The sequence below is a fragment of the Burkholderia sp. LFS061 genome (assembly GCF_047978125.1).
Classification (GTDB): Bacteria; Pseudomonadota; Gammaproteobacteria; order Burkholderiales; family Burkholderiaceae; genus Burkholderia; species Burkholderia pyrrocinia_C.
The window spans coordinates 1-56,926 of sequence record NZ_JBFPFS010000010.1 but is presented as its reverse complement, the minus strand read 5'-3'; the positions used below and the strand labels follow the sequence as shown (position 1 = coordinate 56,926).

Below are 56,926 nucleotides of genomic sequence, written 5' to 3'. Positions count from 1 at the left end.
GCGTGCTCGGGGCGGGCTCGCGGCTCGGCTGGGACGCGTTCCTCTGCACGCGCGACGCGATCGAGGATCGCTCGGACGCCCGCTACGAACTGCACGTGATTCACTGATTCCGAACGACAACAAACACGCAATCGAACCTGAGATCGACGCCATGAGCACGCCTCTGAAGACCCTGATCACGAAACTGAACCCGCTGTGCCGGCACGCGGCCGAGCGTGCGGCGAGCGCGTGCCTGGCGCGCGGCCACTACGAGGTCGATCTGGAGCACCTGTTCCTCGCGTTGCTCGAGGAGCCGGCCGGCGACCTGCCGCTCGCGCTGCGCGCGAGCCGCGTCGATCCGCATGCGCTGCGCGCGGACCTCGAGCGCGAGCTGACGCGCCTGAAGACCGGCAACACGCGTACGCCGGTGTTTTCGGTGCACCTGATCGCGCTGTTCGAACAGGCGTGGCTGATCGCATCGCTCGATTCGCAGCTCGGCCGCATCCGTTCGGGGCACCTGCTGCTCGCGCTGCTGACCGCACCGGATCTCGCTCAGTTCGCGCAGCGGATGTCGTCGCAGTTCGCGGAAGTGAACGTGACGGACCTGAAGCACAAGTTCGACGAGATCACGGCAGGGTCGAGCGAAGCCGAGCCGCGCCAGGCCGATACCGACGACGGCGGCGTGGCGCCGGCCGCCGACGGTGCCGCGCCCGCGGCCGGCCCGTCGAAGACGCCCGCGCTCGACACGTACACGACCAACCTCACGCAGCGCGCGCGCGACGGCAAGATCGATCCGGTGATCGGCCGCGAAGCCGAGATCCGCCAGGCGATCGACATCCTGATGCGCCGCCGCCAGAACAACCCGATCATGACCGGCGAGGCCGGCGTCGGCAAAACGGCGGTCGTCGAGGGCCTCGCGCTGCGGATCGCGGCCGACGACGTGCCGCCGCCGCTCTCCGGCGTCGCGCTGCACGTGCTCGACATGGGGCTGCTGCAGGCCGGCGCGAGCGTGAAGGGCGAGTTCGAGAACCGGCTGAAGAGCGTGATCGACGAAGTGAAGAAGAGCGCGCATCCGATCATCCTGTTCATCGACGAGGCGCACACGATCATCGGCGCGGGCGGCCAGGCCGGCCAGAACGATGCGGCGAACCTGCTGAAGCCGGCGCTTGCGCGCGGCGAGCTGCGCACGATCGCCGCGACGACGTGGAGCGAATACAAGAAGTACTTCGAGAAGGACGCGGCGCTCGCGCGGCGCTTCCAGGTCGTGAAGGTCGAGGAGCCGAGCGAGCCGCTCGCGGCCGCGATGCTGCGCGGCATGTCGGGCCTGATGGAGAAGCACTTCAACGTGCGGATTCTCGACGATGCGATCACCGAGGCCGTGCGCCTGTCGCACCGCTACATCAGCGGCCGCCAGCTTCCCGACAAGGCGATCAGCGTGCTCGACACCGCATGCGCGAAGGTCGCGCTCGCGCACAGCGCGACGCCGGCGGCGATCGACGACACGAAGAAGCGGATCGAGCGGATCGACGCGGAAATCGCGTCGCTGGAACGCGAGGCAGCAGGCGGCGCGCCGCACGACGAACGTCTCGGCGAGCTGCGCGGTACGCGCGACACGGCGCTGGAGCAACTCGCGAAGGACGAAGCGCGCTACGAGGCCGAGCGCGCGATCGTCGCCGAGATCACCGAATTGCGCGAAACGCTCGATAAGGCGCGCGGCCCGTCCGAGGACGGCCAGCCGGTCGATGTGCAGGCGACGCGCGACAAGCTCGCGGAACGCGTCGCGGCGCTGCACGCGCTGCAGGGCGGCGAGCCGATGGTGCCGCTGCAGGTCGACGGCCACGTCGTCGCCGAGATCGTCGCCGCTTGGACGGGCATTCCGCTCGGCCGGATGGTGAAGGACGAGATCGACACCGTGCTGAACCTGCAGCCGCTGCTGACCGCGCGCGTGATCGGCCAGGACCACGCGCTCGACGCGATCGCGCAGCGCGTGCGCACCGCGACCGCGAACCTCGAGGATCCGAACAAGCCGCGCGGCGTGTTCATGTTCGTCGGGCCGTCGGGCGTCGGCAAGACCGAGACGGCGCTCGCGCTGGCCGACATCCTGTACGGCGGCGAGCGCAAGATGGTCACGATCAACATGAGCGAGTACCAGGAAGCGCACAGCGTGTCGGGCCTGAAGGGCTCGCCGCCCGGCTACGTCGGTTATGGCGAAGGCGGTGTGCTGACCGAGGCCGTGCGCCGCAACCCGTATTCCGTCGTGCTGCTCGACGAGGTCGAGAAGGCGCACCCCGACGTGCTCGAGATGTTCTTCCAGGTGTTCGACAAGGGCACGATGGACGACGCGGAAGGGCGCGAGATCGACTTCCGCAACACGCTGATCATCCTGACGTCGAACGTCGGCTCGTCAGCGGTGATGCAGGCGTGCCTGAACAAGCCGGCCGAGGAGTTGCCCGATCCGGACGCGCTTGCCGAGACGCTGCGCCCGCAGTTGTACAAGACGTTCAAGCCCGCGTTCCTCGGCCGGATGAAGGTCGTGCCGTACTATCCGATTTCCGACGATGTGCTGGCCGAGATCATCGAGCTGAAGCTCGAGCGGATCCGCCGCCGGATCGACGCGAACCACAAGGCCGCGTTCGAATGGGACGAGTCGCTCGTCGATGCGGTGCTCGCGCGCTGCACCGAGGTCGATTCGGGCGCCCGCAATGTCGACCATATCCTGAACGGCACGCTGCTGCCGGAGATCGCGGGCCACGTGCTTGGCCGGATCGCCGACGGCGAGGCCATCGCGCGCATCGCGGTGCGCGCGGACGAGGCCGGCGAATTCGCCTATACGGTCGAATGAGCGGTCGAATGAGCCCCCGCGCGCGACATCTGATGCATCAACGGATTCACTGAACCATGCCGATCAATCTCCCCGAGCTGCTGACGCCGATCAGCGACGCGTCGCCCAGCGGCGACGACCTGCTGTTTTCGAACGAATTCGACGCGATCCAGGACGCGCGGCGCTACGACGATCCGACGCTCGACCAGGGCGAATGGGTGACCGAGATCAAGGAGGCCGACTGGGGCTTCGTCGTCGACCATGCGGGCGAGCTGCTGCGCGCCCGCACGAAGGACCTGCGGCTCGCCGTATGGCTGACCGAGGCGCTCGCGCTCGAGGACGGCATCACCGGCCTCACCGAAGGCTATGCGCTGCTCGAGGGCCTGTGCCGCGAGTTCTGGGACAGCGTGCACCCGCTGCCCGAAGGCGACGACACCGAGTACCGGCTCGGCAACGTCGCGTGGCTGGCCGGCCGCACGGCCGAGCTGCTGCGCGCGGTGCCGTTGACGGACGGCGCGTCGAACGCGTTCAGCACGCTCGACTGGGAAGTGGCGCAGCACGTCGCGCAGTCGATCAAGCGCGACCCCGAACACGCGGACGACATCGCGCGCGGCAAGCCGTCGATCGACCAGATCGATGCGTCGCGGCGCGTGACGTCGATCGCGTTCTACACGGCGCTGCTGGCGAACCTGAAGGCGTTCGAATTTGCGCTCGACGCGTTCGAGGAGCGGCTCGTCGAACGTGCGGGCGATTCGGCGCCGAGCTTCCGGCAGGCCCGCGACGCGTTCGAGACCGTGTACCGGCTCGCCGAGCGCTTCGCGCGCGAGCAGGGCTATACGGGCAGCGCGCCGCACACGCAAGCGGCGCAGCAGGCGCAGCCCGAGCGCATCGAGCCGGTGTTCGGCAATTCGATCCAGACCGAGGAGACCCACGTGCAGTCGCAGACCGCTCCGCGTCCTCCGGTGACGCAGATGATCGCCGGCATCCAGAACCGTGCGCAGGCCGTCGACCAGTTGCGTGCGGTGGCGCGTTATTTCCGTCAGACCGAGCCGCACAGCCCGGTCGCGTATCTTGCCGACAAGGCGGCCGAATGGGCAGACATGCCGCTGCACAAGTGGCTCGAGAGCGTCGTGAAGGACGACGGCTCGCTGTCGCATATTCGAGAACTGCTGGGCGTGCGGCCGGACGAGCAGTCGTAGTGACCGTGTCGGGCCAAGGTTACTCGGGGGTGTCCGAGGTGCCGTGAGAGAAAGGCTGTTTCCTGAGCGCGCGGGCCCACGCGGGATCGCGGTAACAACAAGATGGATGACGCATGAACGTGACCGAACTCGCACAGGCGATTCGCGGTGGCCTGATTCAGCAGGATCGTCTGTTGAAGACGGACATTCCGTCGTTGCCGAACAATGCACTCGTGCCGCGTCGGGCCGTGACCCATTCCGAACTGGGGCGCGATTTCAGCGTCACGCTCGATCTCGTTTCCACCGCGAGCGACATCGAGCTCAAGACGCTGATCGCGAAGCCGATGACGCTGTGGATCCAGCAGGCGAACCAGTCGTATCTCCCGATCAACGGCTATATCCATACGGCGCGCAGGCTCGGCGCGGACGGCAGCCTGTCGAGCTATCAGCTGACTTTCTCGTCATGGATGCACTTCCTCAAGTTCCGCAGCGACATGCGGTACTGGCAGGACCAGAGTGTCGACACGATCCTTGCCGACGTGTTCGATACGCATCCGCAGGCCAAGGGGCGGTATCAGTTCGCGCTGTCGAAGCCGCTGCCGTCGCGGTCCTACTGTCGACAGAGCGAAACCGACTGGAACTTGGTGCATCGCCTGATGGAAGACGAAGGGCTGTTCGGTTTCTGGCGGCATGGCGAGGACGGCAGCGCGCACACGCTCGTCATTATCGACGACCTGCACGCGGTCGACGAACTGTCGCCGAATCTTGTCAGGTTCGACCGCTCGGGAACGGGTATCGAAACCGCCGGTTTCACGCAATGGGCCGCGTCGCGGACCTTGCAGAGTTCGCTGCACACCACACGCACGTTCGATTACAAGTCGCCGTCCTCGGCGGCCAATCCGAACGGCACGACGTTGCCGACGAAGGCCGGCCAGGGCGATCTGCCGAACCAGACGGAAATCTACGAGTACACCGGCGCATATACGTATGCGAGCCAGGACCGCGGCGAACATCTGTCGAAGATCCGCCTGGAGGAATGGGAGTCGCGCGCGAAGCGCTTCTTCGGCGTGGGCGGCGTGCGCGGGATCGACGCCGGGCGGCGTTTCACGCTGGCGGATCACCCCGAGCACGACCGCGATGCGGCGCAAGACAGAGAATTCGCGGCATTGAAGGTGTCGCGGTACATCGAGAACAACCTGCCGATCTCGGACCACGAAGCGAATTTTCCGCACAGCCTGCAGGATCGGCTGGCACGGGTGAAAGCCGGCCACGGTGAGGCGGGCGCATTCGAAGTCGGGCATGACGACGGTTCGGCCGGGTTCTATCTCGTCGAAGTCGAAGCGCAGCGCGCGGCCGTGCCGTATCGCAGCCCGTTCGAGCACCGGAAGCCCGCGATGCAGCTCGAAACGGCTGTCGTCGTCGGACCGAAAGGCGAGGAGGTGTACACGGACGAACTGAACCGGATCAAGGTCATGTTCGTGTGGGACCGGCAGAGCGAAGGTCGCGAAAACGCGTCGTGCTGGATGCGCGTCGTGCAGTCGGATACCGGCGGCGGTTATGGTGGCGTTCATATTCCGCGGGTCGGCGAGGAGGTGATGATCGGCTACATCGGCGGGGATTGCGACCGGCCGATCGTGATGCATCGCGTCTACAACGGTGCCGCCAAGCCGCAGTGGCATAGCGACGGGATCCTGTCGGGGTTCCGGTCGAAGGAGTATGCGGGATCGGGTCACAACGAGATGGTGCTCGACGATGCGACCGGGCAGAACCGTGCGCGCCTGTTCAGCAGCAGCGCGAATTCGCTGCTGCATCTCGGCTATCTGATCGAACAGAGCGGCAACACGCGCGGCGCGTATCTCGGTTCGGGTTTCGATCTGCGCACGGATGCATACGGCGCCGTGCGTGCCGCGCAGGGGCTGTACGTGACGACGCATCCGAAGCAGGCGAACAGCCAGCCGCTCGATGTGAGCGAAGCGCAGCAGCAGCTCGCCAATGCCGACGGGCTGCTCGAGTCGATGTCGCAGGTCAGTGAAATGCATCAGGCCGAAAGCCTCGGTACCGGGCACGATGCGCTGAAGCAATTCACCGACGCGACGAAGAACAGTGTGGCGGGTGCATCGTCGGGCGGCAGGACCGCAGGCGGCGGGACGGGGAGTGCGAATGCGTTCAAGGAACCGGTGATGCTGTTCGCGAGCCCCGCGGGGATCGGGATGGCGTCGCAGCAGTCGGTGCACCTGTCTGGCGATCGGCAGGCCAATATCGTCAGTGGCCAAAGCACCTTCATTACCAGCGGGAAGTCGTTGATCGCCGGTATCAGGGATCGCATCAGCCTGTTTGCCCAGAATGCCGGGATCAAGCTGTTCGCGGGCAAGGGCAAGGTCGAGATTCAGGCGCATGCGGACAGTATCGAGATGACCGCGCAGAAGGTCGTCAAGATCGTGTCGTCGACCGAGAACGTCGACGTGGCCGCCAAACAGGAGATCCTGCTGACCTCGGGCGGCGCATACGTGCGGATCAAGGGCGGCAACATCGAGATTCACGCGCCAGGGAAGATCGACATCAAGGGCGCCCAGCACGCATTCAGCGGCCCGACGAGCATGCCGTATCCGCTGCCCGCCATGCCGGGCGGCACGTGCAAGCAATGCGTGCTGAATGCGCATAGCGGGCGTGAATCGATGGTCGAGGCGGATTGATGGGTGACGTGAGCAACATCGGCAACGCGGGCGACGGAAGCGATGCAGCCGACATGAGCGAGGCCATCGCCGCCGCGCCGAATCCGCGCGAGCCGGAATGGCCGGTATTTCTGGAGGCGCTGAAGGCGTCGCTGAGGGGCGAGACCAGCGAGGGCCGGCCGATGCGACTGTACGCGCTCGTCGATACGCGCGGTTATCAGGAGCTGGATACGCAGCTCGTGACGGTGCACGGCCTGCGCTACGCGTCGCTCTGGACGGATACCGATCTCGACGCCTATACGGATATCGCGCCGTACCTGATTGCCTTCGACCGCCAGGCACTCGACGACGAGGGGACCGAGCAACATCGGCTGCTGCGCCAGCTGTGGCTGGACGCGGTCGATCTGCACGCGGTGACGTGGCTGTGGTCGACGTGGTCGTTCGATGCGCTCGACGCGCATCTGCGCAGATATGTGAAGTACGCGCTGCCGAACGGTCGCGCGTATTACCTGTTCTTCTTCGACAATCACGTATTCGGACGGCTACGGCTGGTGTGGAGCGATACGCAGGCGCAGCAGTTCGTTGCGCCGTTCGGCGAGATCCGCTATCGCAATCGGCGGCTCGAGGAGGTCGTGTGGCGCAACGATGCGCCGGCGTCTGCCGGGGCCGCGCAGGCAGGCGATGTGCAGGGCTTGAGCGAGAAGCAGCATGCGCAGCTGATCGAACTCGGCTATCCGGACAAGCTCGTGCTGAAGTTTCGCGAGACGATGGCGGCGATGGTCGACCACCTGTCCGATGGCGAGCTGTACGGGCAGGTTGTCGAGCAACTCGATCGCGCGGCGGGGCACGGGATCTCCGGCGAACCGGAGCTGCTGTGCTACGTGGCGATGGGCGTGCAGGTCGCGCCGAAGTTCGACGAGCATCCGGCGGTCAAGGCGAGCCTCGAAGCGGCGTCACGCGGGGAAATCGGCGTCGATACTGCGCTGATGGCGATCGACGATGCCACGTGGGATGCGATTCGCGATGCGCATGAGCGGGAATTGCTGGAGGCGCGCAGTGGCGTGGCGTAGGTCGGTGGCGGCGGTGGGCCTGGTTGCGGTGGCTTTGAGCGCGTGCGGGAAATCGGAGCCGGTGTATAGCGGGATTTCGGTGATGGGCCGGAATTATCTGCCGTACAACATGAGCGGCTTTACCATCACCGATGCGTTCGGCAACAAGGCGAGCGGAGGTGGGGACGACCCGCCAGGTGCGGGGGGCGGCAGCGTGACGTGTTGCTACAAGCTCAAGGGAACTGAATTCACGGTCCGATGGAAGTACTACGACGCGGATCGGTGGGCACCGGAGCACGCGCAAATGCAGCAGAGCGAGACGAAGGTCGTGATGCCGCCGTCGCCGATTCCCGAGGAGGTCGGCAGTCGTATTCTCGAAGTTCATTTTTACCCCGATCGTCACGTCGAGCTTCAGTTTCCGGGCGGACTTCTGGATGATTCACGTGTGCCGATCGTCGATGTTTCGCGATGGATGGGCGTTCGCTATCAAGCGAGACTCGACGGGAAGTTCGATGACACGGATGGGCAGTCGCATCGGCGCATCGCTCGCGTCGTTGCCGCAGCATGGTTGAAATACCGGCTGACTGATCTCGATGATCTGAAGCAGTACGCGTACTACAGCCTCCTGGTGAGCAGCCGGTTCGATGCGCATCCTGAGGTTCAGCGCGTCCTGCAGTCGACCACCGGCAAGCCGGGGATGTTTGCAAAGTCGATGCAATCGCTGCCGAAGAATGTTCTGTCCGCGTTGACGAACGATAGTTTTGATCCAGTGACCGTCCCGAGGATTCTGGATGGCTTGTTGCCGCCTCCGCGTACGGAGGAGCGGCAACATAGTTGATCGTATCGGGAGCATGGCGGGGCCGTGCGCCAATTAGAAGGGAAACATCAATGGATCGAGCAATGAAATTTTTGACTTTGGCGAGCCGTGTTCTGACTGGGTGTTTGCTCGTGGCGGCCATGACGGCATGCGGAAAGTCGGAGCCGACATATAGCGGGATTTCGGTTACTGCTCACAATTATCTGCCGTACAACTTGGACGGATTTACGATCACCGACGCTTACGGAAATAAGGCAGGCGGAGGGAATAGCTTGCCGGGGGGCGGTGGCGGAGTGACCTGCTGCTACGCACTCAAAGGCACTGAGTTCAAGGTCAAATGGAACTATGTCGACGTCGACCAGTGGCACAAAGGCAACGAGGAGACGCTTCACGCCGAGGCAAAGGTCGTAATGCCGCCATCACAGGCACCGGAGAGGGTGGGCGATCGAATTCTCGAGGTTCATTTTTACCCAGATCGTCACGTCGAGTTGCAGTTTCCCGGCGCACTGATGGATGCGTCACGCATTCCGATGATCGATGTGTCACGTTGGATGTCGAGCCGCTATCAGGCGCAGTTGAGCAAACGATACGACGAGCGTGACGATCAGCAGTTTCGCCGCATTGTCCGCGTGGTAGCGATGGCATGGTTGAAATACCGCCTCACCGATCTCGACGATCTGCAGCAGTACGCGTACTACAACCTCCTTGTTAACAACCGGTTCGATACGCATCCCGAGATCCAGCGCATTTTGCAAGCGGATGCCAACAAGCCGGGAGCGTTTGCGAAGTCGATGCAATTGCTATCGACGAGCACCCGATCCGAATTGACAAGCGACAAGTTTGAGCCGGTACCCGTGCCTGTGATACCCGATGGGCTGGTTCCGCCGCCACGCGTGGAGGAGAGAAAGCATGGCTGAGAGAGTCAAACTCGATCCGGATGACGCAACACCGGCATCCGTGTATATGCAGATCGTTAACCAGAACGCGGCTATGTACCCGAAGGGCGATTGCATGCCGTGCGGGGCGACGATTCGTATGGGTTTTTTCTTCGACGCGTTCGGACGCAATCGCGATATCGATGACAAATCGAGCTCGCAGTACTCGAATATCGCCCGGCTTTGGGAAGCGCATCGCGACATCGAGGATCCGAGGCGACCCGCGAACCAGTTTTGGTATCGCTTCTATTACTCTGGCCTGGGTACGCCCCTGAACGAAGATGCCAAATCGAGTGTCTTGGCCAATCTTGGCATAGCCGCAGCCAAAATGGCGGGCAAGAAGGCCGCCAGTGGGGCAAAGTCGGTGGCCAAGTCATTCACGCGCGTCAAAACGCCGATCGAGCAGGCCGACCTTGGTAAGCGTGCCAAGGACGTAGGGAAACAGTTCATGGCAGGGGACTTTTCGCTCCGGCCGATCGAGAAGGCGTTCGAGGATTTCCGCAAAGATATCGAGCACATTCCCGCTCAGGCACGGCGTATCACGAATGTACTGAACGCATCGCCGGAACGAATCTGGGAACGGACCAAGGCCACTGGCACGTTGCTGTGGCGTAACGCCAAGAACGACGCCAAGGCGAACATCAAGGGAACCCCAATCAAGGCGGCATGGGCGGTAGCACGCGGTCTTTTCGTTGGCCTGGTGATGGAGAACGTACCGATCGTGCGCGACAATGCCGTCATGGCGGAGGCTTTCGGAACGGGTGTCGACACCCGGTTGATCGCGGCCAAGGATCAGTTCGAGGCTGCGTACAAGGCCGTAAAGAAGGAGATGCCGAAGGTTCGCTGCGTTGAAGTGTCGGTATTCGGTGCAGACCGGGGAGGGGTACTCGCACGTGCCTTCATCAACGATCTGGCGGAGAAATACAAGCGTAGGGACGACATGGATCTCGCTATTGACGGCGTGTCGATCCATATCAAATTTGTCGGTCTGCTTGATGCTGTTTCCTCGATCATGTCGGAAGAGGCGGGCGAGATGATCGGAATGGTGCCTTATCTCGGGATGCTCAAAACCAGCTACAAGGATCGGCACCTCGGCATACCCGCAAGCGTACAGCGCTGTGTCCATTTCGCCGCCGCGCACGAGATGCGCTTCTATCAGCGCCTCGACAGCCTCGAGAAAACCCGCGGCGAGCAATTTCTCTATCCGGGCACGAGTTGTGATGTCGTTGGTGGAGCACCAAATGGGTCTTTGGGCCTTAATGCAGAACTGATGCGAGTCCCGCTGCAAGACATGTTGCTGGAAGCGCTCAAGGCTGGGGCCATTATGGATACGATGGAGGATCTGTACCTGTACAACGCGCCAGTGTTCAAACGCTTCAAGCTCTCGGATCCAATCAAGAGCGGCGGAAAGGAGTACAGGATTAAGGCGCTCGTTAATGCGTACCGCGCCCTCATCCCCCGCAAACCCGGCGTCGATTTCGTCGAACATTCGAAAATATTCCTGCGCTGGATTGCAGTCCGCTACCTGGATCCCGAGTTCCGTCGCACGATGTCCGATCCGGTTGCCGACTGGAAGCGCAACATGGCCGATGCCGACCTGCAGCGCAAGACGGCGAAATCGCAGCTCGACTGGGAGCTGCAGCGGCAGGGGATCAACATGAGCATGCTGGCCAGCCGCAGCCCGGCCGATCAGGCGACGCTGCGGGGGATGAAAGCCGCGAGCGATGCGGCACAGAAGCGTTACGAAAAGCTGATCGCGGAAGCGCCGAAGGACTACACGACCGTGTGGGAGCGACTTCACAAGGAGTCGGAAAAGATGCTGCGCCGCGCGTCCTATCAGGACGGCCTGCGGCAATCCGCGGAGCGCATTCGGAACATGCCCGACACATGGGATTCCAACAACAAGGCGAGCGCGGACGCGGTTGAAGCGACCATGCTGCCCGAAGCCCAGATGGAGCTCGTGTCGGCCTGGAAGGAAGGGATCGAAGGCAAGCACCCGCTTCCGCCGGACGTGATGGCGTTGTTCGACATGCTCGTCCACGATACGTTGCTGACGAGCTGGCAGGACCACGTGCTCGCGCCGTCGCTGTACTTTCGCACGCGGGACAAGGACGAATTCGGCTCGTCCGATATCGAAAAGGAAGCCAAGAAGCGCAAGAAGGACGATCTTGCCGCCGCGCGTATCGACCAGGCAGCCAAGCAAAGCCAGGAGTGGGCGAGGGGCTACAAGGGGGGCGCAACCCCCACCCATTGAGGGCCGTTCACTGCAAAAGAAAACGGGCGGCAGCATCGCTGCTGTCGCCCGTCGTGTGCTGTGCTGCCCCGCAAAGGAGCAGCCGATCGATTGGTTACTGCCCCACCCGGAACTCGATCCTCCGATTCCTCGCCCTTCCATCCGCCGTATCGTTCGGCGCGATCGGCTGATCCGGCCCGACGCCCGTCGTCGTCATCTGCTGCGGCGGGATGCTCTTCGTGATCAGGTAACCCTTCACCGCGTCCGCGCGCGCCTGGCTCAGCGCGATGTTCGACGTCCGGTTCCCCGAGTTGTCGGTGTGGCCGATGATGTCGACCGTGCGGTTCTGCATCTTCGCGAGCGCGGCCGCCATCTGGTCGAGGATCAGCCTGCCCTGCGGCGTCAGCGTCGCGCTGCCGGTCTCGAACTCGATCGTCCGGTTCGCGAGCGTCTGGTCGAGCACGCCTTGCTCGGACGCCGACACGCGCAGCCCGTTCTTGATCGTGTAGGTCGGGTTCAGCGTGTTCGCCATGTCGCTCGCGAGCTGCTGGCGCTGCGCCTCGTTGTGCACCTCGCCCTTCATCTCGATCTGCGTGCCGTTGATCTTCAACTGCCCCTTGCTGATCTGCTTGAGCTGCGCGCCGAGCAGCTTCTGCACGTTCGCGCTCCAGTTCGGCGGCGTCGCGACGTCGCCGACCTCGATCTGGTCGACGACGTTCGTCGCGCCGTAGGTATCGCGCAGCTTCTGCAGCACGGCGGCCTTGGTCGCCTCGTCGGGCACCTTGCCGCCGACGACGACCTGGCCAGGCGCCGCGTTCGCGGGCGGCGGCGTGATCGTGCCGGCCGTGCCGTGCACCACCGTGCCGGACGCGGTCGCAGGCGCGGCGCCGGGGTTCGTGTTCGACGACGGCAGCGCGGTCGTCGCGACCGAGCCGTTGCCGACCGGTGTGACGGTCGCGCCGGTGTTCTGCGCGAAGGCTGCGCCGCTGGCAACGAGGCCGGCGGCGAAAAGAGCAAGGAGGGTGGAGCGGGCGGGCGAGAGCCGCGGGCGCCGGGCGTGAATCGTGCGATGCATCCCGTCAGCCTCCGATGAACGCTTCGCGGAACGCGTCGATGGCGACGCGCAGCGAGAGTTGCGGTTGGTCGAGGTAGCTGACGAGCTTGCTGATCTGGTGATCGTTTTGCGCATGGGCGTCGATCCACTCGGGATCGTCGATGTCGATGTTGTGGGCGGCGTAGGTCTGCGGATCGACAACGCTCAGCAGTGTCTTCGCCGACGCGCCGTTGAAGCCGATGATCAGGCGTTCGCGTTCGGCGATCGAGCCGATGAAGATCGCGAGCTCGAAGTCGGCCTGCGCGACGAACGGCGCGATCAGTTCGAGCCAGAACGCGGCGACGAGGCTGCGGTAGAACGGATCGACCGGCAGCGGCAGCGTGAGGCCGCGCTCGATGTGCGACGAGCCGCTTTGCATCACCGGCCGCAGCAGCGAGCCGAGCGCGAGCATCGCGCCGCGCAGCCGCACGGGGTGGCCGCTTTCGAGCAGCATCTGCTGCAGGCCGTACAGCGACTGGTGTTCGACGAAATCGTTGAAGGTGCCGTCATGCGACGTGCCCGGGCCGCCGACATCGATCGGCACCTGCGTGTCGCCGAGCGCCTGCAGCGCGCCGGGCGGCTCTTCCTTGCCGAGCAGCGGCGGGATCTGCGTGGCGACGCGCGACCACAGCCGCGCGAACGCGAGCGGGCTGCGCGCGAGGAACGCGAGCGGCCGGTCGACCTCGAGCGCGGTTGCACCGAGGAACGGGAAGCGGCGCATCGACACGTCGTGGCTCGCGACCATGTGGCCCGCGATCGCGAGCTTGCTGCGCGAGCCGAGGAACGCGAAATGCATCGGCTTCGCATCCTCGTAGACGAGCTTCCAGCGCGGGTCTTCCGCGAGCAGTTCGAGCGCCTGCGCGATCCAGCGATCGAGCGTTTGCAGCAACTGCGGATTGTGCGGGCTCTTCACGAAGTCGCCGCGCGACGGAATCTTGCCGAAGTAGGCGATTTGCGCCTGTACGGTTTGCGTCATTGCGCCCCCTGTGCATTCGTTGCGTTGGCGGCCGCGATGGCCGGCGCTGCGCCCGGCGTGCCCGTGCCGGACTGGGTCGCGTTCTGCGCGGCGCCCGCGCTCGCGTCGGCGACCGACGACGGCAGTTGCAGGCCGCGCAGGCTCTGCTGCTGCGGCTGGTCGCCGCCGCCGCCCGTCGGTTGCGACGTGCTGATGATGCGCATCGTCACCGACACGTTCACGCTGCCCTGTACCCACGTCAGGTCGAAGGTGCCGTCCGGACGGCGCTTGCGCTGCGCCGAGTTGATCAGCTTCTCGAGGCCGTAGCGGCCCGGCTCGTTGACGAGCTGCACCGTGCGGCCGTCGAAGGTCGTCGCGGACAGCGTCGCGCCCGGCGAGCCCTGCGGGTTCGGCCACACGAAGTTGGTCCACTGCGGCGGCGTGTTGCGGTAGCGCAGTTGCTGCCCGTCGATCGCGATCGTGTATTCCGTCGTGCCCGTGCTCGGCTGCGGCAGGATCTGGAACACGGTCTGCGGCTCGGACGCCGCGGCCGCGCCGCCTGCCGCCCCGCCCGCGAGCGGTGCGACCCAGCGCGCGAAGCCGTTCGTGAAGTCCGGCGTGAGCCCGATGCCCATGTCGCCCCACGTGCGGGCGGCGAGCGTGTCGCCGCGGCGCACCGCGAGCGGCCCGAGCGTCGTGCCGACGAACTTCGCGATCGAGCCGTCCGGGCCGAACACCTGCGCGATCTCGCCGGCACCGGCCTCGACCTTCGCGTTGGCCGCGAACGGGTACTTCGTCGCGAGCGAGTTCTGGAACGGCTGGTAGACCTGCGCGTTCCACACCTTGTTGACTTCGGCGCTGGCCGGCTGGATCACGACCGCGAACGCCTGCATCAGCGGCCGCACGAGCAGCGGACGCAGCGACTTGCGTTGCGAATCGGTGAGGCCCGTCAGCATCTGCTCGTCGACGAGCTTCAGCGACTCGGCGAGTTCCGAACCGTTGCCGTCGAGCGTCTGCTGCATCAGCTGGCGCGCGCCGGGGCCCGGGTCGCCCTGGTTCTTGATCACGTTGAAGCGGGTCCGGACCTTCGACAGCGAATCCATGTAGCCCTTGAGCATCGACGTGCCGTCATGCGTCGCGACGATCCGCGCGAGGCCGATGAACTCCTGGCCGACCGGACCCATCGGCACCTCGGCCGGATTGCCGTTGATGTCGATGTTGGCGGCCGCCACCTGGCCGGCCTGCGAGCGCGAGAACAGTTGCTTGACCCAGTTCACGACGCCCGTCTGCGCCTTCTTGATCGCCACGTTCGCAAGCGACGGGTTGTCCCACGACGTCTGGTCGTACGCGGTCTCGAGGATCTTGCGGATCGGCGAATCCTGCGGGTCGCCGAGGCGGTTCATCCCGTCGACGGCCTGGCCGAAGCTGCTGAAGCCCTGCACCGCGATGCCCTGCATGAACTTCTGCCAGTGCTGCGCGTACTCGGTCTTGTACATGCCGACCAGCGTCTTCTGGATCTGCTCGGGGCTGCCCTCGAGCGTCAGGTCGTCCTGCGTCGACGTGTTCAGCACCCAGTCCTTCGCCTGCAGTTCCTTGGTCGCCGCGTCGCGGATCGCCGGCTGCACGTAGTCGAACCACGCTTCGCGCGTGAACGTGCCCGGAATCGCGTAGCTGCCGGCCACCAGCCCCTGGTTGCCGTCGCCGACGATGCGCGCGATGGTCATCGGCGCGAAGCGGGTCGACGCGCGCGCCTTGATTTCCTCGTAGACGCGCTGGCGGGCCGGCATCCCGCGCACCACGCGGCGCAGGTTCTCGCGGGTCTGGTCGACGAGTGCGAGGTTCGCGTCGATCATCGGCCAGTCGTTGTCGTTCACGCGGGCGAGGTAGAACGAGATCATGCGCTCCGCGCTCTTGATCATCTCGTCACGCGGCATGTTGCCGCGATTCGTCTCGAGCCAGCCGCGCCAGAAGCGGGCGAGCTGGTCGGTCAGGTGCGCCTGCTCGACGTGGCGCTTGTCGGACAGCATCAGGTACGTCTTGAGCGCGTTGTACGCGTCCTGCACGTTGGTCGGCGACGCGTCGCTGTAGAGGCCGCCCTGCGGCGCGGCCGGCTGTTGCGGCGCGGCGGCCGGCGCGGTGCCGGACGCGGCCGGTGCGGCACCGGCCTGCGGTGCGGCGCCTGCCGGGTTCGTCGAGACCGGCATCGTGCCGCCCTGCACGGCGCCCGATTCGGGCGGGCGGGTCATCGGCACGAGCTGCTCGGGATGCGCGTTCACGTCCTTCATGAACGACGCGAGGTTCTGCGACACGGGGGCCAGCAGGATCTGGCGCACGCCGTTGTAGTACTCGGTCAGCAGGTGCTGCTCGAGACGGTCTCCCTGGTACAGGCCGAGCGACACCGACAGCGGTTTGTCGCGGCGGAACTGCTCGAGCTGCTCGATCCGGTCTTCGAGGATGTCCATCGCCTGCAGGCGCGACTGCAGGTCGTTGCGGCCCTGCTGCAGGCGCGTGACGTTGTCGAGGTCGGCCTGCACGTTCGAGACGAGCTGCTGGTTGCCGATCGTCGACCAGGTCCAGCCGCCGAGCGCGAGTGCGAGCGCCGCGACGAAGCCGAAGAAGGTCGCGTAGCGCAGCCGCGTCTTGGTCGGGCTGGCGAACTGGCGCACCGTCTGGCGGTCCGCGAAGATCACCTTCGAGAACAGGTCGCGCAGGAAGAAGCCGTTCTTCGAGAACGCGCTGTGCGGCTTCGGCAGCGCGGTCGCGTCGAGGCCGAAGCGGTGCGCGATGCGCTGCGCGGCCGCGCTGTTGGTTTCGCCTTCCTGCAGCGCGCTGGTGAAGTAGAAGCCGCGGAAAATCGGCTTGTACTGGAACGGATTGTTCTCGAACAGCGTCGCGAGGAACGCGCGCAGCGACGGCTTGATCGTCGAGAATTCGAGCGGGAAGCTCAACTGGCCCGGCGACAGCTGGTTGCCGCGTGACAGCGACAGCTGCGCGACGCTGATCTCCTTCAGCCCTTCGTAGAGTTCCTCGAAGTGCGTGTCGAACTGCGCGACAACGTCGCGCTTGTCGTCGGGCTCGTAGGGCAGCGTGGCGCCCCACACGCGGTCGTACTCGTGCTTGTCGCTGCTGCTGAAGAATTCGGTGAAGCCGGTGATCAGGTCGGCCTTCGTGAACATCACGTAGACCGGCGCGAACACCTCGAGCTTTTCCGTCAGCTCCTGAACGCGCTGGCGAAGGTTTTTCGCGAGGTTGATCGCGAATTCGGGGCGGTTGCCGGTGAGTTCGGCGATGCTCGCGGTGACGATGATGCCGTTGATCGGCGCCTTCGGGCGATAGCGCTTGAGCAGGCCGAGGAAGCCGAGCCACTCGCTGCGGTCTTCCTCGTGCACCGAATAGCGGCCTGCCGTGTCGAGCAGGATCCCTTCGGTCGTGAAGAACCAGTCGCAGTTGCGTGTACCGCCGATGCCGTGGATCACGGCGCTGTTCTTGTCCGCGAACGGGAACTGCAGGCCGGAATTGAGCACGGCGCTGCTCTTGCCCGCGGCCGGGTTGCCGATCACGATGTACCACGGCAGTTCGTACAGCGCGGAGCCGCCCGAGACCTGGCCGATCTTCGACGTCTTGATCGTCTTCACCGCGTCCGACAGGCGCGTGCGCAGCACGTCGAGGTCGGCCGTCTTCGCGTCGGGCGCGAGCGCGGCGGCGGCGGGTGCGGCGATCTTGCCGGTTTCCGCCTGCTCTTCCAGCACCTGGCCGAGCTGCTGGTTCGCGCGCTTCACGCGCCAGCGGCGCCACAGCGCGACGACGAGCCACAGCGCGAGGATCGCCGCGAAGGCGATCGCCGCCCACAGGAGCGGCAGTTGCAGCATGTCGGCAACGATGAAGAGGATGGCCGCTAGCGCGACGATCCCGACGATCGAGAGCGTACGCGGATGAGTCAGCACGTTGAGGATGCGTTGCATAGGACGTTCAGGTTCCGGTGCGATTCGGTGAGGCGACGCAGGCGCGCCGAGCGGCAAGGGTGGCGCCGCGATGTGTCGCCATGCTGTCAAACGGGATGAAGGGGGCTGGCATCAATGCGCCCGCGGCATCGGAGAAGGCGCGCGCATTAATGAAAGGACGCTGTGAGATTTAAAACGGAAGCGGCGGCCGCAAAAAATCGCGCACCGGAATGCCCGATCGATTGCGCCGCCCGAATCGTTTCCTGCCGGATGATTAAAAAGCCCCATGCCGCCCTCATTATTTCTTGTCCGGCAGCCCTGGCTAGCTGCCGCGTCCCAGTTTAAAACCGGGTTTATGGTATTCCACGTGCCCGAGATCCATCATTTTCCAGCGGCCCCCCCAGGTCAGGCCGACCTGCTCGGCGACCTGGCCGTACAACTGGTAGCCGCGCATCGCCCACGGATCTTTCTCGGAAATGACCAGCTTGCCGTCGCGCAGGAATGCGTTGTCGGCCGCCAGCCCGAATTGGTGATAACTCTGGAAGGCGGCCGCATTGGTCACGTTGCTGCCCATCTGCGCCAGCCGGTTTTGCCGTTCCGGGCTCCGGTAACCTTCCAGCAGCGCCATTTCATAACCATATTGTTCGTGCATGATCTTGTAGACCAGCAGCAAACGCGTACGGAAATCCGGGTCCAGCAGGTTCCAGTCGCGGCTCGCATCCTTCAGCGCCGGGCGCACCTGTTCGACTTCCCGGGTGGCGAAGACTTCCGGCGGCAGCGGCGGAGGCGGCACGAGCTGTTCGCCCTGCAGCAGCGCGGCGATCTTCTCGTCGGGCACGCGCGCCGTGTCGTCGTACTGGAACAATTGCCGGCCGCGTAACGCAATGGCGACCAATGGCGGCGTCGCAAGAATACCTGCCGATACCGTAATCATCAAGCGCCGCCGAACCAGTAAATTTTGCGCATCGTTTAATGCGCCGCGCGTAGCGCTTGCCGATTTAACAATCTGACTCCGCGTACGCGCGGCGCGATCGTTCGCACGGCGCGTAAGACGGCCGTGAAACTGGGCGACGGATTCGAAAACCGTCGTGCGGATACCCGGTAAAAGCAACAGTGCCGCAACCGCGACGGCAAGGGCGAAATAGGCGACGAGTGCGACGGCAATCAACGAAATCCCCGGAAATTGGAATTGATTGTGTTTTGCAATGCTTGCTCTTAGAATCAGGCTGCTTTGAGAGGCCGGGCTATATTATCGCGGTGAATTAAACCAGGATTCAATGAGACGCTGAATGAGTGCGCCGGAAAATTCAAATTCGAAAACTCCACCCAGCCTGCTGTCCGATACTAAACCGGAAGGCAACGGAGGAGCTCAGCAGTCTCGCATTCTCGCGAATCTGGAAGGGCGTGTCACGCCGCCCGCCGAGCCGGCGCGCCGTTCGCTGAAGGCACCGATCGCGGCCGTCGTGGCATTGGTGGTTGCCGTCGGCGGCTGGGGCGCATGGCGCATGCAGCAGCATTCGGGCGAGCAGGCCGTCGCTGTCACGGCTGCCGCCGCGCCCGCAGCGGCCGAATCTGCGAAGGCCGCACCGGCCAGCGGTGCCGCCGCGCAGGTCGCGCAGAATGGCGCGTCCGCCGCGCAGCCGGCCACGATCGTCAACGACGATTCGGCTTCCCGGACCGTTGCATCCGCATCGTCCGCGTCCGGTGCGGACAACAGCCGCCTGTCGCGCGCGCTCGCCGATGGCGCCGACGACGCATCGGGCGCAGCCACGGCCGGCGCTGCCGCAGCCGCCACGGCCGCCGCGGCAGCGACGACGAAAACCGCGAAGGCCGACGCCGCGAAGAGCACGAAGGTCGCCGCGCAGGGCAAGGCCAACACGAAGGCCGAGACGAAGGCCGAAGCCCGCAAGCATCGCAAGGAACAGGAAGCCGAGCTCGCGCAGGCGAAGAAGCGCCGCGATGCGGCGTCCACGCGTACCGCGAGTGCGAAGGCGGCCGGGAAGGACGATCCGGATGCCGATCTGCTCGCGGCGCTCGTCGCGCGCACGAAGCCGGCCGACAAGAAACTCGCCGCACAGAAGGCGCAGGCCGTGCCGACCAAGACGGCGGCGGCGACCGGTTCGCTTGGGGCGCGTGTGAAGGAGTGTTCGGAGCGCGGCTTCTTCGAGGATCAGTTGTGCCGCTGGCGCGTCTGCGACGGCCACTGGGGCAAGGACCCGGCGTGCCCGAACGCCGCGCAGTCGGAGACGCGGCAGTAACGCGTCTTGCACATGCCGCGATGCCGTATCTGCGCCGCCCGTTGGGCGGCGCGTTGCTTTTGGGGCACGGAAGCTGCCGGTATCATGCGGTGCGACACTGTCACGAGTGCGTCACGCCCGTCGGGCATACGTCTCTTTTCTTTTCCCGGCGCGGGCCCGCGACCCGCGATGTGCGGCGCGCCGCGCATCGCACGACTTTCGACACGATGGACCTGATCGTACAGACTTACGGCGCCGATACGTCCGGCATGGTGTGCGGCTTCCGCTTCGTTCCGGGCGGATCCGGCGCAATGCTCGACGCCGATGCGGCCGCCGCGTGGCTGCGCACGTGCCGCGAGCGCGACGCGGTCGCGTCGGACGATTTCGTCTGGCTGCACTTCAATCTCGCGCACGGCGCGAGCGAGCGCTGGATGCGCACGCATCTCGGGCTGCCGGACAGCTTCTTCGCATTCCTCCACGAAGGTTCGCGCTCGACGCGCATCGAGCAGGAAGACGGCGCGTTGCGCGCGATCGTCAACGACGTGATGTTCAACCTCGAGTTGACGCCTTCGGAGATCGCGACGCTGTTCGTCCACGTCGAGCAGCGCATCATGGTCACCGCGCGGCTCAAGCCGCTGCGCTCGGTCGACACGCTGCGCGCGTGCGTGCGCGACGGCGAGCAGTTCCGGTCGCCAGCGGAACTGCTCGTGCACCTGCTGCGCGACCAGGCCGACCTGCTGATCCAGATCATGCGGCGCACGAGCATCGACGTCGATCGCATCGAGGATCGCTTTTTGTCGCAGCGGCTCACGTCGAGCCGCATCGAGCTCGGCGCGATGCGCCGGACGCTGACACGCCTGCAGCGCATGCTCGCGCCCGAGCCCGGGTCGATCTTCCGGCTGCTCGCGAAGCCGCCCGCGTGGCTGCATGTGGAAGACACGCAGGAGCTGCGCGAATCGACCGAAGAGTTCTCGCTGGTGCTCGGCGATCTGTCGGGGCTCAACGAGCGGATCAAGCTGTTGCAGGAAGAGATCGGGTCGCGTCTCGACGAGCAGAACAACCGGACGCTGTTCACGCTGACGCTCGTGACCGTGATCGCGCTGCCGATCAACATCGTCGCCGGCTTCTTCGGGATGAACGTCGGCGGCGTGCCGTTCTCGGAGAACAAGCACGGCTTCTGGCTGATGGTGCTGCTCGTCGCGGGCTTCACCGCGCTCGCTGCATGGTGGGCGTTCCGACGCCGCGACGATCGCTAGCGCCGGCGCCGTTTCAGCGCGTCAGCGCAGCAGCGCGATCGCGCGTTCGCCGATCACCATCCCGAGCAGGCCGACGAGCGCGACGAGCGGCGGGGCCGGCGAGCGCACGTGCAGCAGCGCGTACACCACGCCGACGCCGAGGCCCACCGCGAGCGAAGTCAAGTAATCCATCATGGCGGTCTCCCGTGCGGTCCGGCGTCAGGGCTTGAGAATGACGCGCTCGCGCGCACCGGCCAGCACCGCGCGATACGCGTCGTGCGCGCGTTCGAGCGGGTACACGTAGTCGTCGCCGATCGGAAACGGGCGCAGCGTGCCGTTGCCGAAGCCGGGTGCGAGCGTGTCGAGGATCTGCGCGACCGCGGCGCCGCCGAGCTGCAGCGAATCGATACCCACGTACGTATGCTGGCCGCGATAGAACGCGAAGATGTCGAACGGCACGCTGCGGTCGATCGTCGAGATGAAGATCTGCCGCGCACCGATCGCCATCGATGCGTTCGCGGCTTCGAAATACGGACTGCCGACCGTGTTGTAGACGATGTCCGCGCCGCGGCCGCCGGTCGCCGCGTGCACGGCGTCGGCGACCGGCAAGCTCGACGCGTCGATCATGTGCACGTCGCCCGATGCGTGGCCGCGATAGCCGCCGGGGCCGCGCTCGACGCCGATCACGGTCGCGCCGCGAGCGCTCGCGAGCTGGATCGCGGCCTGGCCGACCTTGCCGTTCGCACCGAACACCAGCACGACCTCGTCGGCCGTCGGCATGCCGGCCCGGCGCAAACCCTCGTACGCGGTGACGAACGGAACTCCGACGCCGGCCGCTTCGTCGAGCGTCAGCACGGCCGGCTTGCGGCGCACCAGTGCCGCGTCGAGCACGAGGCATTCCGCGTGCGAGCCGTCGCGCCCCACGCCGAGATCGCCGCCCGATCCCCACACGGGCGCACCGATCCACTCGGCAGGGCCGCTGCGCACGATGCCGGCCCAGTCGCGCCCCGGCGTGCGCGGCCACACCGCGTGCGGCATGCGGCCGAGCGCGGCCTTCACGTCGCTCGGGTTGACGCCGGCCGCGCGCACCTCGATCAACATCTGGCCGTCGGCCGGCACGGGTTGGTCGATTTCCCTGACGCGCGCGTCGAGCGACTCGATGTCGGCGGCGGGGGCGTCGAAGCGGATGCTGCGCATGATGATCTCCGTGGCGGATGGTTGCCGCGCTGCCCGGCGGGCCGGCGCGTGCAACGGGTGGAAAGGATGAATGCAGTCTAGTCGGGGCGATTTGACGTGGAAATACGCAAAGGCGGATGATTGTTTTGCGATTTACGCATAGTAAAACCCGAGGCCCTGAATGGACGACTTCCTTTCCCCGCATCTGGCGCTGTTCGTCGACGTGGTCGACCAGCAGAGCTTCTCGGCGGCCGCGCGCCGGCTGGGCGTCGCCGCGTCGTCGGTCACGCGGCGCATCGACCGGCTCGAGGCGCAGCTCGGCATCCGCCTCCTGCATCGCACCACCCATGCACTGCGGCCGACCGAGGCCGGGCAGTTGCTGTACGGGCGCGCGCAGCGGATGCTGGCCGAGCTGCGCGGCCTGCAGGAAGACCTGCACAGCCAGCACGACGAGCCGAGCGGGCTGCTGCGCGTCGACTGTCCGGCGCCGTTCGGCCGCCTGCACCTGATGGCCGCGCTGGCCGCGTTCATGCAGCGTCATCCGGCGCTGCAGGTCGACCTGGTGCTGACCGACAGCATGGTCGACCTGCAGGGTGCGCGGCTCGGCTCCGACGTCGATCTCGCGGTGCGCATCGGTCCGCTCGAGGACACGCGCTTCGTCGCGACCGTACTGGCGCCGCAGCGGCGCGTGCTGTGCGCGAGCGCGGCCTACCTCGCGCGGCGCGGCGAGCCCGAATCGCCCGACGCGCTCGCCGGACACGACTGTCTCGCGTGGCATGGCGCGCCGCCGCCGGGCGCATGGCGCTTCGGCGACCGCCGCCACGCGCCGGCGCAGCCGCGGTTTCGCAGCAATCATTCGGAGGCGTTGCTCGAAGCGGCGATCGACGGGCTCGGTCTCGCGCACCTGCCGACCTGGCTCGCCGGGGATGCATTGCGCGACGGACGGTTGCGCGCGGTGCTGCCGCAGTATGCGGCGGCGCCCGAGCACGCGACGATCCACGTATTGCGCCAGCAGGCTCGCGGCAGCGCGCGTGCGTCGCGGCTCGTCGCGTTCCTGGCAACGTGGTTCGCGCAGCCGGCGTGGGATGCCGCGTGGGCGTAAGCACAGGAAGGGGCGTCGGGCGATGGCGCCGCGCCGAAAGAAAAAAGGGCCTCGCTCGCGAGGCCCGTCAAAGGTCGGGAGGCGGTACGCCGGCCGGCGCCGCAGGCTGCGCGGCGCCGGCCGGACGCGCACCGTTACTGCGTCACTACCTTGCGCGGCTTGAAGATGCCCTGGTATTGCAGGGCCGGGCGTTCCTTCGTCGCCGGCGCGATGCCGCCGAAGGTCGGCGTCTGGCGCAGCTTCATCGCGGCCGGCGAAGCGACCGAACCGATCGACGTCGAGCGCGAAGCCGGCGCGAGGTTGTTCGCGACCAGCAGCGCGGCCTCGCTCTTCAGGTTCGACAGCAGGACCGGATCGGGCGAGCCGTTGACCTGCGTGAGCAACCCGCTCCAGGCCGCGTCGCTGTAGTTCACGACGTAGTAGTCGAGCCCGCTCGGGTCCGCGACCACGCCCGTGCAACCGTCGATCCGCGTTTGCGTCTGCGTGTCCTTCAGCGCGAGCGTCGTGCGTTTCGCGAGACCCTGGCCGTACGCGAGCGTGATCGGCACCGTCCACTGCAGGCCCGGATACGCGTTCTTGTTCGGGAACGGCTGCTGTTTCAGCGTGACGATCGTCTGGTTCTTCGTCATGTCGCACTGCGTGTCGAGCGAAATCAGCGGCACGCCGGTCTGGCGCACGTAGCTGTCGCCGATCGGGCCGACCGACTGGCCGCTCTCCTTCGACAGCGCATCCCACAGGCGCTTCGGCGTGCCGTTGCCGAACGAGTAGTCGACCAGGTACTGTTGCAGACCCTTGCGCAGCGTCTGTTCGCCGAGATAGTTCTCGAGCGTCTTCAGCACGTGGCCGCCCTTGTCGTACGTGAACGCGCTGGCGCTCAGCACGAAGTCGTTCGACGCCCAGTCGTTGAAGTTGGGTGCGACCGGGAACGCGTTCGGGCCGATGTCACGATTGATCACGCGGTACTTGTTCTTCACCTGGTCGAGCCAGCTGAACTCGTCGGGGAAGAACTGGATCGTCGTCTTCGTCTCGAAGAACGTCGCGAACGATTCGTTGAGCCACACGTTGTCCCACCAGTCGGTCGTGACGAGATCGCCGAACCACTGGTGCGCGACTTCGTGCGTCAGCACCTCGTTGCCGTAGCGCGACATCGGCTGGCCCGGCTGCGGCAGGATGTCGTCGGCGAACTCGAGGATCGACCCCCAGTTCTCCATCCCGCCGAAGTTCAGGTCCTTCTGCTCCTTGAACGCGTCGTTTGCGGCCACCGTGTCGAATTTCGTGAGCGGCAGCGCGATGCCGGTGTAACGGTAGTAGTAGTCGAGCGCCTGCTTGGTGCGGTCCATCGCCGGCTTCGCCCAGTCCTTCATGCCCGGCGGCGTGAACACGCGCAGGTGCAGGCCGCCCTTGCCGCCCGGCAGCGGGCTCGTGAAGTCGTCCTCGTAGGTGTCGAACAGGCCGCCGCCGAAGAACAGCAGGTACGACGGCATCGGCGGGGTCTTCTCGAACTGCACGAGCTTGTAGCCGCCGCCGACGCTGGTCGACGGCTTCTCGGCCGCGTTCGACACGACCCGCCAGTTCTGCGGCACTTCGGCCGTCACTTCATAGGTCGGGCGGAATGCCGGCTCGTCCCAGCCAGGGAACCACTGGCGCGCGAGGTTGGTTTCGCCCTGCGTGAGGATCGCGCCGCTCGTCGTGCCGTCGGTGCTCTTCAGGTCGACGCGGAAGATGCCTTCCGCCGCCGAGCAGCCCGGATACGGATCGTCGCCGCAGCTGCCGCCGGTGTGGTTGACCGGATCGTCATACGACTTGAAGTTGATGATGCCCGACCACTCCATGTGCAGCGAATAGTTGCCCGGCGCGATGGTCCCGCTCGGCGGACGCAGCTGATAGAAGTCGCCCTTGTCCTGCGGCGTCGCGATCAGCTGGATGTTGCCCGGCTGTAGCGTGATGCGGCCGTTCGTGAACTTGATCCGGTGGCCGGCGATCACGATGTTGTTGACCGGCTTCAGCACCTTGATCTCGACGTCGGCGCGGCCGTCGAACGCGTTCAGCGCTTCGTTCGGGCGGAACCACAGCCGGTAGTTCACGGGTACGACGGTGTCCGGCAGCTCGACAGGCGACACGCTCTTGTCGACGTTGGATGCGCTCGGCGGCGCGGTGACGGCGGGCGACGAGCCCGAGTGCGGCGCGCCGGCGGAGCTGAGCGCGGAAGCCGAGCCCGCGCCGCCGTCGTCGCCGCCGCACCCGGCGAGCGCGAGTGCGGCGACGAGCGGCAGATAACGCATCTTGCGAATGTTGATCGACATGACTGAAACCTCGATTGTTGAAAGAATCGTTCAGTGCTGCGAAAACGCCGGCAAAAGCAATCCCCTCGCCGTTAATCAACAGCGATGAAAATGCCAATGACGGATTATTCGAAAAAGACGGCGGCCGACTACGTGAAGGTAATCATGGTTTACTGCCCCCTCTGGATTTCCGGATGTCGGTTAACTTGCCGGTTCAAAATGGACGGGCGCGTGTTGTACTGAATTGATTTCGCGCGCACGACACGGGGCCGCACGCCCGGCACGGGCGCGCAATCCCTTTGAACCGACGACCTACGGGGCTGGCCGGGCCAGTCCGCAGGACGGAAGGAAGGCGGGTTGCCGTTCCGTAAATTCGCCGTCATGCGGTTTCAAGGTTTGTCGGCCAGCTCGAAGGATGCGTAAATATACTTGATGGTTTTAGGTAAAGGAAACGAAAAATTTAGAAGATGCATCTATTGAATTTTTCCCGCTTCATTGAATGCTGGAAGTCATTAATACGCTTTCCGTTTGGCTGGCGGCTTCGTAGTTTTAATCTATTAACGATCTGATGGGGCTGCGAAAACTACGAAACCCGGCGTGCCACGGCACGCTCGGTACAATGCATCGACGACCCGTTCACCGATTGCCGCGAGGAGACCTTCCGATGCCACGAGCCCTGTTCCGTATCGCGCCGCTGCGCGCCGTGCTGCTGCTGTTTGCCGCCGTGTTCCTGCTCGGCGGTTGCGCGGGGCTGACGCGCGACCCGGTGCGCGTGTCGGTCGCCGGGCTCGATCCGCTCGTCGGGCAGGGGCTCGAGATGCGTTTCAGCCTGAAGCTGCGCGTGCAGAACCCGAACGATGCGCCGATCGAGTACGACGGCATCTCGGTCGCGCTCGACCTGAACGGCACGCCGTTCGCGAGCGGCGTCAGCGATCGCTCGGGCACCGTGCCGCGTTTCGGCGAGGCCGTGCTCGACGTGCCGGTTTCCGTGTCGGCGTTCGCCGCCGCGCGGCAGGCGTGGAACCTGCCCGGCGCGGCTGCGAACGGCGAGCTGCCGTATGCGCTGCGCGGCCGGCTCGCAGGCGGCGTGCTCGGCACCGTGCACTTCAACGACGCGGGCACGCTGCGCCTGCCCGCGATGCCGGGATGGGGCGGATAACCCGCGCGCCGCGCGGATGCCGGCGTCATGCCGGACGAAGCGGCGCGCGCGCCGGCCCTGACGATTCCTGACGATTGAATTGCATCGGCCTTGCGTTTTCCCGGCGGGATCGCGCTTAAACTGGCCGGGTCCGGAGGGCCGGACGAACTTTCACCCGAGGGGATCCCAATGGCAGCGAAATTCGTCATCAAGAAAGCGAGCGACGGTCAGTTCCTGTTCCACCTGAAGGCCGGCAACGGCGAGATCATCCTGCGCAGCGAGCTCTACAAGACCAAGGCGTCGGCCGAGAACGGCGTCGCGTCGGTGCGCAAGAACGCGCCGGACGACGCGCGCTACGAGCGCAAGACCGCGAGCAACGGCCAGTTCATGTTCAACCTGAAGGCCGGCAATCACGAGGTCATCGGCACGAGCGAGCTGTACAAGGCCGAAGCGGGCCGCGAGAACGGCATCGCGTCGGTGAAGCAGAACGCGCCCGACGCGGCGCTCGACGACGAGACCTGACGCGCGCGTCCCGGGCGGCGGTGCGTGCCGCCGCCCGCGCTTTGCCGCGCGGGCAAAGCGCGGTATGGTGTGAGCCGCGCGGCGCGATGCCGCCGCCCGTTGAAGCCAACCGTAACCGAGTTCGCGTGACCGATTTCCCCGTTTTCCACTGGACCGACGCCGACGGCGCCGATCATGCCGTGCGCTGGCGCTCCGAAGCCGGTGTGCAGCCGCCGAAGCGCGCGGTGCCCGCCGACGACCGCCTCACTGCCGACGCGGCCTACCGCCTTGCGTGCGAGGGCACCGCGCTCGTCTGGCAGGGCGACTTCCAGAATGCGCGCCAGCTCGTGCAGGCGATGGCGCGCCGCGTCGAGCGCAAGCCGAAGAAGGCGCAGGCCGCGGCCGGCGTCGACGCATTCAACCTGCATCGTCTCGCGCAGTCGCAGCGTGCCCGCACGCTCGGGATGCTGCTGATCCCCCTCGACGCCGACTACACGATCCCGCTGCGCCGCGCGCCCGACGTGCGTGCCGCATGCGAGGAGGCGTACGGCCCCGGCGGCGCGCCGTCGGTCGTGTCGCTGCGCGAACTGCTCGGCCTCGTCGGCGCGCATGAATGGCGCAAGAAGGGTGTGCCGATCCCGGCGCTCGGCGGCGCGCCGATCCATCCGCACTACGGCGTGTTCTCGCCGGTGCGCGGCGAATATGTCGAGCTCGTCGCGCGCGCGCCGCTGCTGGCGACGTCGCTCGCGTTCGACATCGGCACGGGCACCGGCGTGCTCGCGGCCGTGCTCGCGTCGCGAGGCGTCGAGCGCGTCGTCGCGACCGACCAGGATCCGCGTGCGCTCGCCTGTGCGCGCGAGAACGTCGCGCGGCTCGGTCATGCGGATCGCGTCGACGTCGTCGAGGCCGACCTGTTTCCGGCCGGCCGTGCGCCGCTCGTGGTCTGTAACCCGCCTTGGGTGCCGGCCCGGCCGAGCGCGCCGATCGAATACGCGGTCTACGATCCCGACAGCCGCATGCTGCGTGGTTTCCTCGCGGGGCTCGCCGCACATCTCGAGCCGGGCGGCGAGGGCTGGCTGATCCTGTCCGATTTCGCCGAGCACCTCGGCCTGCGGCCGCGCGACACGCTGCTGCAATGGATCGACGAGGCGGGCCTCGTCGTGCTCGGCCGCCACGACATCCGCCCCGCGCACCCGAAGTCGACCGACGCCGACGATCCGCTGCATGCGGCACGCCGCGCCGAGGTCACGTCGCTGTGGCGGCTCGGCGCCCGAGCCTGACCGCGCATTTTCGGTAAACTGTCACTCTCCCTCACGAATTCCCGCCGCCGGGCCGTGGTCGACCGACCGTGGCCCGGCGCCGCATCACGATGTCGAACAAGACCCACGAAATCCGCCCGGAGCAGTCCGTCGAGCTGCTGAAGGAACTGCACATCCTCACCCGCGACGGGAAGCTGAACCAGGACAGCCGCCGCAAGCTGAAGCAGGTCTATCACCTGTTCCAGTTCATCGAGCCGCTGCTTGCCGGCGTGCAGGCCGACAAGGGCAGCGTGACGCTCGTCGATCACGGCGCCGGCAAGTCTTATCTCGGCTTCATCCTGTACGACCTGTTCTTCAAGCAGCAGCCGGGGCACGGCACGCCGGCGTTCGCGTCGCACGTGTACGGGATCGAGACGCGCGAGGAGCTCGTCACGCGCTCGGCCGAGCTCGCCGCGCGGCTCGGGTTCGGCGGCATGTCGTTCCTGAACCTGTCGGTCGCCGATTCGATCACGTCGCCGCAGCTGCCCGAAACGGTCGACGTCGTCACCGCGCTGCACGCGTGCGATACGGCGACCGACGACGCGATCCGCTTCGCGCTCGCGAAGCGCGCGCAGCACATCGTGCTGGTGCCGTGCTGCCAGGCGGAAGTCGCGGGCGTGCTGCGCAGGAACAAGGGCAAGTCGCTCGCGAACGCGCTGACCGAGGTGTGGCGGCATCCGCTGCATACGCGCGAATTCGGCAGCCAGATCACCAACGTGCTGCGCTGCCTGCAGCTCGAGGCGCACGGCTACCAGGTCAGCGTGACCGAGCTGGTCGGCTGGGAGCATTCGATGAAGAACGAGCTGATCATCGCGCAGTACAAGAACCTGCCGCGCCGGCGGCCCGGCGAGCGGCTGAACGAGATCCTCGGGATGTTCGGGCTCGCCGAACTGAACGAGCGCTTCTTCGTGCCGGAGGCCGCGGCAGCGGGCGGCGAGGCCGTCGAGCCGGCCGAAGGCTGACGCGCGCGCGGGCCGAACCGCGTAGCGGCCGGCGCGAGCGCGCGGCGCATCAGACGTCGTCGCCCGGCCGGCGCATCCATTCGCGCCAGCCGTCGTGGCCGAGGCGGCGCAGCGTTTCCTGATTCTTTTCGTAGATCGCGGACGCGTCCGGGAACGCGTCGACCGCGCGCGCGATGCTGTCTTCGCGCAGCAGGTGCAGGATCGGATACGGCGCGCGGTTCGTGTAGTTCTCGATGTCGTCGGGGTCGCTGCCTTCGAACCGGTATTGCGGATGGAAGCTCGCGATCTGCAGCACGCCGTCGAGCCGCAACTGCTGCACGAGCCGGTCGGCGAAGAACAGCGCATCGTTGTAGTCGACGAAATCGGCGAACGCATGCGGGAAGATCACGAGCGTCGTGTCGACCTGCTGCGGGTCCGCCGCGTCGAGCGCGCGCAGCTCGGTTTCGAGCTCGGCGAGCGCGTCTTCCAGCGTCGTCGCTTCGCTGATCGCATAGCGCACCTGTTCCTTCACATAGACGCTTTTCGCGAACGGGCACAGATTGAGCCCGATCACCGCGCGCGCAAGCCAATGCCGCGTGGCGGCGAGGATATCGTCGTGCGATTCGGGGCGGGTGTCGGTCATCGTGAAACCAGTCGGGCGGTGGAGCGGAGAGGGCCGCATTGTAGCGGGCACGCCGGGTTCGGGCGTGCGCCGCCCGTCATGCGCACGCGGCTTCGATCAACTGCGTGACGAGCGCCGGCGCGATGCCGATCGGCGTTTCGCCGTGCCGGTAGGTCTGGCTCGCCGCGTAGATGCCTTCGACCACCAGCGCGAGCGTATCGGCGAGCGCCTGCGGCTGCCGTGCGCCGGCGTCTTCGCACAGCGCGACGAGCCGCTTCATCAACTGTTCCTTGTTCTGCGCGACGCGCTCGCGCGCCGGGTGCGACGCATCCGGGAATTCCGCGGCGACGTTGACGAACGGACAGCCGCGATAGTCCTTCTGCGTCGCGCGCTCGGCAAGATCGACGAAATACTGGATCAATTGCGCCTTCGGCTGGCCCGGATGCTTGGCGACGCTCGTCTCGAGGCGCTCGAAGAAGCACGCGTCCATCCGCTCCAGGTACGCGAGGATCAGCTCGTCCTTCGACGAGAACTGGCGGTACAGGCTCATCTTGTTGACGCCCGCGCGCTCGACGACCGCCTCGACGCCGACCGTGCGAACGCCTTCCCTGTAAAACAGCTCCTCGGCGGCGCGCAGCAGGTGCTCATGCGCGGTGGCCCCGTCGATCGGCCGGCGCGTGCGGCGCGCTAGCGGTGGTTTGGCGGCTTCGATGCCGGACATGATGACCCTCGACTACGTGATGAATTGCTTGACATGTTACCGACTGGTAACTACGATCGCAACACAGTTGTGACCGGTCGGTAACAATGTTGGCCGGATCGACAGACAAATGCCAAGCGTCGGCCCGGGTCAGCCGATGCAGTGTGCGGCGGAGGTGGCCTGGCTGGGTGAGGCGGAGCAGGTGCGATGGCGCCGGAGCCGCCAACTGGAGAACATGACGATGAACTGGGCGGTGACACGAATCGGCGGGCGCTTCCACTACGGATGGCTCGCGGCAGCGGTGGTATTCCTGATCCTGCTGGCGGCAGCCGGCACGCGCGCGACGCCGAGCGTGCTGATGGTGCCGCTCGAGCGCGAACTCGGCTGGAGCCGCGCGGCGATTTCGCTGGCGATCTCGGTGAACATCGCGCTGTACGGGCTGACGGGGCCGTTCGCGGCCGCCGCGATGCAGCGCTTCGGGCTGCGCCCGACGATCCTCACCGCGCTCGTGACGATGAGCGCGGGCGTCGCGCTGTCGTCGATGATGACGCAGAGCTGGCAGATGGTTGTGATCTGGGGCCTGATGGTGGGCTGCTCGACGGGCGTCGTCGCGCTGACGCTGTCCGCGACCTTCGTCACGCGCTGGTTCCATGCGCGGCGCGGCCTCGTGATGGGCATCCTGACCGCGAGCACGGCGACCGGCCAGCTCGTGTTCCTGCCGATGCTCGCGGCGATCGCGCAGCGCCATGGCTGGCGCCCGGTCGTGCTCGTCGTCGCAGTGGCGGCCGCGATCGTGATTCCGCTCGTCGCGTTCCTGCTGCCCGAACGACCGACCGACGTGCAGTTGCGCCCGTACGGCGAGCCGGCCGATGCGCCGCCCGCGCCCGACGCGACGAAGGAGAACCCGCTCGCGGTCGCGTTCCGCACGCTGCTGATGGCGAGCCGTTCGCGCGATTTCTGGCTGCTGTTCTTCAGCTTCTTCATCTGCGGCGCGAGCACCAACGGCTATGTCGGCACGCACCTGATCGCGATGTGCAGCGACTACGGGATGACCGAAGTGCAGGGCGCGTCGCTGCTCGCGGCGATGGGCGTGTTCGACCTGTTCGGCACGACGCTGTCGGGCTGGCTGTCCGACCGCTACGACAATCGCGTGCTGCTGTTCTGGTATTACGGGCTGCGCGGGCTGTCGCTGATCTACCTGCCGCATGCGTTCGGTATCGATTTCTTCGGGCTGCCGCTGTTCGCGATGTTCTACGGGCTCGACTGGATCGCGACCGTGCCGCCGACCGTGCGCCTCGCGACCGACGTGTTCGGCAAGGCCGCGGCGCCGGTCGTGTTCGGCTGGATCGTCGCCGGCCACCAGCTCGGCGCGGCATTCGCGGCGCTCGGCGCGGGGCTGCTGCGCGCGAGCCTCGGCACCTACACGATCGCGTCGATGATCTCGGGCGGGCTGTGCATCGTCGGTGCGCTGATCGTGCTGCGAATCAACCGCGGCCCGTCGCGTGCGGCAGCGCAGGCAGCTTGAGCACGGTGGCCCGGCCGGCCGCACCGCATGCGGCCGGCCATTGCAGGTACGGTGATTTGCATAGCCCGGGAGGATCGGGCGCGCAACCGCTCAAGCGGGTATGCTTGCGGTTCGCCAGGCGTTCGCGCCCCTTCATCGATGTCAGCGAGGAACTGCATGTCCGTCAAACCTGCTCCCACCACTGTTTCGATTCACGATCTGATCGCGGGCCGCTGGAGCCCGCGCGCCTATTCGGATGAGTCCGTCAGCGCCGGCGATCTGCACGCGGTGCTCGAAGCCGCGCGCTGGGCGCCGTCCGCGTACAACGCGCAGCCGTGGCGCTTCATCGTATTCGAGCGCACGCAGGACGAAGACGCATTCAAGCGCGCATTCGCGACGCTGGTGCCGTTCAATCAGGGCTGGAATGCGCCGGCGCCCGTGCTGATCGCGGTGACCGCGCATACGCTCACGCCGAAGGGCGAACCCGCGCCGACCGCGCTGTACGACGCGGGCGCCGCCGCGATGTCGCTGGTGCTGCAGGCGCACGCGCTCGGCCTCGCCGCGCACCAGATGAGCGGTTTCGACGTGAAGGCGTTCCGCGACGCGTTTGCGATTCCGTCCGACGTCGCGATCCTGTCGATCATCTCGCTCGGCCACTATGGCAACGTCGACAAGCTCGATCCCGTGCTGCGCGATCGCGAGAAGGCACCGCGTACGCGCCATGCGATCGGCGAGGTCGTGTATGCGGGCGCGTGGAAGAAGAGCTTCGACGCGGCCGCCTGACCTGCCGGGCGGGCGGCAGCATCGCCGCACCTCGTCCGCGCATATCCGCGGCGCGCCAGGCCGCGCGCCGTCGTCGCCGAAGCCCGTTCCGCGGCACCGGTGGCGGGCCCCGGTTGTGATCCCGCGGGCTTCATGTTAAAAAGCCCGTCCTTTCCGTTTTCGCGCCGGCCCTGCTGCGGCAACTTCCCATGACTTACTGCGCGATCGATTTCGGCACGTCCAATTCCGCCGTGGCGCTGCCCGACGGCGACGGCATGCGCCTCGCGCCCGTCGAGGGCGACCACCTGACGCTGCCCACCGCGATCTTCTTCAACAACGACGAGGAGACGGTCGAGTACGGCCGCGCGGCGCTGGCGTCCTATATCGACGGTTTCGACGGCCGGCTGATGCGTTCGATGAAGAGCATCCTCGGCTCGCCGCTCGCGGAAACGACGACCGATCTCGGCGACGGCAGCGCGATCGCGTACACCGAAATCATCGCGCGCTTCCTGACGCACCTGAAGCGCAAGGCCGAAGTGCGCGCGGGCGCGCCGATCGGCCGCGCGGTGCTCGGCCGGCCCGTGTTCTTCGTCGACGACGATCCGCGCGCCGACCGTCTCGCGCAGGATCAGCTCGAGGCGGCCGCGCGGTCGGTCGGCTTCGCGGACGTTCACTTCCAGTACGAACCGATTGCCGCCGCGTTCGATTACGAATCGCGCCAGCAGGCCGAACGCCTCGTGCTCGTCGCCGACATCGGCGGCGGCACGTCCGACTTCTCGCTGGTGCGCGTCGGGCCCGGGCGGATGGCGCGGCTCGAGCGCAAGGACGACGTGCTGGCTCACCACGGCGTGCACGTCGCGGGCACCGACTACGACCGGCGTGTCGAGCTGGCGGCGATCCTGCCCGCGTTCGGCTACCGTTCGCTCGACCCGGAAGGGCGCGAACTGCCGAACAAGATCTACTTCGATCTCGCGACCTGGCACCTGATCAATACGGTCTACACGCCGAAGCGGCTCGGCGAGCTGAAGCTGATGAAGCACCTGTACCAGGATCAGCAGCAGTACGACCGGCTCACGAGCGTGGTCGAGCAGCGGCTCGGGCATGCGCTGATGGCGCGCGCGGAAGAGGCGAAGATCGGTGTCGCGGCGGGCGGGGAGACGATGATCGACCTGAACGACGTGGAAGAAGACCTGCTGATCGCGTTCGACGCCGATCGTCTCGTCGATGCGAGCCGCGACGACACCGCGCGCATCGTCGATGCCGCGCGCGAGACGGTACGGCTCGCGGGCGTTGCGCCGCGCGACGTCGGCGCACTGTATTTCACCGGCGGTTCGACGGGGCTCGCGTTCCTGTCGGGTGCGCTCGCGGGCGCATTCCCGGATGCGCAGCCGGTATTCGGCGATCGCCTCGCGAGTGTCGCGACGGGGCTCGGCATTCACGCGCAGCGGCTGTTCGGCTGAATGTAGACAGCCGCGTTCCACCGTGCCGGATTGGCGCGGAAAAACAAAAAGCCCCGCCGAAGCGGGGCTTTTTTACATCAAATCTCGCGCAGAACTTACAGCGGCTTGATGTTCGCAGCTTGCAGACCCTTCGGGCCCGTCTTCACTTCGAATTCGACCTTCTGGTTTTCTTGCAGCGTCTTGAAGCCTTCGGTGCGGATTTCCGAGAAGTGCGCGAACAGATCGTCGCCGCCGCCTTCCGGGGTGATGAAGCCGAAGCCCTTTGCGTCATTGAACCACTTGACGGTACCGGTTGCCATGTTACTTGTTCCTAAAAAGATAAAACGGGGCCGAAGCCCATGGGGTGCGGAAAATCAAGGAAGGGGGTAATAGGACCAACCGGAGTACCGTTGATGGGCGAACTACGAAAGAACCAATTCACTCGCCGCTTGAAATCCTGCGAAGTCCTTTATACGGCTAATCGATCGTGCGGTCAACCGTATTTCCATGCTCTCAGGGTTATTGCGTAGATCAGGTTTACAAAGCTTGCGAGCGATGCGAATTTTTTGTAGGGGCCGAACGATTTTGGCGCCACGTTCGAGGTGCAACCGTTAAACTACGCGCCGCGCGGACGGGTTGCCCCGATCGGATAACTCGTCCCCCCAAGAATGCGTGCGCGGTGCTGTCCGAGCCGATCCCGGACTGCGGGCCGACCATGCTTTTTGAGACACAGGAGAGGATGTGAAGAGTTCTATTCAACGGAACATCGGCCCGTTTGCATTGATGCTGACGGGGCTGGGTTCGATTATCGGCTCGGGCTGGCTGTTCGGCGCCTGGAAGGCCGCGAAGATTGCCGGTCCGGCGGCGATCTGCGCATGGATCATCGGCGCGGTCGTGATTCTCGCGATTGCACTGACTTACGCCGAACTGGGCGCTATGTTCCCCGAGTCGGGCGGCATGGTGCGCTACGCGCGCTATTCGCACGGTTCGCTGGTGGGCTTCATCAGCGCATGGGCCAACTGGATCGCGATCGTCTCCGTGATCCCGATCGAGGCCGAAGCGTCGATCCAATACATGAGCACGTGGCCGTATCCGTGGGCGCACAGCCTGTTCGTGAACGGCGAGTTGACGACACCAGGGCTGCTGCTGTCGGCCGTGCTGGTCGTCATCTACTTCATGCTGAACTACTGGGGGGTGAAGGCCTTCGCGCGTGCGAACACCGCAATCACGATCTTCAAGTTCCTGATCCCCGGCCTCACGATCCTCGGCCTGATGCTGACGAGCTTCCATTCGGAGAACCTCGGCACTGCATCCAATGCAAGCTTCGCGCCGTACGGCTGGTCGGCGGTGCTGACCGCGGTCGCGACGAGCGGCATCGTGTTCGCGTTCAACGGCTTCCAGAGCCCCGTGAACCTCGCGGGCGAAGCGCGCAATCCGTCGCGCAGCGTGCCGTTCGCGGTGATCTCGTCGATCCTCATCGCGCTCGTGATCTACGTGCTGCTGCAGGTGGCCTACATCGGCTCGGTGAATCCGGCCGACGTCGCGCAGGGCTGGTCGCACTTCAATTTCTCGTCGCCGTTCGCGGAACTCGCGATCGCGCTGAACCTGAACTGGCTTGCGATCCTGCTGTACGTCGACGCGTTCATCAGCCCGAGCGGCACCGGCACGACCTACATGGCGACGACCACCCGGATGATCTACGCGATGGAGCGCAACAACACGATGCCGAAGATGTTCGGCAACGTGCACCCGCTCTACGGCGTGCCGCGCCAGGCGATGTGGTTCAACCTGCTGGTCTCGTTCATCTTCCTGTTCTTCTTCCGGGGCTGGAGCTCGCTCGCGGCGGTGATCTCGGTCGCGACGGTGATCTCGTACCTGACCGGCCCGATCAGCCTGATGGCGCTGCGCCGCGCGGCGACCGACATCGAGCGCCCGCTGTCGATTCCGCTGATGAAGCTGATCGCACCGTTCGCGTTCGTCTGCGCGTCGCTGATCCTGTACTGGGCGAAGTGGCCGCTGACGGGCGAAATCATCCTGCTGATGATCGTCGCACTGCCGGTGTATTTCTACTTCCAGGCGAAGTCGGGCTGGACCGGCTGGGGCGCCGACCTGAAGGCCGCATGGTGGCTGGTCGCGTACCTGCCGACGATGGCCGTGCTGTCGCTGACGGGCAGCAAGGAATTCGGCGGTCACGGCTATCTGCCGTACGGCTGGGACATGCTGATCGTTGCCGCGATTTCGCTCGTGTTCTACTTCTGGGGCGTGAGTACCGGCTACCGGACCCAGTATCTCGACGAGCGCGAGTCGCACGACGAGATCCTCGAAGGGGTCGGTGTCTGACGCGTGACCTGCCGCCGGATCCGGCGGCGGCAGGAAGCAGCGAAAAAAACCCGCCCGGGCAATGCCCGGGCGGGTTTTTTGTTTGTTGTCGCCGGTTGTCTCGCGGAATTCAGGCGGCCGCGCTCGCGAACACGTAGTTCGTCATCGCGAGCACGCGCTGGTAGGTGCCGAGCGACTGGATGCCGAGCTGGTAGTCGTCGTCCGCCGCGCCGAGCGCCGTGAACACCGGCAGCAGATGTTCGTCGGTCGGATGCATCAGCGCCGCATGCGGTGCCTGCCGGCGGTAGTCGAGCAGCGCATCGACGTCGCGTGCGGCGAGCTTCGCCTCGAACCAGTCGGTGAATTCCGCCACGCGCGGGTCCGCATCCTCGGGCGCCGCGCCGAAATCGGCGGCACGCAGGTTGTGCGTGATCTGGCCCGAACCGATCACCATCACGCCTTCGTCGCGCAGCGGCCGCAGCGCGCGGCCGAGCGCGAAGTGATGGGCCGCGTCCGCGCGCGGCTGGATCGACAGCTGCGCGACCGGCACGTCGGCCTCCGGGAACATCAGCAGCATCGGCACCCACGCGCCGTGGTCGAGCCCGTGCTCGGTCGTCGCGGTCGCGATGCCCGCCGCGTTCAGCAGCGCGGCCGCGCGCTCGGCGACGTCGGGGGCGCCCGGCGCCGGATAGCGGATCTCGTACAGCGCACGCGGAAAGCCGTAGAAGTCGTGGATCGTTTCCGGGTGCGCGGCGACGCTCGCGACCGGCTGTTGCGTGCCCCAGTGCGCGGACAGCATCAGCACCGCGCGCGGACGCGGCAATTCGGCGCCGAGGTGCGTGAACGCGCCGGACGGCAGCGTCGGGTCGATCGGCAGCGTCGGCGCGCCGTGGGACAGGTACAGCGAAGGCAAGCGGTTCATGGCGGTGGCCTGCAAAAGGGTTTGCCTGTGACTATAGGCGTGCACCGTGCATTGATAAATCTGCGCCGCGGAATTTGATTGATGCTTGTTTGTTGATAATCGTCGCGATGCAACGCGCTCTGGTGCGGATGGACGTCAGTACGCGTGAATTCTAATGAGTTGACGATTGAATCGGCGAAGATGAACGAAGAAGCGGGGGCGGCGATCGGCTTACTGCGCGTGCCGGATGCCGGCCCACGGCGTCGTCAGCGGTGCGCTGAGCGCGAACAGGTCGAGCACGCGGGTGACGGTCTGATCGACGAGCTCCTCGATCGTCTTCGGCATCGCGTAGAACGCGGGCAACGGCGGAAAGACGATGCCCCCCATTTCGGTGACGGCGGTCATGTTGCGCAGATGCGCGAGGTTGAACGGCGTTTCGCGCACCATCAGCACGAGACGGCGGCGTTCCTTCAGCGTGACGTCGGCCGCGCGCGTGATCAGGTTGTCGGACAGCCCGTGCGCGACGCTCGCGAGCGTCTTCATCGAGCATGGCGCGATCACCATCCCGTCGGTTGCGAACGAGCCAGACGCGATCGTCGCGCCGACGTCGCGCACCGAATGCACGACGTCCGCACGACTTTCGACATCGGCCTTCGGCAGCTTCAGTTCATGCTGGATGTTGAGCCAGCCGGCGTTCGTAATCAGCAGATGCGTTTCGACGCCGCCGGCGGCGCGCAACAGCTCGAGCAGCCGCACGCCGTAGATCGCGCCGGTGGCGCCGGTGATCGCGACGATCAGCCGGCGTGGCGGCGCGCTGGGAGATGCCATCGAAAGGGGCGCGGGTGGGGCGTGTTACGCGGCGGCGAACAGTTGCTGCAGCTCGCCCGACTGGTACATCTCCATCATGATGTCCGAGCCGCCGATGAATTCGCCCTTCACGTAGAGCTGCGGGATGGTCGGCCAGTTCGAGAATTCCTTGATGCCCTGGCGGATCTCGTCGTCCTCGAGCACGTTGACCGTCTTGAACTGGTCGACGCCGCAGGCCTTCAGCACCTGCACCGCGCGGCCCGAGAAGCCGCACATCGGGAATTGCGCGTTGCCCTTCATGAAGAGCACGACCTGGTTTTCGTCGACGATTTGCTTGATACGTTGTTGGGTGTCCATGACTGACCTTGCGTTTGCGGGGCGTTAGATCGAAATGATAGCGGATTTCAACCGGGCGGGCCGGGCATCAGCCCGGCAGGCGGCCACCGGTCGTGCGTTCGATCGCAGCCAGATCGGCGAGCGAATCGACCGCGACGAAGCCGTGCGACGACAGCACCGCGCGGACTGCTTCGGCCTGGTCGTAGCCGTGCTCGATCCACAGCGTGCCGCCCGGTTTCAGGTAGGCGCCGGCGCCCGCGACGATCGTGCGGATCGCACTGAGGCCGTCGGCGTCGTCGGTAAGCGCGCCGCGCGGCTCGAAACGCAGATCGCCCTGCGCGAGGTGCGGATCGTGCTGCGCGATGTACGGCGGGTTGCTGACGATCGTGTCGAATGCGAGCGCCGGATCGAGCGCCGTGTACCAGTCGCTCTGCAGCCAGTGCAGCGGGCCGCCGGGGCGGTGCGCGTCGAGCAGCTTGCCGGCGTTGCGTTGCGCGACTGCTAGCGCGGCCGGCGAACGGTCGAGCGCCCACACGCGTGCATCGGGACGCTCGGCCGCGATCGATACGGCGATCGCGCCGCTGCCGGTGCCGAGATCGAGCACGGCCGGATGCGGCAGCCCGTCGATCGCGTCGAGCGCGGCTTCGACGAGCAGTTCGGTTTCGGGGCGCGGGATCAGCACGTCGGGCGTCACGTCGAACGGCCGGCCGAAGAATTCGCGCATCCCGACGAGCTGCGCGACCGGTTCGCCGGCCACGCGGCGCGTTTCGAGCGCGCGATAGCGTTCGACCGCGGCAGCGTCGAGCGGTGCGTCGCCACGCGTGATCAGTTGCGTGCGGGTCCAGCCGAGCGCGTGCGCGAGCAGCACGCGCGCATCGACCGCGTCGAGCGGCGACGCGCGCAGCAGTTCGTCGGTGGTGGTGTCGGGCATCGCGGCCTCAGTCGGCGTCGCCGAGCGACGCGAGCAGCTCGGCCTGGTGCTCGCTGACGAGCACGCCGATCAGTTCGTCGAGATCGCCGTCCATGATCGCCTCGAGCCGGTACAGCGTCAGGTTGATCCGGTGATCGGTCATCCGGCCTTGCGGGAAGTTGTACGTGCGGATCCGCTCCGAGCGGTCGCCGGAGCCGATCAGGCTCTTGCGCGTCGCCGCTTCCTTCGCGTGCTGCTCGTGATACTGCTTGTCCTTGATGCGCGCGGCGAGCACCTTCAGCGCGCGATCCTTGTTCTTGTGCTGCGAACGGTCGTCCTGGCACTCGACGACGATGCCGGTCGGGATGTGCGTGACGCGCACCGCCGAATCGGTCTTGTTGATGTGCTGGCCGCCCGCACCGGACGCGCGGAACGTATCGATCCGCAGGTCGGCCGGATTGATCTCGACCTCGCCGATCTCGTCGGCTTCCGGCATCACCGCGACCGTGCACGCGGACGTATGGATGCGCCCCTGCGTCTCGGTCGCCGGCACGCGCTGCACGCGATGGCCGCCCGATTCGAACTTCAGGCGCGAATACGCGCCCTGGCCCGCGATCCGCACGATCACTTCCTTGTAGCCGCCGAGATCCGACGCGCTCTCCGACATCATCTCGACCTGCCAGCGATGGCGTTCCGCGAAGCGCAGGTACATGCGCAGCAGGTCGCCCGCGAACAGCGCCGATTCGTCGCCGCCCGTGCCCGCGCGGATTTCGAGGAAGATGTTGCGATCGTCGTTCGGATCCTTCGGCAGCAGCATTTTCTGCAACTCGACCTCGAGGCGGGCCATGCTTTCTCGCGCGCCGCGGATCTCGTCCTCGGCGAAATCGCGCATCGACGGATCGGCGAGCAGCTCCTGCGCGGCCGTTTCGTCGCTGCGCGACTGGCGCCACAGCGCGTACTGCTCGACGACCGGGCCGAGTTCCGCATGTTCGCGCGTCAGCTTGCGGTACTGGTCGAGATCGGCCGTGACGTTTTCGCGGCTCAGCAGGTCGTTCAGTTCGGCCAGCCGTGTGGACAGCTGGTCGAGCTTGCGTTGCATGCTCGTCTTCATGGTGTGGAGCGGCGCTCCCGGGCAAGGGTATTCGGAAAGGATAGGCCGGCTCGCGGCCGGCGGCAGGGCGACCGGCCGGCGCTAGTGGCCGGACTGGTCGTTCGACCGCGGCGCGTGCTGGTAGAAGCCGCGCATCAGGTCGATCAGCGAATCGCGATCGGCGCCGTTCACGCGGTTGAGCGCGCTCGTCGGGCCGTGGATCAGCTTGTTGGTCAGCGCCTGCGACAGCGCTTCGAGCACGGCGGCCGGATCGTCGCCGCGCGCGAGCAGCTTCTGCGCCTTGTCGACTTCGGCACGGCGCAGCGCGTCGGCCTGCGTATGCATGTGACGAATCACGGGCACGACGCTGCGCGTGTCGAGCCATTGCATGAAATTCTGCACGCGCGTCTCGATGATCGCTTCAGCCTGCGCGACCGCCGCCTGGCGCGATGCGTTGCCTTCGCGCACGATCGCGCCGAGATCGTCGACGGTGTAGAGGAACACGTCCTTCAGCTTGCCGACTTCGGGCTCGATGTCGCGGGGCACCGCGAGGTCGACCATGAAGATCGGCCGGTGGCGGCGTGCCTTCACCGCACGCTCGACCGCGCCGAGGCCGATGATCGGCAGCGTCGACGCCGTGCACGACACGATGATGTCGAATTCCTGCATGCGGGCCGGCAGATCAGCGAGCGGCATCGCGCGGCCGTTGAAGCGTTCGGCGAGCCGTTGGCCGCGTTCGGCCGTGCGGTTCGCGACGACGAGTTCGCGCGGGCCTTGCGCGGCGAAGTGCGTCGCGCACAGCTCGATCATCTCGCCGGCGCCGATGAACAGCACGCGCTGATCCGACACCTTTTCGAAGATCCGCTGTGCGAGGCGGACCGCGGCGGCGGCCATCGACACCGATTGCGTGCCGATCTCGGTCGTGCCGCGTACTTCCTTCGCCACCGCGAACGTGCGCTGGAACAACTGGTTCAGATAGGTGCCGAGCGCGCCGGCTTCCGTCGCGGTGCGCACGGCGTCCTTCATCTGGCCCAGAATCTGCGTTTCGCCAAGCACCATCGAATCGAGGCCGGACGCGACGCGGAATGCATGGCGGACCGCTTCCGACTGCGGCAGCGCATATACGTGCGGTGCGAGCTCGTCGACCGGAACCCGGTGATACTCCGACAGCCAGCGGACCGCGCCTTCGCGTGCCGCGCGATCGTCGGTCGCGCAATACAGTTCGGTGCGGTTGCAGGTGGAGAGAATCGCCGCTTCGGGCGTATTGGGCGCCTGGGGCCCGAGAAACACGTTCTTGAACGTGACGAGAGCCGGCTTGATCTGCTCGAGCGGAAACGCCACGCGTTCGCGCAGGGCGACAGGCGCAGTGTGGTGATTGATTCCGATCGTGAGGAGTTGCATATCGAGGGCTATCGTTTAGCCCCATATTATAGCGTTTCAGCGATTTCCTCACTCGCCGCATACCGGGCATCGGCGTGGCGCGGCCGGGAATTGGGGGGCTCGATCGGCACGCGGTCGAGCTGGTAGCCATAGCCGTAGAGCGGCAACAGGCGGTAGCCATGCTCCGGAAGCAGCTGCAACTTGCTGCGCAGTCGGGACGCATGCGTATCGAGCGTGCGCGACTTCATGTCGCGGCGGCGGGACCACACCGTTTCGAGGATATGGGCGCGCGACACGGGCCGCGACAGGTTCGCGAACAGCAACTGCGCGAAGCGGAACTCCTTGGGCGTGAGGGAAACGATTGCGTTGCCGAAGCGCACAAGGCAATGCGTGGCGTCGAATGCGTATTCGCCATACATTTCGCGCGAGCGGGTCGGCGGCCGGCGCACGCCGGCGCGCCGGCTCAGCGCGTTGACGCGCGCGAGCAGTTCGGGCCCGCTCACGGGGCGCACGAGGCAATCGTCGGCGCCCGCGTGCAGGCACGATACGATTTCGCTTTCGCGCGGCAACTGCATCACGGCGATGGCCGGCAGCCCGGGCAGGATCGTCTGCGCGCGCGGTATGACTTCCTCGGCAGGCTGGTCGCCGGCCCAGTTGCCGGTGATCAGCATGTCGCAGGTGTCGGTGGCGAGCCATTCGAAGAACGCCGTGCTGGACGAAAACGCGTGGCACACATGACCGCCTGCAAAGAGCAGGCGGTTCAGGAGCGCGGCATGACGCGCCTCCGGATCGATCAGAGCGATTCGCATGAGAGTTTCTTCAATACGGCAGCCGGTGCGCGCTTGCCATAACGTCGAGTCGGCCCCTACACTCGAACGTTCGCGGCGCCCGGCTGGTCTCGGGTTCGATGGATGAATCGATGCTAGCCGCTGGCAACGTTCACGCCTATGGGACGAATCCGAATTTATAGAAGGCGTCGAATGAACTGGTTTGGAATCCTTGTCCTGGGAGCGGCCGTCGGGCTGTTCGGCCGATGGCTGCACCCGATGCGGCGCACGGGCCGGCCGGCGTGGTGGGTCGCGGTACTCGTCGGCATCGTGGGTGCGGTTGCCGCCCGCATGGCCGGCAATCTCTCGGGACTGTTTTACGATGGCGAGACGCTCGAATGGCCGGTCTGCACCGGCGTCGCGTTCCTTGCCGTAGCCGTGACGGTCGCGCTGTCGGCCCGTCGCTGAATGCTCTCAGGTGAAATCATGAATGCCCGTCTTCCCGAAGTCTCGTCGGTGCCGGCCCGCCTCGCGCTGCTGCGCGGCGCCATGGCCCGCGAGGACCTGGCCGCCTATCTCGTGCCGTCCGCCGATCCCCATCTGTCCGAATACCTGCCCGAGCGCTGGCAGGCCCGCCGCTGGCTGTCCGGCTTCACGGGCTCGGTCGGCACGCTGGTCGTGACCGCCGATTTCGCGGGGCTGTGGGTCGACAGCCGCTACTGGGTGCAGGCCGATGCCGAACTGGCCGGCACGGGCGTGCAGTTGATGAAGATGACGGGCGGGCAGCAGAGCGCGCCGCACGTCGACTGGCTCGCGCAGAACGTGGCGGCGGGCGCGACGGTCGGCGTCGACGGCGCCGTGCTCGGCGTCGCGGCCGCGCGCGGGCTGACGGCCGCGCTGAGCGCGCGCGGCATTGCGCTGCGCACCGATCTCGACCTGCTCGACGCGATCTGGCCCGAGCGGCCGGGGCTGCCCGGCGACGCGGTGTTCGAGCACGCGGTGCCGCAGGCGGACACGACGCGCGCGAGCAAGCTGGCGGAAGTGCGCCGCGCGATGCACGCGCAGGGCGCGCAGTGGCATTTCGTGTCGACGCTCGACGATCTGGCCTGGCTGTTCAACCTGCGCGGCGCCGACGTCAACTTCAATCCCGTGTTCGTTGCGCACGCAATGATCGGCGCCGATCGCGCGACACTGTTCGTCGCCGACGGCAAGGTGTCGCCGGCGCTGGCCGCGTCGCTCGCGCAGGACGGCGTCGACGTCCGTGCATACGATGCCGCGCGCGCATCGCTCGCGGCATTGCCCGACGGTGCGACGCTGCTGGTCGACCCGCGCCGCGTGACGTTCGGCACGCTCGAGGCCGTGCCGGCCGGCGTGAAGCTCGTCGAGGCCGTGAATCCGTCGACGTTCGCGAAGTCGCGCAAGACGTCCGCCGAGATCGAGCACGTGCGCGTGACGATGGAGCACGACGGCGCCGCGCTCGCGGAATTCTTCGCCTGGTTCGAGCAGGCAGTGAATCGCGAGACGATCACCGAGCTGACGATCGAGGAGAAACTCACGGCCGCGCGCGCACGGCGCCCCGGCTATGTGTCGCCGAGCTTCGCGACGATCGCCGGCTTCAACGCGAACGGCGCGATGCCGCACTATCACGCCACGCCCGAGTCGCACGCGACGATCGCCGGCGACGGCCTGCTGCTGATCGATTCGGGCGGCCAGTACGTGACGGGCACGACCGACATCACGCGCGTCGTGCCGGTCGGCACCGTCGGCGACCTGCAGCGGCGCGATTTCACGATCGTGCTGAAATCGATGATGGCGCTGTCGCGCGCACGCTTCCCGCGCGGCATCCGCTCGCCGATGCTCGACGCGATCGCGCGCGCGCCGATGTGGGCGGCCGGGCTCGACTACGGCCACGGCACGGGGCATGGCGTCGGCTATTTCCTGAACGTGCACGAGGGCCCGCAGGTCATCTCGCACTACGCGCCGGCCGAGCCGTACACGGCGATGGAAGAGGGGATGATCACGTCGATCGAGCCGGGCGTGTACCGCCCCGGCCAGTGGGGCATCCGGATCGAGAACCTGGTCGTGAACCGCGCGGCCGGGAAGACCGAGTTCGGCGATTTCCTCGCGTTCGAGACGCTGACGCTGTGCCCGATCGACACGCGCTGCGTGCTGATCGAGATGCTGCACGACGAAGAGCGCGCGTGGCTGAACACGTATCACGCGACGGTGCGCGAGCGCGTCGGCCGGCACCTGAGCGGCGACGCGAAGGCATGGCTCGACGCGCGCACGCAGCCGATCTGACGCGGCGTGCGATAACGGCCGGACGACGGCCGAACCACAACAGCGAGGGTAAAACATGGCGGACACCGCAGTGATCGTGGTCGACATGCAGCGCGGGCTGGTGGAGCGGGCACAGCCCGCGTACCGGCTCGACGACGTGGTGTCGGGCATCAACCGGTTGACGGCGGCGGCACGCGCGGCGAATGCGCCCGTGTGCTTCGTGCAGCACGACGGCGACGCGGACGACGACATCGTGCCCGGCACGCCGGGCTGGGAGCTGCATGCGGGGCTGGTCGTCGGGAGCGACGACTGGCGCGTGCGCAAGCAGGTGAGCGACTCGTTCCACGACACGCCGCTCGCGGCGCAGCTCGACCGCCACGGCATCCGTTCGGTGCTGATCTGCGGCTATGCGACCGAGTTCTGCGTCGATTCGGCCGCGCGCCGTGCGGCACTGCTCGGCTACCGGACGACCGTCGTGTCCGACCTGCATACGACGAACGAGCGTGCGCACCTGTCGGCCGCGCAGATCGTCGCGCATCATCACTTCGTCTGGGCAAACAATTCGCTGTCGGGCAACGCGGTCACGCCGCGTCCTCTCGCCGACGTGCTCGCCGCGGAGTTCGCATGACGATCAAGGCCGTGGTGTTCGATTTCGGCGGCGTGCTGATCGACTGGAGCCCCGACTACCTTTACCGGCAACTGATTCCCGACGAGGACGAGCGACGCTGGTTCCTCACGCATGTCTGCGCGATGGACTGGGTGATTCGCCAGGACGGCGGGCAGACGATCGAGGAAGGTACGGCCGAGCTCGTCGCGAAGTTTCCGGAGCACGACGCGCTGATCCGCGCGTTCTACGCACGCTGGCACGAGATGATCGGCGGCGTGCTCGACGAAGGCGCCGCGCTCGTCGACCGGCTCGACGCGCAGGGGATGCCGCTGTTCGGGCTGACGAACTGGTCCGCGCAGACGTTTCCGTATGCGTGGGACAACTTCCCGGTCCTGCGGCGCTTCAAGGACATCGTCGTGTCGGGCCGCGTGAAGCTCGTGAAACCCGATCCGGCGATCTACCGCGAGATGCACGCGCGGATCGATCCGCACCTGCCGGGCATCGCGCCGCACGAGCTCGTGTTCATCGACGACAACGCGAAGAATGCCGCGGCCGCGACGGCGCTCGGCTGGCACGGCATTCATCACACGAGTGCGGCGCAGACCGAGGCGCGGTTGCGCGAGCTGGGCGCGCTCGCGTAGGCGGCGGGCGAGCGCCTGGCAGATAAAAAAAGCGGGCCACGGGCCCGCTTTGTCGTTTTGCCTCCTGGAGCGGCCACCTACGGCATCCGGCCCCGCGTTGCCGCAGTGCCGGGCCCCCGGGGCCGCGCCGGTCAGCGGCTGATCGGCTTGTAGCGCAGCCGGTGCGGCTTCGCGGCTTCCTCGCCGAGGCGCGCGCGCTTGTCGGCTTCGTACTCCTGGTAGTTGCCGTCGAAGAACGTCACCTGCGAATCGCCTTCGAACGCGAGGATGTGCGTCGCGATCCGGTCGAGGAACCAGCGATCGTGCGAGATCACCATCACCGAGCCCGCGAATTCGAGCAGCGCGTCTTCCAGCGCGCGCAGCGTTTCGACGTCGAGGTCGTTCGACGGTTCGTCGAGCAGCAGCACGTTGCCGCCCGAGATCAGCGTCTTCGCGAGGTGCAGGCGACCGCGTTCGCCGCCGGACAGGTTGCCGACGATCTTCTGCTGGTCGCCGCCCTTGAAGTTGAAGCGGCCGATGTACGCGCGCGACGGCGTCTCGTACTTGCCGACCGTCAGCACGTCGGCGCCGCCCGAGATTTCCTCGAACACCGTCTTCGAGCCGTCGAGCGCATCGCGGCTCTGGTCGACATATGCGAGCTTCACCGTCGGGCCCATCACGACCTCGCCCGAATCCGGCTGCTCCTTGCCCGTCAGCATCCGGAACAGTGTCGACTTGCCGGCGCCGTTCGGGCCGATGATGCCGACGATCGCACCGGCCGGGATCTTCAGGTTCAGGTTGTCGATCAGCAGGCGGTCGCCGAACGCCTTGCTGACGTTCTTGAACTCGATCACTTCATTGCCGAGGCGGTCGCCGACCGGAATGAAGATTTCCTGCGTTTCGTTGCGCTTCTGGTATTCCTGGCTGTTCAGTTCCTCGAAGCGAGCGATACGTGCCTTCGACTTCGCCTGACGGCCCTTCGGGTTCTGGCGCACCCACTCCAGTTCCTTCTTGATCGCCTTCTGGCGAGCCGATTCCGACGCTTCTTCCTGCTTCAGGCGCTCTTCCTTCTGGTCGAGCCAGCTGCTGTAGTTGCCCTTCCACGGAATGCCGTGGCCGCGGTCGAGTTCGAGAATCCACTCGGCCGCGTTGTCGAGGAAGTAGCGATCGTGCGTGACGGCGACGACGGTGCCCGGGAAACGCACCAGGAACTGTTCGAGCCAGTCGACCGATTCGGCGTCGAGGTGGTTGGTCGGTTCGTCGAGCAGCAGCATGTCGGGCTTTTCGAGCAGCAGCTTGCACAGCGCGACGCGGCGCTTTTCGCCGCCCGACAGGTGCTCGATCTTCGCGTCCCACGCCGGCAGGCGCAGCGCGTCGGCGGCCACTTCGAGCTGCTGCTCGGGGCTGCCGCCGTCGCTCGACGCGAGGATCGCCTCGTACTTCGCCTGTTCGGCCGCGAGCGCGTCGAAGTCGGCGTCCGGCTCGGCATACGCCGCGTAGATATCTTCGAGCTTCTTGTTGGCCTGGAACAGGTCGCCGAGGCCTTCCTCGACGGCTTCGCGCACCGTCTTCGTCGGATCGAGCTGCGGTTCCTGCGGCAGGTAGCCGATGTTCAGGTTCGGCATCGGCGTCGCTTCGCCTTCGATGTCCTTGTCGACGCCCGCCATGATGCGGATCAGCGTCGACTTGCCCGAGCCGTTCAGGCCGAGCACGCCGATCTTCGCGCCGGGAAAGAACGACAGCGAGATGTCCTTCAGGATCTGGCGCTTGGGCGGCACGATCTTGCCGACCCGGTTCATCGTGAAAACGTATTGGGCCATTTGGGTGTGAAAGTCAGAAGTTGAGACGGCCGCGCAGCGCGCTGGCATGGCGGCGTCGGGTGATTCGGTACGGAGCGTGCCGCGCAAGGCGCGGCGGCGTCGCCGTGTGGCGGCGGCGCGAGCGGCTATTGTACTTCGCCGCCGGGTGTCGCTGGCACGACGCAGGCATTCTGGCGCGCGGCGTTCATAGCCACGCGGCGCCGCCGCCGTGCCCCGAGCACGTGCCGCGCCGGTGGCGGCTGAAGCTGTACGTGCCGTCGCGGCAGCGCGCGCTCGCGCCGTCGGGCACGCGGCCCGATTTCGAATGTGCGGGCGCATGCACGGTTTCGCCGTCGCGGTTGCGATACGTGTCGTGACGGTCGAGATCGGCTTCGTTGCCGTAGCCGGGCGGTGCGCGGTACGCATATGCGGAAGGAGGCTGGGCGGCGCACGCGACGAAGAGCGCGATCGACAGCGTCGCAACGTGCGTCGCGCGGCGGAGCACGGCAGGCATGGTCTCTCTCGGTCTGTTGTTATCGATGTCGGGCCGATGGCCCGCGCCGCATGTTAGCCGATCGGCCAGGGGAGGGCGCCGGCGCCTCGCGGTGGAGCGACGTCAAGCCGCGCCGGACATCGACGCCGCGCCGTCGGCCTGCGCGGCGTCGAGAATCCACCGGCGGAACGCGGCGACCTTCGGCCGTTCCGCGTGATGCGGCGGATAGACGAGGTAGTACGCGAAATCGTCGAGCCACGCGACGTCGGCGAGCTGCACAAGCCGGCCGCTTTCGAGCTCGCCGCGCACCATCGCGGCCGGCAGCAGCCCGGCGCCCTGGCCGGCGACGATCGCCTGCAGCAACAGGCCGGAGTCGTCGAACGCGGGGCCGCGGGGCGGGCCGAAATCGTCGATACGCTGCGCGCCGAACCAGATGTGCCAGCCCTTGCGCTCGGCATCGTGCAGGTGCGGCCAGCCGACGAGATCGGCCGGTGTCGCCGGCATGCCGAGCCGCGCGACGAGTTCGGGCGACGCGAGCGCGACGATTTCCACCGTCAGCAGGCGCTCGCTGCACAGCCCGATGTAGCGCCCGAGGCCGTGACGGATCGCGACGTCGACGCCGTCGCGCGCGAAATCGGCGAGTGCATGGCTCGTGACGATCTGCAGGTCGACGTCCGGGCACGCGTGCCGGAACTGCGCGAGGCGCGGCACGAGCCACGCGGACGCGAAGAACGGCGTGACGCTTACCGTCAGCACGCCGCTGTCGGCGGCGCCCGACACGCGCTGCGACGCATCGGCGATCTGCCGGAACGCATTGCGCACCGGCGGCAGGTAGTCGCGGCCGGCGGCCGTCAGCAGGATGCCGCGGTTGACGCGCTCGAACAGCTGCACGCCGAGATGCGTCTCGAGCGTGCGGATCATCTGGCTCACCGCGCCGGGCGTGACCGACAACTCCTCGGCCGCCGACTTCACCGACAGGTGGCGGGCGGCCGCTTCGAATGCACGCAGCGCGTTGAGCGGCGGCAGGCGGGAACGATTCATTCAGATTTTCTAAAGCGAAAGGCCGACGAAATATCGTTTGAGGCGATGCGTACGCGCGAGTACCGTTGTCGCATCGGGTCGCATTCTTCAGGGCTGCCTTGCGGCGGCCGATGCGATCAACATAGATCAACTATATCCATGAGGCAATCCGGATGCCGCGCGGCGTCCGAAGGGACCTGAGAGGAGCATCGTCATGAACCGCCCGGGCGCATCGCGCCACTTCTACGGCTGGTACGTGGTCGCGGCCGCGTTCGCCGTCACGTTCGTCGGGTTCGGCAGCGCGTATACGTTCAGCGCGTTTGTCGAGTCGCTGCAGCGCGATTTCGCCGCATCGCGCGGGCAGATCTCGCTCGTGTTCTCGCTCGCCGGCTTCCTGTATTTCGGCTTCGGTATCGTCAGCGGGCCGCTGGCGGATCGCTTCGGCTCGCGGCGGCTCGCCGTCGCCGGCATGCTGCTGACGGGGGCCGGGCTCGCCGCCGCCGGCGCCGCGCACACGCTGCTGCAGGTCTATGTCGCGTACGGGCTCGGTGTCGGTCTCGGCGTCGGCTGCGCCTATGTGCCAGCCGTCGGCGCGGTGCAGCGCTGGTTCGTCCGCCGGCGCGGCTTCGCGTCGGGGCTCGCGGTCGCGGGGATCGGCGTCGGCACGCTCGTGATGCCGCCGCTCGCGTCCGCGCTGATCGCGCATGTCGGCTGGCGCGGGGCTTATTTCACGCTGGCAGCGCTCGCGGTGATCCTGGGGGCAGGCATGTCGCTGCTGATCGAGAACGATCCGCGCGGGCACGGGTTGTTGCCGGATGGCGATGCGGCCGGCGACGGCGGCCGGAATACCAGTGCTTCCGTAGCCGCCACGACCGTGCACGCTGGCGCGACGGTGCGCGAGGCCGTCACGTCGCGGCCGTTCGCGAGCCTCTACGCCGCCTGTCTCGTATGCTCGTTCGGCGTATTCGTCCCGTTCGTCCACCTCGTGCCGTACGCGCTCGATCATGGCATCGCGCCGTCGACGGCCGTGCTGCTGCTCGGTGCGATCGGCGTCGGCAGCACGGCCGGCCGCTTTTTCCTCGGCGGCCTTGCCGACCGCTTCGGCCGCCGCGCATCGCTGCTCGCGATGTTCGCGGGCATGGCCGTCGCACTCGTTGCGTGGGCGGGCACCGGCACCGTTGCGACGCTTGCCGCGTTCGCACTCGTGTTCGGCGTGTTCTACGGCGGTTGGGTCGCCGTGTTGCCGGCGGTCGTGATGGACTATTTCGGCGGCCGCAACGTGAGCGCGATCATCGGCATCCTGTACACGAGCGTCGCGTTCGGCACGCTGATCGGGCCGGCCGCCGCCGGCTTCATCTACGACGCGGGGGGCGGCTATCTCGTGCCGATCCTCGCGAGCGCCGTCGCCAATGCGATCGCGTTCGCCATCGTCGCGACCACCGGACGTGCGCCGGTGTCCGCGCGCGCGGCCGGCGGATAGCGCACGCCGCTGGGCGTGCCGCGCGATTTCCGATAGGGTGGCCGGACCGTCAACCGTCGACCAACGGTCGGGGAGGCATCGTGACATTCGACGAAGTCCGGCAGATCGCGCTGGCGTGGCGCGGCGTCGAGGAAGGCACGTCGTACGGCACGCCCGCGCTCAAGGTGAAGGGCAAGCTGCTCGCGCGGCTGCGCGAGGACGGCGACACGCTCGTCGTCAAGGGCGTCGGCTCCGACGAGCGCGCGTGGCTGATCGAATCGGAACCCGACGTGTATTACGTGACCGATCACTACGCGGGCTGGCCGATCGTGCTGGTGCGCCTGTCGGCCGCGCATCCCGACGCCGTGAAAAACCTGCTTCTGCGAGAATGGCACGCCATCGTGCCTGCCAAATGGCGGGACGAAGCCGCGCACGGCGGGAACTGAGCGTCCGGCGCGCCACACTGCCGGATTGCCTTTGACGGAAGCGCCCTGACGGCGCGCGAGCTGGCGCCGATCGGACCACTTGTTGCATCGGTTCGCATCGATGCAACAAGTGGTCCCATCGAAATTCTTCAATTGGTTCTTAGTGAAGAACCGTTTGATGCTTACACTCCTTCGCTTCGAAGGCGGCTGACGAAAGCCGACGGAACGGGCGCACGCGATGCGCCGGCGCCTCGTGCGCCGCATCGCCCACGCAGCTTCGCAGACTGCGCGGCGCGTCCCGCCGGAACGGCCCCGATCCGGCCTCGGGCCTGCATGCGATGCAGGCGCCGTGCCCGGCCCGGCTCAAGAACGACAACTCCCCGCGCCGCCTTTACGCGACACCCGGTCGTACCGGAACCGTTTTTTGGAGAGAGACAGATGAGTGGAAGCAACACAGGCCTCGGCACGGGCCTGAAGCAGCGTCACGTGACGATGATGTCGATTGCCGGCGTCATCGGCGCCGGTTTGTTCGTCGGCTCCGGCCACGCGATCGCGGAAGCCGGTCCGGCGTCGATACTCGCGTATGCGATCGCGGGCGTGCTGGTCGTCCTTGTGATGCGCATGCTCGGCGAGATGGCCGTCGCGCATCCGGACAGCGGGTCGTTCTCGACCTATGCCGATCGCGCGATCGGCCACTGGGCCGGCTTCACGATCGGCTGGCTGTACTGGTGGTTCTGGGTGCTCGTGATCCCGATCGAGGCGACGGCTGCGGCAACCATCCTCAATGCATGGTTCCCGGGCATCGCGACCTGGATCTTCGCGCTCGGCATCACGCTGCTGCTCACCGTCACCAACCTCTTTTCCGTCAAGAACTACGGTGAATTCGAGTTCTGGTTCGCGCTGATCAAGGTCGTCGCGATCGTCGTGTTCCTGTGCATCGGCGGCGCGGCGATCGTCGGGATCATTCCGGCGCCGGCCGTATCGGGCGTGTCGAACCTGTTTGCGCATCAGGGCTTCATGCCGAACGGTGCCGGTGCGGTGCTGGCGGCGATGCTGACGACGATGTTCTCGTTCCTCGGCACCGAGATCGTGACGATCGCGGCCGCCGAATCGGACAACCCGCAGCGCCAGATCGTGCGTGCGACCAACTCGGTGATCTGGCGCATCACGCTGTTCTATCTCGGCTCGATTCTCGTCGTCGCGGCCATCGTGCCGTGGAACGACCCGCTGCTGCCGAAGCACGGCTCGTATCAGCGCGCGATGGAGCTGATCGGCATCCCGAATGCGAAGGCGATCATCGACGTGATCGTGCTCGTATCGGTCGCGAGCTGCCTGAATTCGGCGCTGTACACGGCGTCGCGGATGCTGTTCTCGCTGTCGAAGCGCAAGGACGCGCCTGCGTTCCTGCATCGCACCGATTCGACCGGCACGCCGCGTGCGGCCGTGCTCGCGTCGACGGCATTCGGCTTCGTGACCGTGATCGCGAACTACCTGATGCCGGAGCAGGTGTTCGGCTTCCTGCTCGCGACGTCGGGCGCGATCGCGCTGCTCGTGTATCTCGTGATCGCGATCTCGCAGCTGCGGATGCGCAAGACGCTCGAATCGGGCGGCGCCGACCTGACGCTGCGGATGTGGATGTTCCCGTGGCTCACGTGGGCCGTGATCCTGTTCATCTGCGGCACGCTGACCGTGATGTTCGTGAGCGAGGAGCACCGGATGGAAGTCGGTGCGACGGCCGTGCTGGCGTTGATCGTGCTGTTTGCGTCGTGGCTGAACAAGCGCGGTCCGACGACGGGGGCGGAAAAGGCGAAAGGTGTTCCACAGCCGCGCTGATTCACAGCCTGATCGATGATGAAAAAGCCCGCGTGATGCGGGCTTTTTCATTGGTGCCGCCACACGCAGCCGTCGGTCGTCAGCTGCGGATGTTAGGTTATCGAATGATTTGTTCTAAATTTGTAATATTTGTATCATTTACCTAACATACGTTTTCCGCATCCGGGCCTCGGGCTGAGGTGCGGGGCAGGCACGCCGGTGTATTGGACGCGCCGGCGATTTGATTCCTGACACGACCTCCGCGATTCCCGGATGGGGCGTGGCCTGACATAACGATTCATACCAACAGGACGAAGGGCATCATGAAAATACTGAAAATGCTGGGTATCGGGGCGGGGCTGGCATCGCTGCTGGCATCCGGGTTCACCCATGCGGACGAGCAAGGCTATGTGCTTGGCGGAGCTGTCTGGAAGCAGCCACGCATACCGGTTTGCTGGATCAATCCGACTGCGTCGGACGCCAGCGAGCGGGCATGGGTTCAGCGGGCAGTGGAACGGACGTGGGCACGCAGCTCGCAGGCGTATTTCACAGGCTGGGGCCAATGTCCTTCGGGCAACGCAGGGGATGCGATCCGCATTCGGATTGCCGATGTCGGGCCGTACGCAAGCGCGCTGGGCAAGTTCATCGTCAACTCCGAAACGGGGATGGCGCTGAACTTCACGTTCCAGAACTGGAGTCCGGCCTGCCGGGCCTCCGATGCGTCGCGCAGACAGTGCATCGAATCCATCGCGGTCCATGAATTCGGTCATGCACTGGGGTTCGCGCACGAACAGAATCGCCCGGATACGCCGACGGCCACCTGCAAGGACAGCCCGCAAGGCTCCAATGGCGACATCATAATCGGTGCATGGGATCTGAACTCAGTGATGAATTACTGCAATCCGACCTATAACGGCGCAGGCGCACTGAGCAGCACGGATATCCAGACCGTGCAGACGTTCTACAAGGCGCCGTTGCGGGACGACAATTTTGCGTTCGACGCCGATTTTTACTTGTCCCATTATCCCGACCTGCGGAACGCTTTCGGTGCGGATCATCAGGCTGCGCTGAATCACTGGAAGACCGACGGTATCAAGGAAGGACGGCGGGCTTCCCGCGAGTTCGACGTGACTTACTATCTGAACCGGTATCCCGATCTGTACCAAGTGTTCCGCAACGACTATGCATCCGCGCTGAATCACTGGATCACATTTGGCATCAAGGAGGGGCGTCAGGGCTCGAGGGAAGTCGATGTCCAGTATTACCTTGCGAAGTACGAGGATCTGCGCAAGGTGTACGGGAGCGACTATCGTGCCGCGCTGGGACACTGGATCCGGAACGGGTTCTACGAGCAACGTCAGGCGTCGCTCGAATTTGGGCTGGTGAATTACTTCAACCGTTATCCGGATCTGCGCGACGCATTCAAGTATACAAACTCGTTCAACACCTATGCGAACGACGGCACGCTCGGCTTCAATCACTGGATCGAATACGGCGTCACGGAAGGGCGGAACGGCAGGTGATGCGGGCGGATGCACTGACTCCGGCTGTCTCGAGCTGTGTGTCCGCCTCGCCTGGGTCAAACGAACAGGTTAAAAAAAGCCCGCGTTTAGCGGGCTTTTTTGTTGCAAGCGGTGCAGCAGGAATGCGTCAGACGTTGAACAGGAAGTTCATCACATCCCCGTCGTGCACGACATATTCCTTCCCTTCCGCGCGCATCTTGCCGGCTTCCTTCGCGCCCTGTTCGCCCTTGTACGTGATGAAATCGTCGAACGCGATCGTCTGCGCGCGGATGAAGCCGCGCTCGAAGTCGGTATGGATCACGCCGGCCGCCTGCGGCGCCGTGTCGCCGGTATGGATCGTCCACGCGCGCACTTCCTTCACGCCCGCGGTGAAGTAGGTCTGCAGGCCGAGCAGCTTGAAGCCCGCGCGGATCACGCGGTCGAGGCCCGGCTCTTCCATGCCCATGTCGGCGAGGAACGCTTCCTTGTCCGCGTCGTCGAGATCCGCGATTTCCGCCTCGATTGCCGCGCATACGGCGACCACCGGCGCATTCTCGCTTTCCGCGTACTTGCGCACCGCATCGAGGTGCGGATTGTTCTCGAAGCCGTCGTCCTTCACGTTGGCGACGTACATCGCCGGCTTCGCGGTGATCAGGCAGAACGGCTTGAGCAGTGCCTCTTCGTCGTCCGACAGCGCGAGGCCGCGCACGGCCTTGCCCTGGTCGAGCTGCGCGTGCACCTTGTCGAGCACCGCGACGAGCTTGGCCGCTTCTTTGTCGTTGCCCGACTTCGCGGCCTTCGAATAGCGCGTGAGCGCCTTCTCGACGGTGCCGAGGTCGGCGAGCGCGAGTTCGGTGTTGATCACCTCGATGTCGTCGATCGGGCTGACCTTGCCGGCGACGTGGATGACGTTCTCGTCCTCGAAGCAGCGCACGACGTGCGTGATCGCATCGGTTTCGCGGATGTTAGCGAGGAACTGGTTGCCGAGGCCTTCACCCTTGCTCGCACCCGCGACGAGGCCCGCGATGTCGACGAATTCGACGACGGCCGGTACGACACGCTCCGGCTTGACGATCTCGGAGAGTGCCTTCAGGCGCGTATCGGGCACTTCGACGATGCCGACGTTCGGCTCGATCGTGCAGAACGGGTAGTTCTCGGCGGCGATGCCGGCCTTGGTCAGCGCATTGAACAGGGTGGACTTGCCGACGTTGGGCAAGCCGACGATGCCGCATTTGAGGCTCATGGAATCCTTCGGAAATTCAGTAGGTTACGGCTGTCCCGTGAGTTGCCTCAAGCGCTCCTGTAGGGGCATGCGTAGCAACCGCTGGACGAATCCGGGGACGGGACAAAGGACAGAAATCTGGGCGTTACGCCAACGATTTTGTACGAGTTTTGCCCACGAAAATGTCAATTGTAACGCTTTCGGACGTGCTTCTAGGGAGGCAGGCGGGTAAGCCTGGGACCATCTTGAGGGACAAAGTTTTGTGCGGCCTGTGCGTCCGAGTCGGGCGGCGGGTGCAGACCTTCTGCGTGGCGACCAGTGTTCGAGGGCAGCAGGTCAGGGTGACGCTGGGGCGGTGGCCTTTGATTACTGTCGCCGAGGCCCGTGAGTTGGCTCTTCCGATTCTTCGCAAGTGCCGTGCTGGTGAATACTCGGCAGCAGCGGTACGGGTCCAATTGAACCGCACCGGATTTTGTGGAGGCTCGTATTCTTGAGAGAATCGAGTCATGAACAAGAAGGCAAGCAAATTTTCCCCGGAAGTGCGGGAGCGCGCGGTGCGTCTGGTAC

Annotated in this window: 50 protein-coding genes (1 of these 50 cut by a window edge); 29 read left to right on the top strand and 21 right to left on the bottom strand. The window is 66.2% G+C overall.

The features are described 5' to 3' along the window. From tssG to ACNQQL_RS11915, 8 genes are all read left to right on the top strand, one after another. Positions 1-107 carry the final stretch of a type VI secretion system baseplate subunit TssG gene (gene tssG, locus ACNQQL_RS11950; RefSeq protein ID WP_347064250.1) on the top strand. Its footprint begins 994 nt before the window's first position, so only the last 107 of its 1,101 coding nucleotides appear in the window; its start codon lies off the left edge, out of view; it ends in the stop codon at positions 105-107. Between the two features lie 44 nt (positions 108-151). Next, positions 152-2,821, top strand: coding sequence for a type VI secretion system ATPase TssH (tssH, locus tag ACNQQL_RS11945; protein ID WP_347064249.1), 2,670 nt, complete (start codon positions 152-154; stop codon positions 2,819-2,821). 56 nt (positions 2,822-2,877) lie between these two features. After that, the gene (gene tssA / locus ACNQQL_RS11940) at positions 2,878-3,999 is read left to right on the top strand and encodes a type VI secretion system protein TssA (RefSeq protein ID WP_347064248.1); all 1,122 of its coding nucleotides are present in this window, start codon (positions 2,878-2,880) and stop codon (positions 3,997-3,999) included. A gap of 113 nt (positions 4,000-4,112) precedes the next feature. Then, positions 4,113-6,671, top strand: coding sequence for a type VI secretion system Vgr family protein (locus ACNQQL_RS11935; protein ID WP_347064247.1), 2,559 nt, complete (start codon positions 4,113-4,115; stop codon positions 6,669-6,671). After that, a complete protein-coding gene (locus ACNQQL_RS11930) occupies positions 6,671-7,720 on the top strand; it encodes a DUF4123 domain-containing protein (RefSeq protein WP_347064246.1) in 1,050 nt (349 codons plus the stop codon). The genes ACNQQL_RS11935 and ACNQQL_RS11930 overlap by 1 nt, the downstream gene beginning before the upstream one ends. Continuing rightward, positions 7,707-8,537, top strand: coding sequence for a hypothetical protein (locus ACNQQL_RS11925; protein WP_416392606.1), 831 nt, complete (start codon positions 7,707-7,709; stop codon positions 8,535-8,537). Before ACNQQL_RS11930 ends, ACNQQL_RS11925 begins: the two co-directional genes overlap by 14 nt. A 62-nt stretch (positions 8,538-8,599) precedes the next feature. Continuing rightward, complete coding sequence (locus ACNQQL_RS11920; protein WP_347064245.1) at positions 8,600-9,433, top strand: hypothetical protein; 834 nt, start codon at positions 8,600-8,602, stop codon at positions 9,431-9,433. Continuing rightward, entirely contained in the window at positions 9,426-11,705 is a 2,280-nt protein-coding gene (locus ACNQQL_RS11915; protein WP_347064244.1) for a hypothetical protein, read from the top strand. Before ACNQQL_RS11920 ends, ACNQQL_RS11915 begins: the two co-directional genes overlap by 8 nt. 94 nt (positions 11,706-11,799) lie before the next feature. Here the strand turns inward: ACNQQL_RS11915 and ACNQQL_RS11910 are convergent, their stop codons facing one another. The 4 genes from ACNQQL_RS11910 to ACNQQL_RS11895 all read right to left on the bottom strand — a co-directional run bounded on the left by ACNQQL_RS11910 (position 11,800) and on the right by ACNQQL_RS11895 (position 18,841). Continuing rightward, a complete protein-coding gene (locus tag ACNQQL_RS11910) occupies positions 11,800-12,759 on the bottom strand; it encodes an OmpA family protein (RefSeq protein ID WP_204425601.1) in 960 nt (319 codons plus the stop codon). Between the two features lie 4 nt (positions 12,760-12,763). Then, positions 12,764-13,753: a type VI secretion system-associated protein TagF gene (tagF, locus tag ACNQQL_RS11905; RefSeq protein WP_034183687.1), complete on the bottom strand. Its 990-nt coding sequence runs from the start codon at positions 13,751-13,753 to the stop codon at positions 12,764-12,766. Continuing rightward, positions 13,750-17,694, bottom strand: a complete 3,945-nt coding sequence (gene tssM / locus ACNQQL_RS11900; protein WP_204425603.1) for a type VI secretion system membrane subunit TssM — start codon at positions 17,692-17,694, stop codon at positions 13,750-13,752. The genes tagF and tssM overlap by 4 nt, the downstream gene beginning before the upstream one ends. Before the next feature lie 301 nt (positions 17,695-17,995). Further along, positions 17,996-18,841, bottom strand: a complete 846-nt coding sequence (locus ACNQQL_RS11895) for a M15 family metallopeptidase (protein WP_347064243.1) — start codon at positions 18,839-18,841, stop codon at positions 17,996-17,998. 121 nt (positions 18,842-18,962) lie between these two features. On the opposite strand from ACNQQL_RS11895, the gene ACNQQL_RS11890 reads away from it, so the two are divergent. Both ACNQQL_RS11890 and ACNQQL_RS11885 read left to right on the top strand, forming a co-directional pair. Further along, positions 18,963-19,931, top strand: a complete 969-nt coding sequence (locus ACNQQL_RS11890) for a phage tail protein (RefSeq protein ID WP_347064242.1) — start codon at positions 18,963-18,965, stop codon at positions 19,929-19,931. Positions 19,932-20,137: 206 nt separating this feature from the next. After that, positions 20,138-21,166, top strand: coding sequence for a transporter (locus ACNQQL_RS11885; protein ID WP_034183748.1), 1,029 nt, complete (start codon positions 20,138-20,140; stop codon positions 21,164-21,166). Between the two features lie 21 nt (positions 21,167-21,187). Here the strand turns inward: ACNQQL_RS11885 and ACNQQL_RS11880 are convergent, their stop codons facing one another. Further along, positions 21,188-21,340 (bottom strand): DUF1427 family protein, encoded by a 153-nt coding sequence (locus tag ACNQQL_RS11880; RefSeq protein WP_072442978.1) that lies wholly within the window; start codon positions 21,338-21,340, stop codon positions 21,188-21,190. 24 nt (positions 21,341-21,364) lie between these two features. Continuing rightward, positions 21,365-22,342 (bottom strand): zinc-binding alcohol dehydrogenase family protein, encoded by a 978-nt coding sequence (locus ACNQQL_RS11875; protein ID WP_347064241.1) that lies wholly within the window; start codon positions 22,340-22,342, stop codon positions 21,365-21,367. A gap of 160 nt (positions 22,343-22,502) precedes the next feature. Here ACNQQL_RS11875 and ACNQQL_RS11870 point away from each other — a divergent pair, with 160 nt between their 5' ends. Next, entirely contained in the window at positions 22,503-23,423 is a 921-nt protein-coding gene (locus ACNQQL_RS11870; protein ID WP_347064240.1) for a LysR family transcriptional regulator, read from the top strand. A gap of 134 nt (positions 23,424-23,557) precedes the next feature. Here the strand turns inward: ACNQQL_RS11870 and ACNQQL_RS11865 are convergent, their stop codons facing one another. Next, a complete protein-coding gene (locus ACNQQL_RS11865; protein ID WP_347064239.1) occupies positions 23,558-25,726 on the bottom strand; it encodes a M1 family metallopeptidase in 2,169 nt (722 codons plus the stop codon). A 14-nt stretch (positions 25,727-25,740) separates the two neighbouring features. Between ACNQQL_RS11865 and ACNQQL_RS11860 the strand changes: the two genes are divergently transcribed. From ACNQQL_RS11860 to ACNQQL_RS11840, 5 genes are all read left to right on the top strand, one after another. Beyond that, positions 25,741-25,953 carry a hypothetical protein gene (locus tag ACNQQL_RS11860; RefSeq protein ID WP_161785072.1) on the top strand — a complete coding sequence of 71 codons (213 nt, stop codon included), beginning with the start codon at positions 25,741-25,743 and terminating at the stop codon, positions 25,951-25,953. A gap of 416 nt (positions 25,954-26,369) precedes the next feature. Continuing rightward, positions 26,370-26,864, top strand: a complete 495-nt coding sequence (locus tag ACNQQL_RS11855; protein WP_034183694.1) for an LEA type 2 family protein — start codon at positions 26,370-26,372, stop codon at positions 26,862-26,864. Positions 26,865-27,032: 168 nt separating this feature from the next. Beyond that, entirely contained in the window at positions 27,033-27,365 is a 333-nt protein-coding gene (locus tag ACNQQL_RS11850) for a YegP family protein (RefSeq protein ID WP_072442988.1), read from the top strand. Positions 27,366-27,490: 125 nt separating this feature from the next. Next, positions 27,491-28,624: a class I SAM-dependent methyltransferase gene (locus tag ACNQQL_RS11845; RefSeq protein WP_347064238.1), complete on the top strand. Its 1,134-nt coding sequence runs from the start codon at positions 27,491-27,493 to the stop codon at positions 28,622-28,624. Positions 28,625-28,713: 89 nt separating this feature from the next. Next, on the top strand, positions 28,714-29,604 hold the full coding sequence (locus tag ACNQQL_RS11840; RefSeq protein WP_034183749.1) for a class I SAM-dependent methyltransferase: 891 nt from the start codon (positions 28,714-28,716) through the stop codon (positions 29,602-29,604). A 49-nt stretch (positions 29,605-29,653) separates the two neighbouring features. On the opposite strand, the gene ACNQQL_RS11835 is transcribed toward ACNQQL_RS11840, so the two are convergent. Together ACNQQL_RS11835 and ACNQQL_RS11830 are read right to left on the bottom strand one after the other, a co-directional pair. Continuing rightward, a complete protein-coding gene (locus ACNQQL_RS11835; RefSeq protein ID WP_034183697.1) occupies positions 29,654-30,226 on the bottom strand; it encodes a DUF1415 domain-containing protein in 573 nt (190 codons plus the stop codon). A 76-nt stretch (positions 30,227-30,302) separates the two neighbouring features. Then, on the bottom strand, positions 30,303-30,926 hold the full coding sequence (locus tag ACNQQL_RS11830; protein ID WP_347064237.1) for a TetR/AcrR family transcriptional regulator: 624 nt from the start codon (positions 30,924-30,926) through the stop codon (positions 30,303-30,305). A gap of 220 nt (positions 30,927-31,146) precedes the next feature. Here ACNQQL_RS11830 and ACNQQL_RS11825 point away from each other — a divergent pair, with 220 nt between their 5' ends. The 3 genes from ACNQQL_RS11825 to ACNQQL_RS11815 all read left to right on the top strand — a co-directional run bounded on the left by ACNQQL_RS11825 (position 31,147) and on the right by ACNQQL_RS11815 (position 34,631). Next, positions 31,147-32,430 (top strand): MFS transporter, encoded by a 1,284-nt coding sequence (locus tag ACNQQL_RS11825; RefSeq protein ID WP_175963253.1) that lies wholly within the window; start codon positions 31,147-31,149, stop codon positions 32,428-32,430. 156 nt (positions 32,431-32,586) lie between these two features. Continuing rightward, the gene (locus tag ACNQQL_RS11820; RefSeq protein WP_072442998.1) at positions 32,587-33,192 is read left to right on the top strand and encodes a nitroreductase family protein; all 606 of its coding nucleotides are present in this window, start codon (positions 32,587-32,589) and stop codon (positions 33,190-33,192) included. Between the two features lie 188 nt (positions 33,193-33,380). Beyond that, the gene (locus tag ACNQQL_RS11815) at positions 33,381-34,631 is read left to right on the top strand and encodes an Hsp70 family protein (protein WP_204425616.1); all 1,251 of its coding nucleotides are present in this window, start codon (positions 33,381-33,383) and stop codon (positions 34,629-34,631) included. Positions 34,632-34,726: 95 nt separating this feature from the next. Here ACNQQL_RS11815 and ACNQQL_RS11810 read toward each other — a convergent pair whose 3' ends face one another. Then, a complete protein-coding gene (locus ACNQQL_RS11810; RefSeq protein WP_034183701.1) occupies positions 34,727-34,930 on the bottom strand; it encodes a cold-shock protein in 204 nt (67 codons plus the stop codon). Between the two features lie 421 nt (positions 34,931-35,351). Here ACNQQL_RS11810 and ACNQQL_RS11805 point away from each other — a divergent pair, with 421 nt between their 5' ends. Next, complete coding sequence (locus ACNQQL_RS11805; RefSeq protein ID WP_072443004.1) at positions 35,352-36,950, top strand: APC family permease; 1,599 nt, start codon at positions 35,352-35,354, stop codon at positions 36,948-36,950. A 109-nt stretch (positions 36,951-37,059) separates the two neighbouring features. Here the strand turns inward: ACNQQL_RS11805 and ACNQQL_RS11800 are convergent, their stop codons facing one another. The 7 genes from ACNQQL_RS11800 to ACNQQL_RS11770 form a co-directional block, all read right to left on the bottom strand. Next, positions 37,060-37,851 carry a DODA-type extradiol aromatic ring-opening family dioxygenase gene (locus ACNQQL_RS11800; protein WP_034183703.1) on the bottom strand — a complete coding sequence of 264 codons (792 nt, stop codon included), beginning with the start codon at positions 37,849-37,851 and terminating at the stop codon, positions 37,060-37,062. Between the two features lie 210 nt (positions 37,852-38,061). Then, positions 38,062-38,658: a UbiX family flavin prenyltransferase gene (locus tag ACNQQL_RS11795; RefSeq protein WP_347064236.1), complete on the bottom strand. Its 597-nt coding sequence runs from the start codon at positions 38,656-38,658 to the stop codon at positions 38,062-38,064. A gap of 24 nt (positions 38,659-38,682) precedes the next feature. Next, positions 38,683-38,994, bottom strand: coding sequence for a Grx4 family monothiol glutaredoxin (gene grxD / locus ACNQQL_RS11790; protein WP_011883132.1), 312 nt, complete (start codon positions 38,992-38,994; stop codon positions 38,683-38,685). Between the two features lie 67 nt (positions 38,995-39,061). After that, entirely contained in the window at positions 39,062-39,904 is an 843-nt protein-coding gene (gene prmC, locus ACNQQL_RS11785; RefSeq protein ID WP_347064235.1) for a peptide chain release factor N(5)-glutamine methyltransferase, read from the bottom strand. 7 nt (positions 39,905-39,911) lie between these two features. Further along, positions 39,912-40,994, bottom strand: a complete 1,083-nt coding sequence (gene prfA / locus ACNQQL_RS11780; RefSeq protein ID WP_072443009.1) for a peptide chain release factor 1 — start codon at positions 40,992-40,994, stop codon at positions 39,912-39,914. Between the two features lie 81 nt (positions 40,995-41,075). Continuing rightward, positions 41,076-42,374 carry a glutamyl-tRNA reductase gene (gene hemA, locus ACNQQL_RS11775; RefSeq protein WP_347064234.1) on the bottom strand — a complete coding sequence of 433 codons (1,299 nt, stop codon included), beginning with the start codon at positions 42,372-42,374 and terminating at the stop codon, positions 41,076-41,078. Between the two features lie 26 nt (positions 42,375-42,400). Beyond that, a complete protein-coding gene (locus ACNQQL_RS11770; protein ID WP_347064233.1) occupies positions 42,401-43,162 on the bottom strand; it encodes a response regulator transcription factor in 762 nt (253 codons plus the stop codon). 171 nt (positions 43,163-43,333) lie between these two features. Between ACNQQL_RS11770 and ACNQQL_RS11765 the strand changes: the two genes are divergently transcribed. From ACNQQL_RS11765 to ACNQQL_RS11750, 4 genes are read left to right on the top strand one after another with little or no spacing between them, the layout of a single operon-like run. Continuing rightward, positions 43,334-43,588, top strand: a complete 255-nt coding sequence (locus ACNQQL_RS11765; protein ID WP_347064232.1) for a hypothetical protein — start codon at positions 43,334-43,336, stop codon at positions 43,586-43,588. 18 nt (positions 43,589-43,606) lie between these two features. Beyond that, the gene (locus tag ACNQQL_RS11760) at positions 43,607-45,421 is read left to right on the top strand and encodes an aminopeptidase P family protein (protein WP_347064231.1); all 1,815 of its coding nucleotides are present in this window, start codon (positions 43,607-43,609) and stop codon (positions 45,419-45,421) included. A 55-nt stretch (positions 45,422-45,476) separates the two neighbouring features. Further along, positions 45,477-46,028, top strand: a complete 552-nt coding sequence (locus ACNQQL_RS11755) for a cysteine hydrolase family protein (RefSeq protein ID WP_072443018.1) — start codon at positions 45,477-45,479, stop codon at positions 46,026-46,028. Next, positions 46,025-46,648, top strand: a complete 624-nt coding sequence (locus tag ACNQQL_RS11750) for an HAD-IA family hydrolase (protein WP_347064230.1) — start codon at positions 46,025-46,027, stop codon at positions 46,646-46,648. The genes ACNQQL_RS11755 and ACNQQL_RS11750 overlap by 4 nt, the downstream gene beginning before the upstream one ends. Before the next feature lie 131 nt (positions 46,649-46,779). Here the strand turns inward: ACNQQL_RS11750 and ettA are convergent, their stop codons facing one another. The 3 genes from ettA to gcvA form a co-directional block, all read right to left on the bottom strand. Then, complete coding sequence (ettA, locus tag ACNQQL_RS11745; protein ID WP_347064229.1) at positions 46,780-48,447, bottom strand: energy-dependent translational throttle protein EttA; 1,668 nt, start codon at positions 48,445-48,447, stop codon at positions 46,780-46,782. Between the two features lie 184 nt (positions 48,448-48,631). Beyond that, on the bottom strand, positions 48,632-48,940 hold the full coding sequence (locus tag ACNQQL_RS11740) for a DUF3761 domain-containing protein (RefSeq protein ID WP_347064228.1): 309 nt from the start codon (positions 48,938-48,940) through the stop codon (positions 48,632-48,634). Between the two features lie 102 nt (positions 48,941-49,042). Continuing rightward, entirely contained in the window at positions 49,043-49,960 is a 918-nt protein-coding gene (gene gcvA / locus ACNQQL_RS11735) for a transcriptional regulator GcvA (protein WP_174417279.1), read from the bottom strand. Between the two features lie 193 nt (positions 49,961-50,153). Here gcvA and ACNQQL_RS11730 point away from each other — a divergent pair, with 193 nt between their 5' ends. From ACNQQL_RS11730 to ACNQQL_RS11715, 4 genes are all read left to right on the top strand, one after another. Next, entirely contained in the window at positions 50,154-51,419 is a 1,266-nt protein-coding gene (locus ACNQQL_RS11730; protein WP_347064227.1) for an MFS transporter, read from the top strand. 80 nt (positions 51,420-51,499) lie between these two features. Next, a complete protein-coding gene (locus ACNQQL_RS11725; protein ID WP_347064226.1) occupies positions 51,500-51,844 on the top strand; it encodes an MmcQ/YjbR family DNA-binding protein in 345 nt (114 codons plus the stop codon). 417 nt (positions 51,845-52,261) lie between these two features. Next, a complete protein-coding gene (gene gabP, locus ACNQQL_RS11720; RefSeq protein WP_347064225.1) occupies positions 52,262-53,656 on the top strand; it encodes a GABA permease in 1,395 nt (464 codons plus the stop codon). A 302-nt stretch (positions 53,657-53,958) separates the two neighbouring features. Continuing rightward, entirely contained in the window at positions 53,959-55,158 is a 1,200-nt protein-coding gene (locus tag ACNQQL_RS11715) for a M12 family metallopeptidase (RefSeq protein ID WP_347064224.1), read from the top strand. 127 nt (positions 55,159-55,285) lie between these two features. Here the strand turns inward: ACNQQL_RS11715 and ychF are convergent, their stop codons facing one another. Continuing rightward, positions 55,286-56,380 (bottom strand): redox-regulated ATPase YchF, encoded by a 1,095-nt coding sequence (gene ychF, locus ACNQQL_RS11710; RefSeq protein ID WP_347064223.1) that lies wholly within the window; start codon positions 56,378-56,380, stop codon positions 55,286-55,288. 161 nt (positions 56,381-56,541) lie between these two features. Here ychF and ACNQQL_RS11705 point away from each other — a divergent pair, with 161 nt between their 5' ends. Continuing rightward, the gene (locus tag ACNQQL_RS11705) at positions 56,542-56,853 is read left to right on the top strand and encodes an integrase arm-type DNA-binding domain-containing protein (protein WP_416392605.1); all 312 of its coding nucleotides are present in this window, start codon (positions 56,542-56,544) and stop codon (positions 56,851-56,853) included. The last annotated feature ends 73 nt before the right edge of the window (positions 56,854-56,926 follow it).

Excerpts from the sequence above, each read along its gene's own strand:
- ACNQQL_RS11865 (WP_347064239.1), bottom strand. The coding sequence starts at position 25,726 with ATGTCGATCAACATTCGCAAGATGCGTTATCTGCCGCTCGTCGCCGCA.
- ACNQQL_RS11760 (WP_347064231.1), top strand. The coding sequence starts at position 43,607 with ATGAATGCCCGTCTTCCCGAAGTCTCGTCGGTGCCGGCCCGCCTCGCG.
- ACNQQL_RS11870 (WP_347064240.1), top strand. The coding sequence starts at position 22,503 with ATGGACGACTTCCTTTCCCCGCATCTGGCGCTGTTCGTCGACGTGGTC.
- prfA (WP_072443009.1), bottom strand. The coding sequence starts at position 40,994 with ATGAAGACGAGCATGCAACGCAAGCTCGACCAGCTGTCCACACGGCTG.
- ACNQQL_RS11750 (WP_347064230.1), top strand. The coding sequence starts at position 46,025 with ATGACGATCAAGGCCGTGGTGTTCGATTTCGGCGGCGTGCTGATCGAC.
- ACNQQL_RS11820 (WP_072442998.1), top strand. The coding sequence starts at position 32,587 with ATGTCCGTCAAACCTGCTCCCACCACTGTTTCGATTCACGATCTGATC.
- ACNQQL_RS11920 (WP_347064245.1), top strand. The coding sequence starts at position 8,600 with ATGAAATTTTTGACTTTGGCGAGCCGTGTTCTGACTGGGTGTTTGCTC.
- ACNQQL_RS11770 (WP_347064233.1), bottom strand. The coding sequence starts at position 43,162 with ATGCGAATCGCTCTGATCGATCCGGAGGCGCGTCATGCCGCGCTCCTG.
- ettA (WP_347064229.1), bottom strand. The coding sequence starts at position 48,447 with ATGGCCCAATACGTTTTCACGATGAACCGGGTCGGCAAGATCGTGCCG.
- gabP (WP_347064225.1), top strand. The coding sequence starts at position 52,262 with ATGAGTGGAAGCAACACAGGCCTCGGCACGGGCCTGAAGCAGCGTCAC.
- ACNQQL_RS11855 (WP_034183694.1), top strand. The coding sequence starts at position 26,370 with ATGCCACGAGCCCTGTTCCGTATCGCGCCGCTGCGCGCCGTGCTGCTG.
- ACNQQL_RS11875 (WP_347064241.1), bottom strand. The coding sequence starts at position 22,342 with ATGCGCAGCATCCGCTTCGACGCCCCCGCCGCCGACATCGAGTCGCTC.
- ACNQQL_RS11795 (WP_347064236.1), bottom strand. The coding sequence starts at position 38,658 with ATGGCATCTCCCAGCGCGCCGCCACGCCGGCTGATCGTCGCGATCACC.
- ACNQQL_RS11815 (WP_204425616.1), top strand. The coding sequence starts at position 33,381 with ATGACTTACTGCGCGATCGATTTCGGCACGTCCAATTCCGCCGTGGCG.
- ACNQQL_RS11840 (WP_034183749.1), top strand. The coding sequence starts at position 28,714 with ATGTCGAACAAGACCCACGAAATCCGCCCGGAGCAGTCCGTCGAGCTG.
- ACNQQL_RS11935 (WP_347064247.1), top strand. The coding sequence starts at position 4,113 with ATGAACGTGACCGAACTCGCACAGGCGATTCGCGGTGGCCTGATTCAG.
- ACNQQL_RS11705 (WP_416392605.1), top strand. The coding sequence starts at position 56,542 with ATGTCAATTGTAACGCTTTCGGACGTGCTTCTAGGGAGGCAGGCGGGT.
- grxD (WP_011883132.1), bottom strand. The coding sequence starts at position 38,994 with ATGGACACCCAACAACGTATCAAGCAAATCGTCGACGAAAACCAGGTC.
- ACNQQL_RS11830 (WP_347064237.1), bottom strand. The coding sequence starts at position 30,926 with ATGTCCGGCATCGAAGCCGCCAAACCACCGCTAGCGCGCCGCACGCGC.
- ACNQQL_RS11755 (WP_072443018.1), top strand. The coding sequence starts at position 45,477 with ATGGCGGACACCGCAGTGATCGTGGTCGACATGCAGCGCGGGCTGGTG.
- ychF (WP_347064223.1), bottom strand. The coding sequence starts at position 56,380 with ATGAGCCTCAAATGCGGCATCGTCGGCTTGCCCAACGTCGGCAAGTCC.
- ACNQQL_RS11810 (WP_034183701.1), bottom strand. The coding sequence starts at position 34,930 with ATGGCAACCGGTACCGTCAAGTGGTTCAATGACGCAAAGGGCTTCGGC.
- ACNQQL_RS11915 (WP_347064244.1), top strand. The coding sequence starts at position 9,426 with ATGGCTGAGAGAGTCAAACTCGATCCGGATGACGCAACACCGGCATCC.
- gcvA (WP_174417279.1), bottom strand. The coding sequence starts at position 49,960 with ATGAATCGTTCCCGCCTGCCGCCGCTCAACGCGCTGCGTGCATTCGAA.
- ACNQQL_RS11930 (WP_347064246.1), top strand. The coding sequence starts at position 6,671 with ATGGGTGACGTGAGCAACATCGGCAACGCGGGCGACGGAAGCGATGCA.
- prmC (WP_347064235.1), bottom strand. The coding sequence starts at position 39,904 with ATGCCCGACACCACCACCGACGAACTGCTGCGCGCGTCGCCGCTCGAC.
- ACNQQL_RS11765 (WP_347064232.1), top strand. The coding sequence starts at position 43,334 with ATGAACTGGTTTGGAATCCTTGTCCTGGGAGCGGCCGTCGGGCTGTTC.
- ACNQQL_RS11885 (WP_034183748.1), top strand. The coding sequence starts at position 20,138 with ATGGACCTGATCGTACAGACTTACGGCGCCGATACGTCCGGCATGGTG.
- tssM (WP_204425603.1), bottom strand. The coding sequence starts at position 17,694 with ATGCAACGCATCCTCAACGTGCTGACTCATCCGCGTACGCTCTCGATC.
- hemA (WP_347064234.1), bottom strand. The coding sequence starts at position 42,374 with ATGCAACTCCTCACGATCGGAATCAATCACCACACTGCGCCTGTCGCC.
- ACNQQL_RS11835 (WP_034183697.1), bottom strand. The coding sequence starts at position 30,226 with ATGACCGACACCCGCCCCGAATCGCACGACGATATCCTCGCCGCCACG.
- ACNQQL_RS11880 (WP_072442978.1), bottom strand. The coding sequence starts at position 21,340 with ATGATGGATTACTTGACTTCGCTCGCGGTGGGCCTCGGCGTCGGCGTG.
- ACNQQL_RS11910 (WP_204425601.1), bottom strand. The coding sequence starts at position 12,759 with ATGCATCGCACGATTCACGCCCGGCGCCCGCGGCTCTCGCCCGCCCGC.
- tssA (WP_347064248.1), top strand. The coding sequence starts at position 2,878 with ATGCCGATCAATCTCCCCGAGCTGCTGACGCCGATCAGCGACGCGTCG.
- ACNQQL_RS11715 (WP_347064224.1), top strand. The coding sequence starts at position 53,959 with ATGAAAATACTGAAAATGCTGGGTATCGGGGCGGGGCTGGCATCGCTG.
- ACNQQL_RS11800 (WP_034183703.1), bottom strand. The coding sequence starts at position 37,851 with ATGAACCGCTTGCCTTCGCTGTACCTGTCCCACGGCGCGCCGACGCTG.
- ACNQQL_RS11890 (WP_347064242.1), top strand. The coding sequence starts at position 18,963 with ATGAGTGCGCCGGAAAATTCAAATTCGAAAACTCCACCCAGCCTGCTG.
- ACNQQL_RS11850 (WP_072442988.1), top strand. The coding sequence starts at position 27,033 with ATGGCAGCGAAATTCGTCATCAAGAAAGCGAGCGACGGTCAGTTCCTG.
- ACNQQL_RS11730 (WP_347064227.1), top strand. The coding sequence starts at position 50,154 with ATGAACCGCCCGGGCGCATCGCGCCACTTCTACGGCTGGTACGTGGTC.
- tssH (WP_347064249.1), top strand. The coding sequence starts at position 152 with ATGAGCACGCCTCTGAAGACCCTGATCACGAAACTGAACCCGCTGTGC.
- ACNQQL_RS11740 (WP_347064228.1), bottom strand. The coding sequence starts at position 48,940 with ATGCCTGCCGTGCTCCGCCGCGCGACGCACGTTGCGACGCTGTCGATC.
- tagF (WP_034183687.1), bottom strand. The coding sequence starts at position 13,753 with ATGACGCAAACCGTACAGGCGCAAATCGCCTACTTCGGCAAGATTCCG.
- ACNQQL_RS11825 (WP_175963253.1), top strand. The coding sequence starts at position 31,147 with ATGAACTGGGCGGTGACACGAATCGGCGGGCGCTTCCACTACGGATGG.